This window comes from Deltaproteobacteria bacterium (assembly GCA_016933965.1).
Lineage (GTDB): Bacteria > Desulfobacterota > Syntrophia > Syntrophales > UBA2210 > JAFGTS01.
In genome coordinates this window covers 1-57,671 of the sequence record JAFGTS010000034.1, presented here as the reverse complement: position 1 = coordinate 57,671, position 57,671 = coordinate 1, and the positions used below count along the sequence as shown (strand labels likewise).

The window sequence follows — 57,671 nt, the reverse complement described above, 5'->3', positions numbered from 1 at the left end:
AAGCTTTCGCGGTCTCAATGATTTATCCAACATGCGATCAATCCTTACAATATCACTATATGCATCACAAATGCGGGAGTGACCCCTTTGTCTGTAGACTTTTCGCAGAAGCCCGGGATGATCTGATTTCTCGAAACCTTTTCTCCGGGACATCACTTTTTTCTTGACAAATGAGCCTGTTTATTTAATGAATATATTCATTAAATAAAGCATATTCACAAAGGAATCGCGACCTGACATCAAGACATTAAAGATCGAAAGGACCGATATATGGGAATTGCAGAGAGAAAGGAGCGAGAGAAAAAGGAACGTCGTCAGAAAATTCTGGAAGCAGCGGAAAAACATTTCAGTAAAAAGGGGTTCAGCAGGACCACGATGGGAGATATTGCAAATGATATCGAGTTGAGCCCTTCAACCCTGTACCTTTACTTTTCAAACAAGGAAGAACTTCATGCAGCCCTCAGCCTCAAGTTTCTTGAAAATCTGATCGAAGAATTTGATGAAAGGGAAAAAAACGCAGAAAAGGACCCGGAAAAAAGAATCCTGGCAATCAAGGAGTCCCTGTACACGTTGTATGAGTATGACCCCCTGATTTTTATGAATATATTCCACTTTCAGACAAGCGAGGTTTACAAAAATATTTCGGAAGAATTGATAACGCAGATCAAAGACCTTGCAAGTCGGGCAATCCGCTTCATGTCCCAAAATTATGAAGACGGGGTTCATATGGGGGTGTTCAAAGAAATGGAACCGATCGTCTTTGCGGATATTATCTGGAGCCTCTTCTCCGGGCTGGTCATCTGGGAAGAAAGCAAAAGCGCGCTCGATCCCCGCAAACGCCATATGAAGAAAACGCTTGATAGGGCATTTGAAATAATAATGCAGGGAATAAAAAAAGCATGAAAGGGTTTCTATCGAATCCATGATGCAGCGGAAAACACTCAGCCTACGGGCATGATCCTGTCGCGAAAATTCAAACACTCACGTTCTGCCGGCGTGCATAAAAAATCCTTCATGACATTCCGCATGGTACAAAGGAGGATATATGGATACACGAAATTGGCGGAAAACAATGAGTTCCTGGACTTTTGACGATATGCGGGAACTGCAGAATCGAAAGCTGAGGAGTTTTATTAAAAAACAAGTCTACCCATTCTCACCATTTTATCGTGCCATGTTTGAAAGAGAAGGCATCGATGCCGATTCAATTCGGACTATCGATGATCTTCAAAAATTACCCTTTTCCATGAAAAGTGATATCGCCCCTTCCGATGACAATCCAGCCCGACCACGGGAATTCATTCTCCAGCCGAATGAAGAGTTGATAAAAAAGTATCTTCCCAGAACAGCTCTTGCTCACATAGCCCTTACAAAACTCATCAAGGGGGAAAAGGGGCTTAAGGAATCACTAGAATGGGAATATGCCCCGGTCTTCAATATCTTCACGACGGGCCGCACAGCTGATCCCACGCCCTTTGTGTTCACCCGGTATGATTTCGAAATATGGAATCTTCACAGCAGCAGGACCATGGATGTACTGAAACAACAGATCGATTATCAACCGGGGCAGCTCTTTATCAATGCCTTTCCGTACGCTCCCCATGGCGGATTCTGGCAGGTATACAGAATGACCTCCCTGCAGGGAATTCTCACGTTACAGAGCGGTGGTGGAAAGGTTATGGGAACGGAACGTATCCTCAATGCAATTTCAAAGGGAAGGGCTGTTGCGCTCATTGCAATTCCCGGATATCTCTACCATCTTCTCCGTATCGCAAGGGATGAGGGAAGAGATTTAGGTTCTCTCAAGCTGCTCATCACCGGCGGTGAACGAGCGCATCCTGAATATCGTGAGAAAGTATTGCAAATGGCGAGGGATTGTGGCGCAGTTGATCCCGGATTTCTTGCCGCAGGGGGATTTACCGAACAGAAGCATTACCCCATAGAATGTATCGGTGGCGTTAAAACGGGGTACCATACGTGGCCCGACCTCGATTTTTTTGAAATCATAGACACTGAAAGCGGAGAACGGCTGCCGGATGATGCCTCCGGCGAGCTGGTGTATACGGCGCTTGACGGCAGAGGGAGTATCGTTATGCGTTACCGCACCGGCGATATCGTTGACGCACCTGCCATAAGCTATGACTCCTGCCCTTATTGCGGGTTGAGGGTCCCTCGGATAAACAGTGTTATTTCCAGAAAATCGGAAATTAAAGACATGTATCTTACAAAGATGAAGGGGACTCTCGTCAATCTCAATCTCTTGTATTCCGTGATTCCGCCCCTCGCCGAGGTTAAGGAGTGGCACGCGGAACTCCGTAAAAAGAATGATGATCCCTTCGAGAACGATGAGTTGATTATTTATATCACGTCGGCGGAAGGTACCCGTGAGGAGGAAGTCTCGAAGCTGATAGAACTCAGAATGAAAGAGCAGATGGAGATCACACCGACAAAAATAATATTCGAGCCGCTGGAAAGCCTGCTTGAACGGTTGAGTATTGAAAAAGAAATGAAGGAATTACGTATTGTGGATCGGAGACCAAAATGAGGAGATGACCATGTATGCAGGGGAAGAAATTGAGAAAATAAGCAAGGAAAAAGAGAAGTGGGAAAAGGGTCCTCTGAAGCTCGTACTTGATAAGTGGGGCGAAGAGAAACGATCTTTTGAAACACTCTCGGGAAAAGAAGTAAAACGTCTGTACACGCCACTCGATATTTCGAACAAGGAGTATCTTGAAGAAATCAATTTTCCAGGCAGTTATCCCTTTACGCGTGGAGTTCTTCCGACGGGATACCGGGGAAAATTGTGGACTCGAAGACAGGTGACAGGATTTGCAACGCCCGAGGAAACCAACAAACGACTTAAGTATCTTCAAAAAGAGGGTCAGACGGGTCTTAACATCGTCTTCGACCTCCCTACACACAATCAACTTGACTCTGATAATCCCCTCTGTGAGGGAGAAGTGGGGAAGGACGGAGTACCTGTCGATACACTGAGAGACGTTGAGGTGATCTTTGACGGAATTGATATCGGATCGATCTCCACATCAATTATAACGGGCGGACCCGCCGTCATGTCCATGTTCCTTGCGCTTGCCCAAAAAAGGAACATTCCCTTCAATGTGCTTAGGGGTACCCTTCAAAACGATGCGGTATCCCTGTATTACACGGTTAATTTCAGGCGCCTCCCCCTCCAAACCCTTTATAAACTGACCGTCGATGTTGTTGAATATTGCGTCAAAGAAATGCCTCACTGGAATCCCATCAGTTTTATCGGATACCAGATACGTGAAAAAGGCTCAACGGCCGCGCAGGAAATAGCTTTTACTTTTGGAAGTGCGGTGGAATATGCAAATGCACTTATCGCACGGGGATTGAATGTGGATGATTTTGCCCCGCGATTCTCGTTTTTCTTCAATGCCCACAACGATTTTTTCGAGGAGGTCTGTAAGTATCGAGCGGCAAGACGACTCTGGGCGCGGATCATGAAAGATCGCTTTGGTGCCGAGAATCCATTAAGCTGGCTTTTGAGATACCATGTACAAACCGCGGGTTGTTCGCTTACCGCCCAACAGCCGATGAACAACATCATACGAACGACCATTCAGGCTCTCGCCGCTGTCCTGGGAGGAACGCATTCTCTCCATACCAATTCGATGGATGAAGCGTACGCTCTCCCTTCTGAAACAGCGGTTCGTGTCGCACTTCGAACGCAGCAGATAATTGCCCATGAAAGCGGGGTCACTCATACTGTTGATCCTTTGGGCGGTTCGTACTTTATCGAAAAGCTGACGGATGATCTGGAAGAGGAAGCCCGATCCATCATCGAAAAGATCGATGATCAAGGTGGAATGCTTCAGGCCGTATCGGAAGGGTGGGTCCAAAAACAGATCCAGGATGCCTCTTATGCATACAAAAAAGATATTGAGGAGAAAAAGAGGTTGATTGTAGGGGTTAACTGTTTTGAGGTTGAAAAGGATGAGCTTCCCATCGAAATACTCAAGATCGATCCTTCCTATGAGGAACTCCAGAAAAAGAATCTCGTCAAAGTGCGCGAACAGAGAGACGAGAAAATGGTGAAAGATTCATTGGACAGGTTGCACGAGGCGGCGGCAACGGGAGAAAATGTGTTCCCTTATTTCATTGACGCATCGCATACCTATGCCAGCATTGAGGAAATGATGAAGGCATGCACGGGAATAAAAGGATAAGTTGCAGAATTCCTATGTGAGAGGTCAGAACATGAGTAAGAACGATCCACGCGTGAGAGTACTTCTTGCAAAACCGGGACTTGATGGTCATGATCGCGGTGTCTATGTGGTCGCACAGGCATTGCGGGATTCAGGGATCGAGGTTGTTTTTCTTGGGCTTCAGGTAACTCCTGATCAGGTTGCGCAGGCAGCAGAACAGGAAAGCGTCGATGTGATCGGCCTCTCGATCTTCTCAGGCGGCCATATGACCTTGGTCCCCCGGATCATAGAGAGCCTGAAGGAAAAAGGGCTACAGAACATTCCCATTATTGTCGGCGGGATCATCCCGCCGGAAGACGCGGAAAAGCTTAAAAGAAACGGCGTATGTGAGATTTTTCCGCCGGGGTGTTCCATGGCAGAGGTCGTTGCGTGCGTCCGTATGCTGACAAATACAAATATGTAGATCACACTAAAAACTCTCATGTGAAATGACCCGGTTTTTCACTCGGATCATTGAACCCCAGATCTCTTGAATCCCGAAAAAGACAGTAACTTCTTCGGAGATGAGCCCCAAAATAATATTTTTTGAAACATGAGACAAATGTCCGCACACCTGCCGGGTCACCGGGGCTGTGAAAAACACTCTTTTCTGAAGGAATCATTTGTATCCGCAGCGTGAATGTGTTACCTATAGTGGCCATAAGAGGGAACATCTGAAGAACTCCCCGATCCGGTGTCCTGCCGGAACATAGACATGACAACCTGGTCTCGTATTCCCCCGAGGGGAATGCTGTGCTCTTTCAAAGAGGATGAATGAGCGGGTGAGTACTGCAGGAGAAGAAAAGGAGGGATTCATGTCCGAAGAAAGAATACTGGTGAGCGTGGATGAGACAATTGCGACGATCGTCATGAACCGGCCGGAAATGATGAATGCCCTTGATCTTGACATGATCGACGATTTCCAGAAGGCCCTCGACGCCCTCGCGCCGAACGAGGAGGTCCATGTAGTCGTCATTGAGGGCGCAGGCGGGAACTTCTGTACCGGGGCTTCCATGGCGCGGTTCACGGAAGGCCTTTCCGCTCCTTTCTGGCAGATGGCCATGAAGAAGCTGCACCGTGTTATTCTGACCATGAGAGAGATACCTCAACCGGTCATAACAAAGGTGCGGGGAATGGCGGTGGGTGGCGGTATCAATATCGCCCTTGCCGGCGATTTCGTTCTGGCAGGGGAAAGTGCCCGATTCCGGGAAGTTTTTGTCAACCATGGGCTCGTTCTGGACAGCGGAGGGACCTACTTTCTCCCACGCCTGGTCGGTATGGTGAAGGCACGGGAATTGGCCCTCCTGGGGGAGATGTTAGACGGGCGGACTGCCGCCGAGTGCGGCCTCATATACCGTGCCTGCCCTGATAATGAGCTTGATGAGGCGGTACATGCCCTCGCCCGGCGTCTCGCGAAGAAACCTCCCGGCGCCGTGGCCCTCATCAAGAGCAGCCTGGAAAAGAGTTTTGACATGACCCTGCCGGAGGTGCTTGAATGGGAAGCGGCCCAGCAGGCGATCATGGTCCAGACCGATGCCGTCAAGGAGGCGGGAGAACGGTTTTTCAAATCTAAAATGAAATCATAGGGTGGTTTGATCATCAATAGCTAGAGCGTCCTGCGCGATGATGGTGTTATTGCGAAGATCCTCCCGATGTTCGCGTTCTGAATATGTTCTGTCGTGTGATCCGCCGGTGCCGTGCGGGAATGCACCGCACCGGCCGGTAAATAGAGATGGTAAAGCCGGTGCTGATGTAAGCTCGGGAATTTCCCCGAAGAAAACATCACGACGGCATGAGCGTGAAAGAATGGCATGAACTATAACGGCAGCGCCACGGCGCGCCGGGTTGAAAAGGAGGGTTTCCATGAGCTTTGAACGGTTCTGGCACAAGTCCTATGTTCCGGGGGTGAAGCCGTCTCTGGACTATCAAAAGATCAGTATTTCCCAAGCGCTGGAGAATTCGGCGAAGCGATTTCCCGCGGTGACCGCCCTGAATTACATGGGCAGGAGGATAACCTACCGGGAGCTCAACGGCCTGGTCAACAGGTTTGCCCGGGTCCTTCTGGACCTGGGGGTCAAGAAGGGAGACAAGGTGGCGGTGATCATGCCCAACCTTCCCCAGACGATCATCGCGAACCTGGCGATCTTCCGCATCGGCGCCGTCGCGGTTCAGAACAATCCCCTCTATACGGAACGGGAACTCCAGTATCAGCTTGACGACTCGGATTCTGTTCTTGCCATAACGCTGACACTCCTGGTCCCCCGCATTCTCAAGATCATGCCGGGGACGAAGGTGCGAAAGGTCATCGGCTGCCATATCAACAGTTACCTCCCCTTCCCGAAGAAACAGCTGTTTCCCTTCGTCAAGAAGGAGATGTACAAAAAGATCGAGACAACCGATCAGGTCATGGTGTTCAAGGACCTGATCGACCGGTACCCGGACGATCCCGTCGCGGACGCGACGGAATGGGAGGAACTTGCCGCCATCGTGTATACGGGGGGAACGACGGGCGTCAGCAAGGGTGTGATGCTCAGCCACAAGAATCTCAGTTGTAATGTCCAGCAGTTCATTGCCTGGTTCCCGGACCTCAATCCCGGTGAAGAACGCCTGGTGGGAACGTTTCCCGTGTTCCATACAGCGGGATTTACGGCGGTCCAGAACTTCTTTGTCTGGCAGGCCTACGAGCATCTCATGATCCCGCGTCCGGACCCGAAAGGGATCATAGACCTCATTAAAAAATACAAGCCGACCTTTATCCCGGGGGCGCCTACTATTTTCGTGGGATTGCTCGCCGAGCCCGAGTTCAGGAAGATGGACCTCGGTTTCATCAAGGGGTTCTTTTCCGGGGCGGCACCCCTGGCGGCCGACACGATCAAGGACCTGAAGGACCTCACCGGTGCGACCATGTGCGAGGTTTACGGGCAGACGGAGACAAGCCCCATCGCGACGGTAACCCCCTGGAAGGGGGTGATAAAACCGGGGACCGTGGGAATTCCCGTTCCCGACACCGACATCAGGATCCTCGATCTCGAGACCGGAGAAAAGGAACTTCCCCTCGGTGAAACGGGGGAGGTCTGTATCAAGGGTCCCCAGATCATGATGGGCTATTACAAGAAACCGGAGGAAACGAACAAGGTTTTAAAGGATGGATGGCTTCACACGGGCGACGTGGGATTTTTTGACGAGGACGGCTACCTCAGCATCGTGGATCGCATAAAGGACATGATCATTGCGGGAGGATACAATATCTATCCTGTCGAAATAGACAACATCCTCTTCGACCACCCGAAGATACTGGAAGCCTGTTCTTTCGGCGTGGCGGACTCTTACCGGGGGGAAACGGTAAAGGCCTTCATTGTCGTGAAAGAGGGGGAATCACTGACCGCGGAAGAGGTCATGCAGTACTGCAAGGAAAAGCTCGCCCCTTACAAGGTGCCCCGGGAGGTCATTTTCGTGAAGGAGCTTCCCAAGAGTAACGTGGGCAAGATCCTGCGTCGCGAGGTGAAGGAGCAATACAAGGCGATGGCCGGCTCGGACACGGGACACGCCTGATCGCCGGCAACTCCGCCATGTACCCCTCTGGTGCCGTTTTTCCCGAGGATGGAACGGAGTTCTCAGTAGCGCAGCAATTTTTTTCTTCTGGCGGGATGGGACACGCCGGACCTGACCGATCGAGGATCCGCGACGATTATCGACAGATCGTCAAGATCGACCTCGACGGTCCCAGAGCGGGCGATAATGCTGTCCGAAAGATACCGCGGCCCGCCGCCGTTGAGCCCGTGCAGCAGGAAACGATCAACGGGAAGTTTGTGACAGCGTGCCAGGTCCGTCAGGCCGTCCGTTGCCAGCAATACCAGGTCACTCCCGGTAACGGTCAGGACCTCGGTCTGGAACAGCCGGGGGGCCCGTCCCACCATGAAATGGTTCGATCTGCTGATCTGTGTCACGCGCCGGTCCGTTCCGGAGATGAGGTATACGAGGCTATCGCCCGTATGGAGCAGCACGGCGCGGTTGTCCCCGCCGATTATGAGGGCCGAGAACGTGGTGTTCTCGTGGTAGCTGGTAGCCAGGAGAAGATCGTTCGTTTCGGCGACGATGGACTCGAAATGCGTATCCAGGGACCGCCCGTCCGGGTCGAACGATGTCGACGCTCCCGCCAGGGCATGAAACCGTTCGAGAAAACAGGCAGATGCCGACGGGTTGCGTTCCGGTCCGTCGGCGACGGCAAGGATGCCGAGATCGAGATCGATCAGGACGGCATCGCCCGGCGCGCTGTGCGTGGACACCTTGTTGCCCGGGAGTATCGCCGCAAAGAGCAGGTCCTGGTACTCGAATGATTTCATCGGTAAGCCCTTTCCTTCAAGTCCTTACAGAGAGAGTGCGGCCTCAAATCCCTCGCGGATAGCGTCGGTTATTTTCCGGGGTTGCCGGGCGTCACCGATGGAGATCGTCGCGAGTCCCTTTTCCTTGCACAGATCGGTGAGCCTGTCAAGAGACCGGGAACCCACGGCGATCACAACCGTGTCGGCGGGGATCTTCAGAAGTTCCCCCCTGGATTCGGCGATCACCTCGTCGTCCCCTATTTCGATCAGCCGCGTTTCCGTTTTCATGGTGATTCCCATGAGCTTAAGGCTCTTCAAGAGGGACCAGCGAGCGGTACGACCCACGTTATCGGCCATCCGATCGACCATGTCGATGACGGTTATGGTTCTTCCCGTGTCACGGAGAAGGGCGCGGGCGAGATCACCTTCTTCCGCTTCATGGTACATCAGGTGAGTGAACACGGCGGCGTTCACCGTCCCCATGGCGGCTATGAAATACGCCGTTTCACAGCCGGTGGCGCTGCCGCCCACGACCACCACGTTCCGTCCGATGCGGTGGACCTTTTCACTTAACACATCCCAGGCGCCGACCACATGCGGTTTGTCGATCCCGGGAACGGATATCTCAATGGGTTCGGCTCCCGTGGCAACAGCGACGAGATCGTAGGGTCTCCCGCCGTTTTGAAGCATTTCGGGGGTCACCTCCGTGTGTGTGCGCACCGTTACGCCGGCCCGTTCCATTCGTCGCTTCATGCCGCCGATCATGTTCCCGAATTCCGCCTTCCCCGGAGGCGTCATGGCCAGATTGATCTGCCCTCCCAGTTCGGGTTCCTTTTCGCAGAGGGTGACCGAATGTCCTCGCCGGGCCGCGGTCAGGGCGAACTCCATACCGGCAGGGCCGCCGCCGGCGACAAGAATGTTCCTGCTGTGCCGGGCGGGGGTCTCGATCAGTTCATTTTCCCGGCCTGCCCGCGGATTCAGGACGCAGGACACGGAAAAGCCCGAGAACAGGGCGTCGAAGCAGCCCTGATTACAGGCGATGCACGACACGATCTCATCACGGCGGCCGTCCCGGGCCTTTACGGGGAGCTCCGGATCGGCTATGAGCGGCCGACCCATGCAGATCATGTCACAGGAATCGCTTCTCAGGGCGCGCTCGGCCACCGCCGGGTCTCCCAGCCGGTTTGACGCGAAAACGGGAATCGTCACCTTTTCCTTTACTCCCCGGGCAAGATAGACGTATGCGCCGGGGGGGACGTTCGTCGTCAACTGGGGAATATTCGTCTCGTGCCACCCGCCGGTAACATTGATCGCGTCTATGCCGGCCTTCTCGGCCTCGGCGGCGAAAAGCGCCTGCTCGGCATTTGTATGTCCTCCCTTGATAAAATCGTTGCCGGCGATCCTGATTCCCAGCGGAAAGTTCTTTCCCACGGCTGCCCTGACACTCGATACGACCTCGAGCCCGAAACGCATCCTGTTTTCGAAGGGGCCGCCGTACTCGTCGGAACGCCTGTTGGTCACGGGAGAGAGGAACTGGCTGATCAGATACCCCGTGCAGGCGATTATCTCGATAAAATCAAAGCCCGCCTCTTTGGCACGCAGGGCCGCTTTCACGAATGACGTCTGTGTTTCTTCGATATCGTCCCGTGACATCTCGCGGGGCATTTCACCGGTCAGTTGGCTGGGCACGGCGGACGGCGCCACCGGTGTCCTGCCGGTGAACAGGGAAGAGGCGTTGCGTCCCATGTGGAACAGCTGTGTCGCGACCTTCGTCTCTGTATCCTGGTGAATTTCCTCGATGAACCGCTTCAGGGACTCCATGTTTCTCCCGTCGAACAGTCCCGGCATGAAGGGGGCGGCGCCGACCTCATCAATGGCGATGGGTCCCACGATCATCAATCCCACGCCTCCCCGCGCACGCTCGCGGTAGAAGGCCGCGAACCGGTCGTTAAACGTATAATCGTCGGTATAGGCAAGACCCATGGCGGGCATGACGATCCTGTTCGGTATTATGAGTCCCTGTATCGTAATGGGCTCAAAAAGCCGCTTGTACTCCATCATCCGCTCCTCTCTGCTTCCATACGTTCCATGCGGTTGGTAATGGTAACGTCAAAGTTGTAATTTTAGACTTGCTTATCTTAAAGCATTACTTTATACTTTACTATATGGAAAGCGACGCCCCTGTCAAGGGATATTTCGGTTGATGAAGGTCTTTGACAGGGCGAAGAGAATAGTTTATAGGTGTTCAGGTGGAACACGAGAGGAGCTTGAGGGTTATATGGCGTTGAAAATCGGTGAGATAGCAAAGCGCAGCGGGGTACAACCGTCGACGATCCGGTACTATGTGCGGCAGGGGTTATTGCCGGAGCCGGAAAAGGTGAACAAGAGCATGGCATACTATGATGAGAGTTGCGTGGAAAAGATCCAGGCGATTCGACATCTGCAGGAACGGCGGTTTTTCCCGTTGTCGATCATCAAGAATATCGTGCGGCGTCTTGACGAGGGGATGAGCCTGGAGGAGGCGGAAGCGATCGAGGACGTGGTGTTCGGGACGGCGAACAACCTTATTGACCGCAATGAATTTCTGGAGCGGACGGGATTGACGCTGGCACAATATCGGGATGCGGAGCGTGTCGGTCTGCTGATGCCCTGTGTGAAGGAGAAGGGCCGTGTTCTGTTCAATGAGGAGGACGTCCGCTTCGGTCGGGACCTGCTGAAGAAGATCCTGGAGTTGGGATTGGAGTTCAAGGACCTTGATTTTTACGTTCGGCTGGGCAAGGAGATCATGGAACACGAGGCGGCCTTGCGCCGGCGGATCGTGAAGGGAAAATCCCGGGATGAGAACATGCGATTTACTCTGGAAGTAGCGAAACGGGTCGATACGATGCACAGTTACATCATGCGGCGGTTGTTCCAGCGTAATATCCAGTCAATCATCCAGCGAAGCGTGAACGGAAAAAAAGAGGAAGAGGAGGAGGAGTAGGAGTAGTAGTAGAACATATCACCGTTCCTCTGATGAAACGCAAAGGGCTGCCTCACGGCAGCCCTTTGCTTCTTTGTTGCGTTTATTTTTCCCGCGTAAAGGGCCAGGCCATGATCCCCCCTTCCATGACCTTCACGTTCTTCCACCCGTTCGCTTCAAGCACCAGGGCGGCCTCATATCCCCTGAGGGATATCTTGCAGTAGCAGATGATCTCCCGTTTCTTGTCCGGGGGCATTTCTTTCAGCCGCTTTCGAAGCGCGCCCAGGGGGATGAGCGTTTCGCCGATACCGAGCCGCATTTCTTCGAACTCGTCGGGACCCCGCACATCAAGCAGATAGGGTTTCTCGCCCCCTTCGACTTTCTTTTTGACCTCCACGGTTGATATCCCTTTGAACCGCCCCTTCATCTTGTTCTGCATGATATGGGCCGTTGCTATGAAGTGGTCGATGGCGAGCGAGAAGGGGGGCGCGTAAGGGAGATCCGCGTTGATGAGGTCTTCCACGGTCAGATTGCCCTGGATGGCCATTGCCCACTGAGCGATCTGTTTGCTCACGTTACCGGGACCCACGCACTGGGCGCCCAGGATGCGGCCGGTCTTCCTGTCGGCCACCATTTTCGTGACGATCAGGAGGCCTTCCATGAACCCCGGCTTGTCAGGGCTGGCGTTAATGACAGTGATGATATCCTCGTATCCGAGCCGTGTGGCCACGGTTTCCGAAAGTCCCGTCGAACCCGCCGCATAATCGAAGACCTTGCAGATACCCGTCTGGATGGTGCCCGGAAAGGTGACGCAATTCCCCGCCGCGGCGTTTTCCCCGGCGACACGGCCCTGGAGATTGGCCAGGTCTCCGTAAGGTGCCAGCACCTTGGCCCCGGTGATGCGGTTGACGGTTTCGATACAGTCGCCGACGGCATAAATGTCGGGGTCGGAGGTCTGCATGTATTCGTTGACCTCGACCCCTCCCCGTTCGCCTATTTTCAAACCCGATGCCTGGGCTAGGGCGGTGTTCGGATTGACCCCGATGGCAACGACGGCCAACTCGCAGGGAAGCTCCGTGCCGTTCTGAAGTTTGACTCCCGTCAGTGTGCCGTTCTCACCGAGAAATTCCGCGATGCCGTTGCCGGTGATGACGTTGGCGGCCTTCTCCCTCACGTGGTTCTCGACCAGTTTTGCCAGTTCCCAATCGAGGAAGGTCAGCAGTTGCGGCAGCAGTTCGATCACGGTGATCTCGATGCCGGCGAGCTGAAGCGCCTCGCAGGTTTCGATACCGATCAGGCCGCCGCCGATGACCACGGCCTTCTTGATCGTTTTATTATCCCGTATCTTTCTCAGCAGATCAGCGTCCCTCATCGAGTGAAGGGTGGTAATACCCCTCAGTCCCACACCGGGTACCGGGGGCATCCGGGGTGTGGATCCGACGGCAAAGATAAGCTTGTCGTACTCCATGGTATCCGTAGCACCGGTCAGGATGTTCCGGTAGGTTATCCGGTGATTCTCCCGGTCGACCTCTGTCACTTCAGAGTTGACCCGCGCGTCGATGTTCTTCGCGTTGAGGTAGAATTGCGGGTCCCGTGTGACGCCTGTGGGTGTGCAGAGCAGCATGTTGCGGTCGTCGAAATAGCCACCCACGTAATAGGGGTATCCGCAGGATGCCATGGAAAGGTCCGGGTCCTTCTGCAGAATGATGACATCTGCGTCGTTGTCCAACCGCCGTGCCTTGGCGGCGGCCTTCGGCCCCGCCGCCGATCCCCCGATGACAATGATCTTTTTCTTTTTCGCCATGATCCCGTCTCCTTCTGTCTTCATCATTCTTGTGTATTGGTGGGGAAATGAACAGGAGAATCCTGTAACGTGCCGGTTGAGATTTAACAGAGTGATTATACGGTGAATTGGGGATGTAATGCAAGATGGCGAATTGTTTTCTTAAGAAGCGATTTTGAAGGGCAGCGCGCCGCGCGGAGGCGTTCAGGCACGCTGCCATAGAGTCAAGAAGTTGATTATCCGAGATTTTTCATCAGTTCCCTGACGATGATGAGTTTCTGGATCTGCGTGGTGCCGGCACCGAACTCGATCCCCTTGATGTCACGATACATGCGTTCAATGGGAAATTCGCTGATGAAGCCGTAACCGCCGAGGATCTGGATCGCCCGGTCAACGACCCGCAGGCCGGCCTGCGAACAGAAGAGCTTTGCGTAGGACGCCTCGAGCCGTACGCGCTTCCCGCGGTCCGCTTCCGCCGCCGCCCAGTACCCCACGAGACGTCCCGCATTGATGTCCGTTGCCATGTCGGCGACCATCTCCTGGATCATCTGAAAGCTGATAATGGGTGCGCCGAACTGGACGCGCTCACAGGCATATTTGAATGCCACATCGAAGGCACCCTGAGCCACCCCGATGGGACAGATGGCATAGGTGATCCGTTCCCGGTCAAGACCGCTCATCAGCACCCGGATACCTTCGTTCTCTTTTCCCAGGAGGTTTTCAGCAGGAACCCGGCAGTCCTCAAAGATCAGTTCGCCCGTCGGGGACCCCTTTACCCCCATTTTCTTGAGTGATTTGCCCCGGGAGAAGCCGGGGAAATCTTTTTCAACGATGAACGTGCTGATGCCGTGAGGGCCGGCTTCGGGGTTCGTCTTTGCGTAGACGACCATGACATCAGCCACCGGTCCGTTCGTGATGAACATCTTCGTTCCGTTCAGGTAATAGGCGTCACCCCGCTTCTCGGCCCGGGTCGTCAAGGATGTCGCGTCGGAGCCGGCTCCCGGTTCCGTAATGGCGATGGCGCCGATCTTTTTCCCCGCTATCAGGTCCGGGAGATACCGCTTTCTCTGTTCATCGGTGCCGTTCCGGTAAATGTTTTCGGTACATAGAATTGCATGAGCACCGAAGGTGTTGGCCGTTGCGGCGCATCCCCTTCCAAGTTCCTCCATCACCACCACGCAGGAAAGCAGGTCCGCCCCGCTCCCCCCGTATTCCTGGGGTATCGTTATGCCGAAAAGCCCCATCTCCGCCATGGTCCTGAAACTTTCTTCGGGGAAGGCCCCGTCGTTGTCGATGGTCGGTGCCAGGGGAATGACCCGGTCATCAACGAAGCGGGCGACCGCCTCTTTGAGCATCTGTTGTTCTTTCGTCAGTTCAAAGTCCATAGAGAGCCCCTTTTCAATCGTTGTCCCGCCTGCCGACAAGAATGCGCGGTGAGAAAACGACACAGTTCTCGTCGCGCTGATTTTTTATGGCTGCCTCGTAGCCGATAACGCCCGTCTTTTCATCCCGTTCCTTGAGGATGGCGACCTTCGCTTCACACCGGATCGTATCGCCGATCTTTATGGGACCGGTGAAACGGATCTTGTCCATTCCGTAGAAGGCGATGAATTTCTTCGGTGTAAATACATAGGGACCGAGGCGGAATATGAGAGCCGACCCGATGGTCAGACCCAGCATGCCGTGGGCGATCCGCTCACCGAAAATTGTTTTTTTGGCGTACTCCACGTTCGTGTGAATGGGGTGCCAGTCACCGGTGAGGGCGGCGAACATGACAATGTCGGCTTCCGTGATGGTCCGGCCCGGGCTGACCAGCACTTCGTCGAGTTGATAATCCTCAAAACATATTTTTTCCATGGTTCCCTCCTTTTCGGAATTACCCCCCTGAACGGCAGGGATTGCAGATTGCGGTCCCCGCCGCTCATTCGTACACTGCGGCCATTGTTTTCCCTGTGACGCGGGAAGGAAACCCCGCCGCCGTCGGTCTACCTGAATGGGTTTCCCATCTCCTTGGGTATCTGCCTGATCTGCCAGGTCCCGTCGACGAGGGCCACGACCGTACCGCCGGCATCCTTGATCTCCAGGTTCAGGACAAAGTCGCTTTTGCCCTGCTCATCGCAGACCTTCTGAATACGTTCGGCTTCCTCCCGGTTGAGTGACACCTCGATGGTCGCATCCGTAAGGACCGGGCGGCGGAACCTGATGGTCACCTCTTTTACGATGGGGTAGTACTTGTTCACATCGAAGGCGGCTCCGTATATGATGCCTCCGCAGAACTCACCCAGGGTGAAGAGCGTCCCCGCATACATCATGCCCACATGGTTGATGTTTCCCTCCAGCGGCATGAGCATCTTGGCATACCCTTCCTGCATGTCGGTGACCCGGATCCCTGTCCGTTTGATCGCTTCGATACTGGTTACGGCGATCTCGGCGATTTCCTTGAACCGTTCTTCAATCATGTAAACCTCCCCAATGATACAGCGGAACAGACTAATCGATGATATCGAAGTGTTTGATATCGGCGATACTGCCCTTTCGTTTTTCTTCAAAGACGGCCTTTACCCGGGCGCCGACCTTGAACTTCTCCGGGTCGGTGCTGTTGACGAAATGGGTGAGGCATGTGTCCGCGCCGTCAAGCTTGATGAAGGCGTATCCATATGGAACAGGACGCTGCTTGCCCGTTTCGGGATCGACGAAGCCGAAATGGACGATCGTGCAGACATACACTTCACCTTCATCGGATAACGGTACGAATTCATCCATCGCCACGTAGCAACTGCCGCAGATCTTGCGGGGCGGGACGTACACTTTTCCGCACTTCGGACATTTTATGCCGTATATCTTCTTATTATCCCTGAGCTCGGCCAGAAATCTGGATCCGAACAATCCGACGCTCCAGTCGTAGGGCTGGAACATGTCACCGGACGTTACGGTGAGAAGCTCCTGTTCGTTTTTCTTCTGTTCATTTTTTTCCATGATGTTCCTCCGTCGCGTTCAAAAAGGATCAGGCCGGTTTCCGCCTGCCCAGGATCATTACGTCAGCCCAGTAACAACCGCCGAAGCCCGTTGCGAAGGCGATGTTCACATCCTTCGGCACCTGCCGGGTTCCCGCCTTGCCCATCACCTGGGTCGCCGCCTCACCGACGCGGATGAGCGCCGTCGCGCCAATGGCATTAGAGCTCATGACACCGCCGGAAGGATTGACCGGCAGCTCGCCGTCCATGTCGGTGACACCGTCCCAGAGCAGCTTCGGGCCTTCACCGTATTCACAGAAGCCGTAATCCTCCATCCACTTGAGGCCGGCGTATGAATAGGGAAGATAAAGCTCGCAGACATCTATCTCTTTGAGAGGCTCCTTTATTCCCGCTTTCTCGAAGGCCTTTTTTGAGGCTTTTGCCATGGTTGTGTTCCGGTCCATGTCCACATCGCCGGCGAGAGCGAAATTATGCCTGTTCACCGTGGAGAGGACCCAGGCCGGGATCGGGGCGATCTTTTCGGCCACATCTTCGGACGCGAAGACGGCCGCCGCGGCGCCGTCCGTCCGCGGGCACATGTCGCTCATCCGAAGTGGATACGCCAGCATGACATTCTGCTCGGACCCGACTATCAGATCGACCAGCTGATCCACCGGGATACCCTTCATCCACTCCTGATGCAGGTGGGCGTAAGGGTTGTTCAGCGCGTGGAGACGTTCCCGCACCGCCACACGGGCCCCGTCCCGTTCGGTGACCCCGTAGTTGCTCATGTACTTGCTTGCCTCGATCGCCAGTCCCGCGACGGCTCCGCCCAGGTTGGGCCGTTCCCATACGGGGTCGAAGGCGGTGATAATGGCGCCCGTGGTGTCCGATTCGGAGTTCTTTTCCCAGCCGATGGCGAGCACCCGGTCGAACATGCCTGAGGCGACATGATAATAGGCGCTCATGGCGACGGTCGTTCCCGTCGTCCCACCCGTGGTCACCTTGAATATGGGCTTCATGACGCCGCCCGCGCCCTCGACACTCCAGGTGTCGACATAGTTAATGCCCTCAAAATGATCCATATTTCCGATGACGATGGCGTCAATGTCCCGGATTGTCAGTTCCGCATCCTGCAGCGCCGTTACAACCGCTTCATTGATGAGTTCCTGTCCATTCACGTCTTTGCGGGAACTTCGTCCTTTCGTCTGTCCAAAACCTACAACGGCTACTCTCTTACCCATATCAGCCTCCCTTATGCTCCCAACACAAAGACCCCGTGTGATTGTCCGCAGGGGCCGTTGATTCCGTGTGCAAGGGCTTTTTTCGCCCCCTTAACCTGCCTGTCACCCGCCTCGCCCCGGAGTTGAAGCGTCGCCTCGACGATGCGCGCCAGACCGGCCACCAGAACGGGATGGGCGGACAGAAGCCCGCCGGAGGGGTTTACGGGCAGTGCCCCGTCCATTGCGGTCGCGCCCGAGCGGATCAGGTCCGCTCCCGCGCCTTCGGCGGCGAAACCGAAACCCTCGTACCAGATGAGTTCCATATAGGAATAGGCATCGGCGATTTCCGCCACGTCGAGTTCCTTCAAGGGGTTTTTGATCCCTGCCGACGCAAATGCTTTGCCCGCCGCGGCCTGCAATGCCCGGGGAAACGTCAGGTCGCGATATCCCAGGGAATAGGAATCGGAACAATGCCCCACGCCAAGTATCCATACCGGGTCCTTCTTGAATCTCGCCAGCCCCTTCTCATTGGAAAGAACAATGGCCGCGGCGCCGTCGGATATGGGGGAACAGTCATAAAGTTTCAATGGTTCTGATATCTTGCGAGAATTCAAAACGTCCTCAAGACTGATCTTTTTCCGGATCTGGGCGAAGGGGTTGTTCACGCCGTTTCCGTGATTTTTCACCGACACCCTGGCGAAGTCCTCTTCCGTCGCCCCCGTTTTTTCCATGTACGCCCGGGCCTGCAGGGCCGCCGATGTCGTGGCGTCCACCCCCAGGTGCCGCTGATAGATGGGATCGAACATGGCGTTCGTGATGAGGTTCATGTTTCCCTCCGATCCCTTCACGTGTGACACGATGAGCGTCGTGTCGAAGGAACCGGAGAGGGTTCGCATCATTCCGTAGAGAGCGCCGAAAATGCCGTCCCCCTCGACGGTCGATACGTCCTTTTCCCATGCGCCCGCGGCATCCTGAATGGCCATGGATGAAATCGTCCGTCCGTCCCAGAAATCATTTGAGACGGTTACCACGTTATCGATATCCTGTATTCCGATCCCCGCATCGGCGAGGGCGCTGGTGCAGGCTTCGAATACAAGCTCCGCGAAGGTGTCTGTTTTCCGTCGTTCGTATATGGTCTGACCAACACCGACAATACCTACCTTTTCCATAGTCCCTCTCCTTATTCGTTTACCGGAGCGAAGTGCTTGATATCCATGATGTTCCCCGTTCGTTCATCGGCGAAGACCGCCTTGACCCGCATACCCACTTTCACGTCGGCGGGATCGGCATCTCCGATATAGTGAAGAAATGAACCGTCGGCGCCGTCCATCTTGATGAGACCCAGGACATAAGGGATGTCCGACGGAGAAACACCGTTCGAGTAATGGGCGACCGTGAAGGATTCAACGGTGCCCGTATCCGCGAGCCGTACCCACTCTTCGTTCGGCACGAAGCATTCCGGGCATGTCTTCAGTGGCGGCACATATACCTTTCCACATTTCGGGCACGTGATACCCCAGAATTCCTTTCCATCTCTCAGCCCGACGAGGAACCGGCTTCCTGTGGCACCGACATACCACTTGTAGGGTACGTTGATACGACCGTGATAGTACATGTTTTCAACATCCATAACATTCCTCCTGCATTCGTTGTTCCACGGCTTTATCTTACCGGAGCAACCGTTGCCGTGTTACTTACGGTTTCTGGGGAAGCCCCAGCATTTCCCGGGCCTGGGCCACAGTTGCCACCGTCCTGTTCATCTCTTCCGCTATCCCTTTGATGCGGGCCACCAACTGGGCGTTGGATTGCAATTTTTCCCCCTTGCGGAAATACAGGTTATCCTCCATGCCGACCCGCACATGACCTCCCATCATAATGGAGAAGACGTTCATGGGGATCTGGAATGGTCCCACGCCGATGAGGGAGAACATCGACTGGGGAGGCAATTCGTTTATCAGGGAGAGGACATTCGCCGGCGTCGGGAAGGAAGATGTCTGGAACCCCATGACGAACTGGATCATGTAGGGCGGATCGATCGTGCCCTCACGCATCAGATCGAGAAGGACCCAGTACTGCCCGGGGTGATACAGTTCCACTTCCGGCTTGATGCCTTTTTCCTGCATTGTTTTCGCATACAGATTAACGTCGCTGTAGCTCGTCGGTATGCACTGATCGAAAAGAAATCCGGGCCGTGGATTCGGCAGGGGTTCTTTCCGGTCTTTCAGAGGGACCTTGAGCATGAATGGTCCCAGGTTCAAACTGGCCATGTCCGGAGCCGGGTCGGCGAAGAGGCAGCACATGCGCTCTTCCGTGGAAAGCCAGGGACCGCCGCCGGTTGTGTTATTGATGATGATGTCCGGACAACGTTCGCGAATGAGAGTGTTCAGCCGTGAATAGTGTTCCGGATTGTTCGTGGTCATGGAGAGATTTTGCGGATCTCTTGCGTGCAGGTGAACAGACACCGCCCCGGCCTGGTAGGCCTCGTAAACGGCATCCGCCTGTTCCTCGACGCTTTCGGGAAGGTTTTCGTTCATTTCCTTGCCCTGAACACCGCCGGTGACCGCGCAGGTGATCATCATGGGCGGGAAATTGTGCCCTCTGACCCGCTCCATCCACGCATAGGGATCGCGATAATCCCACACATAATCTTCCTGTTTCATGTTTACACCCCCTTGGTATGCGTTGAGAAAGGCCCTGTTCGTTATACTAAAGCTTAAAGTTCAGCTTTAGACTTTATTACAAGGTTGCCGGATCCCTGTCAAGCTGTTTTTGTCGCTTTTCCTTCTCTTCGGGAGGGAGTGACGAAACAGGTTCCGGATGCCTCCATGCAACCCGGGAGCCGGGGTCGTTTCCGCCGTCCTGCCGGGTTTTTGCCGGTTTGCAGGACACATCCCCGGGCCTCGTTTCTTGTCTTGACAGGATGGCCGGTGTGGTATAATTATCGTAAAGCTTAGAGTGATACTTTAAGTTGCCGGTTCGCGTGAATTTCTTGTAACGAAAGAAAGAGGATGTTCCGTCGGCCGGATGTTGTATTGCCGGTGTATCGACCATTTCATGAGAACAGGAGGGACACGGATGATGGCACAATCAAATGCAGCAGCACGGCTCTATTTCAATGAGGATCACCAGATGCTTCGGAACACCGTATATGACTTCGTGAAAAATGAGATAAACCCCTGTATGGACCTGTGGGAAGAGCGCACGGTCCCGCTCCATGAGCTGTTCAAAAAAATGGGAGATCTCGGACTGCTGGGCATCCGCTATGATGAACAGTATGGAGGTCAGGGTCTTGATTACTGGTTCGAAACGGCCTTTCTGGAGGAACTGGGACATATTCACGGATTCGGCGTGCCCACGGCCATAGCGGTTCAGACGAACATGGCGACACCCGCCATCGCCCAGTTCGGCAGTGACTATCTGAAGGACAGGTTCCTTCGAGGGGCCGTCGCCGGCGACCTCGTGGCGGCCATCGCGGTGACGGAGCCCGATGCCGGGTCCGATGTTGCCGCGCTCAAGACGCGGGCGGTCAAAGATGGAGATTCCTATGTGATAAATGGTTCAAAGACATTCATAACGAACGGCACGCAGGCGGATTTTCTGACTCTTCTGGCACGGACAAGCGATGAACGGGGCCATCATTGTTTCAGTCTCTTTGTAATTCCCACCGATCTTCCCGGGTTTCATGTCAGCAAGAAGCTCGATAAGATGGGTCTCAGGAGCAGCGATACGGCCGAACTGTTCTTCGACAACCTCCGCGTTCCCGGAGAGCATCTCGTAGGAGAAGAGGGAGAGGGATTCATCTATCAGATGCAGCAGTTTCAGCATGAGCGGTTTTCAGCCCTTCCCTTCCTTTATGTGGCCGCCGGGGACATCATCGCCATGACCGTCGATTACCTGAGACAGCGGATCGTGTTCGGGAAACCCCTGATCGTCCGGCAGGTCCTGAGACACCGGCTGGTCGACTGGCTGACGGAGATCGAGGCGCTTCGGCAGCTCACCTATCATGTCGTCAGGATGAAGATGGAGGGTATCGATGTGACCCGTGAGGTGTCCATGGGGAAGCTGATCGCCGGCCAGCTTATTTCGCGTGTCGCCGACGGATGCCTGCAGATGTACGGCGGCATGGGATTCATGAACGAAACCCTCGTGTCACGCTATTACAAGGACGCCCGTCTCATGTCGATAGGCGGCGGTGCCGATGAGATCATGAGAGAAATTCTCGCCCGGATGGAAGGACTGTAAAACAAACCGGTCGAAAAGGAGACCCCATGGGAGACCAGGAAATATTCATCATTCGGCGGGAAGGACCGGTTGCGTGGTTCATCTTCAACCGGCCCGAGAAGCGCAACATCATAAGGAAGCGATCGTGCACGGCCGGGATCGCGGGATATCGGCCGGCCTGCGCTTCGGCGCCGCGAACCAGGCGGCACTGGTTCCGGAAGAGGATGAGGAATGAAGGCCTCCGCATATTTTTCTTGACAGGTGCCGGAAGACGCGATAGTGTAGCTTAAAGTTATACTTCATGCTTCACCTTTTGTTTCCATATCCATCTGTATCGGGATCATGCAAAGGAACCGTGAAAGGATCAGTTATGAAATGCCGGTATGATGTAGATGAAAAAGGTATTGCGATCCTCAAGATCGATAACCCTCCCTTAAATGCCATTGATGAAGATGTTCTCAATGATCTGGAAAGATCACTGCGTGACATCGCGGACGACCCGGCGGTCAAGGTGGTGATCATCACCGGTGAAGGCATGGCGTTCATCGCCGGTGCCGATATCAAGAAAATGCAGGAGATCAATACGGCATCAGAAGCCGAATCTATGGCGGAGCGGGGCCAGTCAATTCTCAATTTGATCGAACATTCGCAGAAACCTGTCATTGCCGCAATCAACGGTCTGGCCCTTGGTGGTGGAACTGAACTGGCCCTCGCCTGCCATATCAGGATCGGTGCTCAATCGGCGCAAATGGGGCTGCCCGAGGTACGGCTCGGGATCCTGCCCGGATTCGGCGGCACCCAGAGAAGCGCGCGGCTTCTCGGTTCCGCGAAAGCGATGGAGCTGATGCTGACCGGCGCATTCATAGGCATGGCCGAAGCAGAAAAGATCGGCCTGGTAAACGCTGTTGTTCCCGATGCATCACTTCTTGAAGAAGCGGGAAAGCTCGCCGGCAAGATCGCCTCAAAGGGCCAACTGGCCGTGCGTGCGATCGTCACGGCCGTCGTCGAGGGTCTGAAGATGCCCCTTGCCGAGGGCTTGAAGATGGAGCGGACGCTTCTTGGAAGGCTGGCCGAGAGTGCCGACAAGAAGGAGGGGGTCGCCGCCTTCATTGAAAAGCGTAAGCCGGTCTTCATGGACCGATAGAAAACGCCACTGAACCGTCCCTTGCTGTTCGATGAATGATGACGGAGTGATCCCCGGTATACGTGGAGCGGACGTGAGCGGAACTCATCCGGGGAACCGCGGTTCAATGGCTGATTGCCATATTACGCGATGCAATGAACCTAACCGCCAGGAGGTCGAATCATGGCATTCAACAGGATATGGCATGGGGCCTATGTCACCGGAATCCCGCCGGAACTGGAATTTGAGCAACTCACCATATCGGAGTTCCTGAGCCGAAACGCCGGGAAGTATCCCTCAAAGACAGCCCTGATATTTATGGGAAAGCGGATATCGTTCCGCGAACTTGATACCCTGTCGAACCGTTTCGCCCACGCCCTTCGCGCCATCGGTGTCGGTGCGGGGGACCGGGTGGCCCTGCTCCTGCCGAACGTGCCCCAGATCACCATTGCTTATTTCGGCATATGGCGGGCGGGCGCGACGGCGGTTCCCGTCAATCCTCTCTACTCGGATCGTGAAATAGAACACCAGTTGAACATGTCCGGCGCGTCGGTCCTGATCACTCTGGACCTGCTGGCGGAACGGATGCTGGCGCTCAAGACGAAAACACGGCTGAAGACGATCATAACGGCACACATCAACGACTATCTTCCTTTTCCCGTCAAGCAGCTGTTTCCCTTCGTCAAGAAGGGAATGTACGCGCCCTACAGGAAACGTCCGGGATACTACCAGTTCATGGATCTGATGCGGGGAAGTTCACGCACCGACGCACCGGCACACCCGAAGCTTGACGATCTCGCGATCATTCCTTACACGGGCGGTACCACCGGGGTATCAAAGGGAGCGATCATTTCACATCGCAATATCTCATCGATCGTGCAGATCGTCGGGGCCTGGCTCTTTGACATGGAGGAGGGCAAGGAAAGCGAGATAGCCCTGTTCCCCTTCTTTCACATGGCCGGGTTCCTGCTCGTCATGTGCATCTGCCTGTACCGGGCCTGGGAGATCATACTGGTTCCCCGGCCCGAGCCGGAGATCGCGCTGGACATGGCGCTCAAGTACAAACCCTCCATATTCCTGGCCGTTCCCACCATCTATACGGGCATACTGAATCTCCCGGCCTTCAAGACGGCGGACCTGTCCTTTATCAGGGCCTTCTTTTCCGGTGCGGCGCCCCTGCCCGTTGAAACCATCGGGGCCCTCAAGGGAGTTTCCGATGCGAAGATCGGCGTTATCGAGGGGTACGGAATGACGGAATCGACGGGCATCACCCACATGACGCCCTGGCGGGGACTTCACAAGCCGGGAAGCGTCGGCGTCGCCCTGCCCAACACGGACATGCGGATCGTCGATCTGGAAACGGGAGAACGGGAACTGGCCCCCGGTGAAGAGGGTGAGATCGTTTTCAGGGGTCCTCAGATGTGCGCCGGCTATTACAATATGCCCGAGGAAACCGACACCGCTCTCAGGAACGGATGGTTTCACACGGGTGATATCGGAAAGCTCGATGAAGACGGTTTTCTCTATATCGTGGATCGGACAAAGGACATGATCATCGCCGGCGGATACAATATCTATCCCCGGGAGATCGATGAAATACTCTATGAGCATCCTCGCGTTCTCGAGGCCTGCACCGTCGGCGTTCCCCATGAATACCGGGGTGAGACGGTAAAGGCCTTTGTGGTGGTGAAACCGGGGGAGACCCTGACCGCCGAAGAACTGGATGCCTTCTGCAGGGAACGGCTTGCCGCCTTCAAGGCCCCGAAACTCTATGAATTTGTTGATGAACTTCCGAAATCCGCCGTCGGGAAGATACTCAGAAAGGAATTGCGGGAACAGGAGCTCAAAAAACGCCCCTGACCGGACGGCGGAGGGGTTTCGTCACGCGCGAACATGGAAATAATCTGAAAAGGAGGGACGTGTATGGCATTCGAACGGTTCTGGCACAAGTCCTATGTGCCCGGTGTGCCCTATGAGGCGGACATTGAGAAGATCACCATGGCCGAGGTGCTCGAAAGGAACGCGAAGCGGTTCCCGTCGGTCAATACCCTGAACTTTATGGGTAAAAAGATCACGTACCGTGAATTCAATTCCCTGGTCAACCGGTTTGCCAATGCGCTCATCGGTCTGGGAGTGAAAAAAGGGGACATGGTGGCCATGCTCCTTCCCAATATTCCTCAGATGGTGATCGCGAATTATGCAACATACAAGATCGGCGGCGTCACCGTCATGAACAACCCCCTGTACACGGAACGGGAGCTTGAATACCAACTGAACGATTCCGATTCCACGACGCTGATCACCCTCGATCTTCTGCTGCCGCGGGCGCTTTCTTTGAAGGGTAAGACGAAAATAGAACGGATCATCACCTGCCACATTAACGATTTTCTCCCCTTTCCGGCGAAGCAGCTCTTCCCCTTCGTCAAAAAGGACATGTTCAGGAAGGTCGAACCCCAGGCCGGGGTATATGAATTCACGGAACTCATCAAACAATACCCTGACAGTACGGTGAAGATACAGGCTGAATGGGACGGTCTTGCCGCCCTCGTCTATACGGGGGGCACGACCGGCGTCAGCAAGGGGGTGATGCTGACCCATGCTAACTGCTCGAGCAACGTCCAGCAGTTGCGATACTGGATCCACGATCTCGAAGACGGGAAGGACAGCCTTCTGTACATCTTCCCCGTCTTTCACACGGCGGGATACCTCTGTCAGAACTTCTGCGTCTGGACGGGACTGACGAACGTGCTGATTCCCCGGCCGGAACCCAAGGCGCTGGCCGACATGATCAGCAAGTACAAGCCCACGTACATCGGCGGTGTTCCCACCATCTACGTGGGTATGCTGAAAGAGCCGAAGTTCAAGAATCAGGACGTGACCTTCATCAAGGGGTTTTTCTCCGGTGCGGCGCCCCTGCCCGTTGAGATCATCAGGCAGTTGAAGGATGCGACGGGTTCGACCATTCTCGAGATATACGGCCAGACGGAAACGAGCCCCGTGGCGACGGTGACCCCCTGGGGCGGCAAGATCAAGGTGGGGACCGTGGGCCTGCCCGTGTGCAACACCGATATCCGGATCGTCGGAGAGGACGGAAAGGATATGTCCATCGGGGAAAGCGGCGAGATCTGTTTCCGGGGCCCCCAGGTCATGAAAGGCTATTACAAGAAGCCGAAGGAAACGGCGGAGACGATCGTGGACGGGTGGCTTCATACGGGTGATGTGGGTGTCATGGATGAAGAGGGGTACCTGTCAATCGTCGATCGCATGAAGGACATGATCATCGCCGGCGGCTACAATATCTACCCCGCGGAGATCGACGATGTTCTCTACAAACATCCCAAGGTGTTCGAGGCCTGTACTATCGGTGTTCCCCATGAGTACCGGGGTGAGACGGTCAAATGCTATATCGTCCTCAAGCCCGGGGAGACGGCCGATGCCGAGGAAATCATCCGGCATTGCAAGGATAACCTCGGGGCCTACAAGGTTCCCAAGGACATAGAGTTCATCGATGAACTGCCCAAGAGCGCCGTGGGAAAGATCCTGCGACGTGAAGTGAGGGATCTGGATAAAAAGAGGAAAGGGGCCTCCGCCGCCTGACGGATTGGTCTATCGCGGATGAACAGAAAGGGGATGGCCTGTGGCGGCCATCCCCTCTTTTGTTCGCACTTCCGAAAGAGCGGCCCTGTTGCCGCCGCCGGTCAGCCTTTTCCCATGATGAGCTTCTGCGCCTTATCGATGTTCTGATTGAGGATCGAGACGAGTTGTTCGACGGGGAGATCGATGAACGGCCGGTCAAGGATCTCCTGGGTTTCCGGGGCGATCCTTCCCTGTTCGGCGACCTCGCGGCCTGCCTGCCTGCATGCCTGGAAAAACCACTCGAATTGAGGCAGCAGTTTTTTGACGGTCAGAATTTCTCCCATTCCCTTCAGTATCCGCGCGGCGACGGACGCGTGCGTTCCCCCACCGAAGGCCCAGGCGAACTTTTCAAAGGTCAGCTCCAGAGCGGTGAAATGTTCCCGTTCGGGAAAACCGGCATTGGAAATAAGCACCCACTCCCATTTCTTGTCGGGATCGCGGGGCGGATGGCCCGTCAGGCCGTCCGTATAGGAGAGCTTGAGGTCTCCGAAAATGATGAACCGGTCCATGAGCAGCTTCATCAGGGCGCTGACGGTAAAGACATAGAGCGGTGTCGCGAAGACAAGGACGTCGGCTGCCTTGATCCGCTCTCCGATCCAGTCCATGTCATCACTCATGATGCATCGGCCCGGCGTTTTCATGTGGCAGTTGTAACACCCGCGGCACTCCTTGATGTCAAGGTCCTTCAGGTACAACGTCTCCACCGACGCACCCGCGTCGCGCATTCCTTCAAGGAAGGGCTGAAGGATCTTTTCCGTGTTGCCCTTTGCTCCCCGCGGACTTCCGTTAAATGCCAGTACCGTCTTCACAACCGTTCCTCCTGCGTTTCATAGATTGATCTCGAGCTCCTCCACCACCGGGTGCAGCTCCCGCTTGAGTATCTTCCCCACGCCGCTCACCGGCAATTGTTCGATGATCTTGACGAGCCTGATCTTCTTGTATTTCGCCAGTTTCGAGTTGGCATACTCCATGAGTTCATCTTCCGTCGCCGCTGCGCCCGGGACCAGCTGCACGAAGGCGACGGGAAGGTCACCGAACCGGTCGTCGCGTTTCCCGACCACGGCGGACTGGGCCACGGAGGGATGCGCGTTCAGCACCTCCTCCAGGTCGCGTGGGTAGATATTATATCCCTTGTAAATGAGCATGTCCTTTTTCCGGTCGGCGATATAGAGGAACCCGTCCTCATCGAACCTGCCCATGTCGCCGGTGAGAAGCCAGCCGTCCTTTGTCAGGACCTGTTCGGTCTCTTCCGGTTTATTCCAGTATCCCTTCATCACCTGGGGGCCGTGGACGCAGATCTCGCCCACTTCGCCCGTGGGCATTTCCTTTGAAAAATCCTCGGTGTCCACGATCTTGATCTCTGTGTCCTGTATGGGCAGCCCCACGGAACCCATGCGGTGTTTTTCCCGTTCTGCGATGCCGAACGAACAGGCAACGGTGGCCTCCGAAAGGCCGTATGCCTCCGTGACGGCGCCGGGGATCTTCGCCTTCATGGCTTCCAGAAGCCCCGGTGAGATCGGGGCGGCCCCGGACGCGACAAGGCTGATGTCGGACATGTCGATCTCCTTGAACACCGGGTGCTCGACCATGGGGACAAAGAGCTGCGGCGCGCCGCCGAATATGGTCGCCCGGTACTTGGGGATCGCTTCGAGAAATTCCTGCGGATCGAAGCGGGGCATGACCACCAGGGTGGCTCCCGCGAGGAGCTGCATGTTCAGAAAGGCGAAGGTTCCCATGGCATGAAACCAGGGCGGTACGACCAGGGACATTTCACGGCCCGGCTTGACGGGGTGGTCCTCCGGGGAATCACCCGCTTCCCGCCTGATCCCGAAGATCCCGTCCTCATAGGTCACATCACCGCCCGTGAACCAGTACTGGAGCTGGCAGGATGCCACGACACCGTTGAAATGGGTGACCATGACCCCTTTGGGTGTTCCCGTGGTTCCGCCCGTGTAGGAGATATGCGCCAGGTCTTCCGTGACCTGAAATGATATGTCAGGTGCTTCGGCGGGATAGTCGCGCAGTAGGGACGTGAAATCGATGATCCCCTCCTCGAAGGGTGATTTCGAGAGCAGCTTGACCGGCGCGTTCACCGGCGGGTAGCAGTCCGCCAGGCTCGTGAGGATAATGTTTTTCACGGGCGACTTTGACAGGGCTTCCTTGGCGACGGGATAGAAAAGATCGATCCCGATAAAGGTCTCGGCACCTGAATCGTTCAGCTGGAAGGTGATCTCCCGGTCCGCCAGCAACAGGCTGACCGGTACGAAGACAGCGCCGGCCTTGAGCAGGCCGTAGTAGGCGATGGCGAACTGCGGACTGTTCGGCAGGTACAGCGCCACCCGGTCTCCCTTGCGTACGCCCAGTGCGTGGAGGGCGGCCGCGAACCGGTCGGACAGCTGATCCAGTTCGCGGTAGGTCATTTCCATGCCCGCGAAGATCAGGGCATTGCGATTGGGCCATTTCTTCGCTGAAGAGCGGATGATCTCAAAGATCGGCACTTCCGGGTAACTGAGCGCGCGAAAAATCCCTTTCGGCCAGCAGGTGAAGTTCTTCCCCATAAGGTTCCCTCCTTTGTGGTTGAAAAACCGATGACAGGCCCCGTCACCCTCCGCCGGGATTCCATTACAGGTCCATCATCCTGGAGATAATGAGCTTCATGATTTCCGATGTTCCCGCAAAGATGGTCTGGACCCGGACGTCCCGGAACAGACGAGCAATGGGATATTCTTCCATGTATCCATAGCCGCCATGGAGTTGGACCCCCTGCTGGGCGATGCGGTTCGCCATCTCGGCGATCCAGTATTTGGCCATGGACACCTTCTTGACGATGTTCTTTCCATCAATATGATCCAGTGTCAAGGATTCCATGAAGGTCCTTCCGAGTTCCACTTCCGTGGCCATCTCGGCGAGCTTGAACGAGACGTGCTGGTGGCGGGAGACCGGCCGTCCGAAGGCGACCCTGGATTTCGTGAAATCAATGGTGTATTCAAGGGCCATCTCGGCCATGATCTGTGATCCCCAGGCGGAGACCAGCCGTTCCTGCTGCAGTTTTTCCATGAGGTACTTGAAACCGCTCCCCTCCTCCCCGAGAAGGTTGGCGGCGGGAACGCGGCAGTCCTCGAAAAAAAGCTCCGACGTATCCTGACTCTTCATGCCGATCTTGTGGAGCTTTCTGCCTTTCACAAAGCCGGGGGTCCCGTCCTCGACGACAAAGAGGCTCATCCCCGCATAGGGGGCCGCGGGATTGGTCAGTGCCGCCACGACGACGAGGTCACAGATGATACCGTTTGAAATGAATGTCTTCTGTCCGTTGATGATGTAATCGTCACCGTCGCGGACGGCGGTGGCCCGGATGGATGCCAGGTCCGAGCCCGCCACGGGTTCCGTCATGGCGACGGCGGTGACGATGTCGCCGCTGGCGCAGCCCGGGAGCCATTTCTGTTTCTGTTCTTCGTTGCCGAAGGAATAGATGTAGGGAACGACGACATCGCTGTGGAGCGGCGCCACGAAACCCAACTGGTTCGTCCGTTCCATTTCCTCGATGATCATGACGGAGTATTCAAATCCCACGCCGGAGCCCCCGTATTCCTCGGGCAGCCAGGTGCAGAGAAAACCCTGGGAACCGAAATCCTTCCATGCCTGCCGGGGGACGATCCCCTGTTCCTCCCATTCCTCAACGTAGGGGACCACGTTCTTTTCGAGGTATTTTTTGAGAGCGTCTCTGAAGATTCGATGTTCCTCGGTATGGATCCGTTCAAGAAGCGACATGTTTTCAACCTCCTCTGATTATCTTTATACTGTTTCGATTATCCCGGCACGGGACGTGTCTTCCCGCGAGCGGGGAAATAATGAAGCATGAAGTGTAACTTTATGGTTTAGTATATGTATTCATCCTGCCTGTCAAGGAATATTTGAAATGGCGACAAGGCCTTTGAAGGGCGGGAATGGGAGGGCTGTCCTGAACGCGGCGGGGACAGAAAGGGCCGCCCCGGGGCGGCCCCTTCAAAATCCGTTGTTAAACCGTGCTACACAAGGACTTCAAGGTCCTCAAGGGGAAAAGAGACGCAGGAATGCACGTATCCATGCTTCCGGTCCGATTTTCGAACCATCGTGCCGGCCGGCTGATAGACGCTCCCTGAAAGGATCTTCACCCGGCACATGCTGCACTCACCCGAGCGGCAGAGGGACGGCACGAGTATGCCGTTGTTTTCCAGCGCGGTGAGCAATGATTCCCCCGCCTTCGCCTGAAATGATCTCTTTCCTTTGACGGAAACCGTGAACCGGTCTTCCGCCTTGATCTTAGCGGGCCATCCGGGGTAATCGGTGATGCCAAGGGGGGGGCCGTACATTTCCCGGCGCGTCTTCCGCTGGGGGACCCCCAGCTTTTCAAGTTCCGGGAGGCAGAAATCATACAGGCCCCGGGGACCGCAGAGAAAATAGGTCTTGCCGGCGTGATCGCCCGAAATTTCGCTGACCACGGCGCCGGTGATAAATCCGCATGTGCCGTCATAGTCTTCCAGGGGTTCCTCGATGACCGGTGTGTACGTGATGTTCGCGTGCGTAAGGGAAAGACGGACCAGTTCATCGTGGAAGATGACGTCCTCCTGGTTCTTGTTCCCGTAAAAAAGGAACACCGTGCGGTCAAGGCCGCTTTCGGCGATCTCCCGTATCATGCTCATGAAGGGCGTGATGCCGCTGCCGCCGGCGATACAGACCATGGTTTTTTCGTGGACCAGGGGATTGTGATAGAAATTCCCCGACGGGCCCGATGTTTCGATGACATCGCCCGTAGTCACCTCGTCCAGGAGATGGTTCGAGACCAGGCCGTTTTCCACGCGACGTACGGTGATGTCATAGTATCCGGTCTGATTGGGTGACGATGAAATGCTGTAGGGGCGGCCCGTCCTGATATTTCCGATGGTCAGATAGAGGGTGATATACTGCCCCGCAAGAAACGGCGGCAGGTAATGGTCATCCGATACCAGGCGGAAGGTTTTCGTTGTGGAAGATTCCTCGATGACCTCAGTGATCCGAAGGTCCATCTTCGGCGGGTGGAGCCGTTCGATGAACGGTTTCGTCAGGTACTTGTCGGGGATGATGTTCTCACGGTACTTCCGGGTCGCTTCGATCTCACGAACGATATCATTATATCCATCGAATTCTTGCCATATTCCCTGTTTCATGATTCCACTCCTCTTATTTTCCGAGTTGTCTGCTGATCGATCGGGCGACGGCTACACCGGAATTGAACGTCGGTTCGAAACCGCAGTCCCCCGCCCAACTGCCCGCAAAGTACAATCCCTTGATCGGTGAATTGCGGTCCGGCTGGAAGAACAACGAATCCTTCATAAGCTGTTCGTACCCGTAGATCGACCCGCCGGGGTGAGCGAGATACCGCATGAAGGTCAGGGGTGTCGCCACTTCTATCTCCTCGATATGCTTCCGTATGTCCGGAAAGACCTGCTCCATGCGGTTCAGCATTTCATCAGCGCACCGGAACTTGACATCGTGGTATTTATGGGGCGGTATAGTCAGCCAGGGGTCCCCGTATTTCACGGCCACCGCGCTCGTCTGGCATGCCCCGGGCGGGGAGAAACTGTCATCGATCAGGTCATAGCAACTGAAGGCCATAAAATCGTCCTTGAGCCCCAGGTTCCACATGTTGTTCACGATCTTTTGGGCCGAGATATCCGTGTTGGCGAGCATAAAGTTCATTGATTCCGTGATGCCCAGCGTTTCCGGTTCGCAATCGTAGCCGGCAAAGACGACAAAGGCCGAGATGGCCACGTTCCGGGACTTGACCTCATCGAACACCCCGTCCGGCACCTGGGCCGGATCGATCATATGGATATAGGTGTATGCCTGGGAGGCGTTGGAAACCACATATTTCGTGGTGATCTCGTCTCCTTCTTCGGTGATCACCGCCTGGACGGCGCCGTTCTTTACGACGATCTTCGCGGCCCCGCAGTTGAATCGTGCCTTGCCGCCATAGCTGAGAAATTTGTTGAATATGGCGTTCGACATGGCCTGTGAACCGCCTTTGACATGAAAGGGCTTGAATTCCGTGTACTGGAAGAAGAGAAGTGCCAGGTACGCGAAGGAGAGGCGGCTGGGAGGAACGCCCAGGTAGCCCCAGTAGGCAGCAAGGATCGCCTTGAGCAGGGGGTCCTTGAAATAATCGTTCAGGACCGATTCAGCGTCACGCAGGGCGTATGCATACAGCGTCGGGTACTTTTCACGGGACGGCTCGGGATCACGGAAGATGAAAGCGCTCAACATATCCTTTGCGTAACGCTCCATGAGGCCGAAGAACTTCCCTATGGCTTCTTTTTCGTGGGGGAATTTTTTCTGAATGGCCTCGATAACCTGAGTGATCTCCGTCTTCAGGGGAAGGCTGAACCCGTCGGGCATCACGAAATTATACAGGTCCTTTGCTTCAACGAATTCCAGGTCCTCCGTTACGCCGAGCTTATCGAAGGTCATGCGCAGGGGCCCCGGTTTTTCAGGTCTGCCCAGACCGCTCAGTTGATGGAGGGCCACTTCGAACTCGAAGCGTCCCCGGCAGAAGGTCGTGCCGCAACCGCCTGGAATATTATGGCGTTCCAGGAGCAGGACCTTGAGCCCCTTCTGGGCAAGGGCGCAGGAGGCGGTCAACCCGCCGTTGCCGGCGCCGATTACAATCGCGTCATAGTCTGCCATAGATCACCTCAATCATGGTCTTTCAAATCTCGGCATATGCCGATGTATCAAGGTTTTCCGGCCGTTCATAGAGATGTGGGTCCCTTCATTCCCGGCCGGTGTCCTCTTCCCGGAAAGCGAATGGTAGTGTCCTCTGCGTCCCGAAAAGCGCCTGAGATCATTTTTCATAAAGACTGTATTTTGATTGCCTGTAAGCCCGTAAAGGCTTGAATATCGATAATTTAGGTGTGTGTCAACACAAATCTGAGAAGTCATCATAAATCAAGAAGTTATACTTTAAGCTTTAACCTTTATGGAGGGGAGAAAATACCTGCTTTGCCCCGCCCGCGGCAGGCAATCGGGCCATCTTTCGGGACACGTGGATCGACAAGAAGACCCGGGCTGTTGAAAAATTAATCCGGCCCTATTGACATGGCCGCAGCCGTGATTAATTTATGGCTTGATGAATACACCTTCAGAATGAAGTAATGGAGCTTCGGTCGTGTTTCATTTATTTCCCTATCATGGCTTTCTGTAAATTCCATCCGCCCCATACTGTTCCCCGCGCCGAAAACGGGTCATTTCCATCGCAACCATGACGGGATACCGGGACAGCCGGTACCGTATTATAACCAGGAAGATGAGCGAGAGAGAAAAACCGGCATCAGGAACAGAACATGACCGGATCGAGGGTTGTTCTTTCGGGAAAGGTGCCGGCGGTGAGGCAGGGATCGATATTCAGGGATAACGGGGGATACACAAAGTCAATATTGTAATAATTAATGATATAAGGAGGTTACGGGATGGCTGCAAAGATTATCAAGTATGATATGGATGCCCGGGAAAAGATCATCCGGGGAGTGGATGCCCTGGCGGACGCGGTAAAGGTCACCCTGGGTCCACGGGGGAGAAACGTGGTCATCGAAAAGTCCTGGGGGGCGCCGAATATCACCAAGGACGGTGTGACCGTCGCCAAGGAGATCGAACTGGAAGACCGGTTCGAGAACATGGGGGCCCAGATGGTCCGGGAGGTGGCGTCGAAGACCTCCGATATGGCCGGTGATGGAACAACGACGGCAACGGTCCTGGCCCAGGCCATCTTTCATGAGGGGGTAAAACTTGTCGCCGCCGGTATGAATCCCATGGATTTGAAGCGGGGTATCGACAAGGCTGTTGAGGTCGTTGTGGGTGAACTGAAAAAACTCTCAAAGACCATCAAGGATAAGAAGGAAGTTTCCCAGGTCGGTATGATCTCGGCCAACAATGACATCACTATCGGCGGCATCATTTCCGAAGCCATGGAGAAGGTCGGCAAGGAGGGTGTCATAACCGTCGAGGAGGCCAAGAGCATGGAAACCGTCCTGGATATCGTGGAAGGCATGCAGTTCGACCGTGGATACATATCACCCTACTTCGTCACCAACGCAGAGAAAATGGAGGTCGCCCTCGAAGAACCGTTCATCCTGATCCATGAAAAGAAGATCAGTACCATGAAGGACCTGATCCCCATTCTGGAAAAGGTCGCCCGCATGGGAAGGCCGCTTCTCATCATTGCCGAGGATATTGAGGGTGAGTCCCTGGCGACGCTCGTGGTCAACAAGATCCGCGGGACGCTGCGGTGTGCCGCCGTGAAGGCCCCCGGGTTCGGCGATCGGCGCAAGGCGATGCTTGAGGATATCGCCGTCCTGACGGGAGGCAGGGTGATCTCGGAAGAAATGGGCAGCAAGCTGGAAGGCGCTTCTCTTGATGATCTCGGAACCTGCCGGCGGGTGACCATCGACAAGGATAATACGACCATCATCGACGGGGCGGGCAAGCCTGACCAGATCGCGGGCCGGGTAAAACAGATCCGGGCCCAGATAGAGGAGACCACGTCCGACTACGACCGTGAAAAACTTCAGGAACGCCTGGCAAAGCTGGTCGGCGGCGTTGCCGTCATCAAGGTGGGGGCGGCGACCGAGATAGAGATGAAGGAGAAGAAGGCCCGTGTCGAGGACGCCCTGAACGCCACGAGGGCCGCCGTGGAAGAGGGGATCGTCGCGGGCGGGGGCGTATCGCTCATCAGGGCCCTCAAGGGTCTGGAGAAGTTGAAGCTGTCCGGTGACGAAATGCACGGGCTCGACATCGTCCGGCGGGCCCTCGAGGAACCGATGCGGCAGATCGCGAACAATGCCGGCTTTGAAGGTTCCGTGGTGGTCGAGAAGGTCAAGAAAGGGAAGAATGACTATGGGTTCGATGCCGATTCCGGTAATTACACCGACATGGTAAAGGCGGGTATCATCGATCCCACGAAGGTCGTCCGTTTCGCTCTTCAGAACGCCGCCTCCGTATCATCATTGCTCCTGACGACGGAAGCCATGGTTGCCGAGAAACCGAAAAAGAAATCATCCATGCCGGGAATGCCCGGTGGTATGCCGCCTGACATGGGCGACTACGATTATTGAAAAGGTCCTGAACGATCCGTGTTCCGGGCGATGGTTCCATCGCCCGGAACGCTCTCAAGACACAATCCCTTACGATCCTAATTCGAAAAGATTTCCGGGTTCACGCAGTCCGGCGGTCGCTCGCCCCTGAGCATGGCGAGGAGATTCCCGGCCGCCTTCAGTGCCATGCCCGTCCGGGACTGTCGCGTCGCCGAGGCGATGTGCGGCGTTATGACCACGTTCGGCAGTTCGGCAAGTCCCTCCACCATCCGCGGCTCGAATTCGTAGACATCGAGCCCGGCGCCCGCGATCGTCCCTTTTTGCAGGGCTTCGACGAGGTGCGCTTCATGTATCACGGGACCGCGGGAGGTATTGATGAGGTAGGCGGTGGTTTTCATTTTCCTGAAGATATCCTGGTTGAAAAGGTGCCGTGTCTCTTCCATCAGGGGGACATGGATACTGATGAAATCCGATTCTTCGAGAAGACGGCGTAACGGCACCCGCTCCGCGCCGAGCTCGTCTTCCAGGGTCTTGTTCACGGACACATCCGTGTAGAGCACCCTCATGGAAAATCCCTTTGATCTCAATGCCATGGCCGTTCCGATGCGACCCGCACCGACGATACCGAGGGTCTTGCCTCCCACGTCGCCGCCGATGAACTGCAGCGGCCCCCAGCCCTTCCAGCCACAGGAGCGCATGACACCGTCCGATTCAACGACACGGCGCGCCGCGGCGAAGAGCAGGGCCCAGGCCATCTCGGCCGTTGCATCGGTCAGCACCCCGGGGGTGTTCGATATGGGGATCTTGCGTCTTGTTGCCTCGGCCACGTCGATGTTGTCGTAGCCGACGGCATAATTGGCGAACCCCCTGATACCGGTGGCCGCGTCATAGACCTCGGCATCGATCCTGTCGGTGAGAAGGCTGATAACCCCGTCCCGTCCACCGACCCTGTCGAGAAGCTCCTCCCGGGTCAGAGGCCGATCATCCGGGTTTACCTCCACGTCGCAGTGTTCCTTCAGAAGGTCGATCCCTTCCCGGGGAATGAGCCTGGTAACATATACGCTGTAAGGTTTCATGATGTTTTCTCCTTGGATGATACCAGATCCTATGTTTTTCCGGGGTCTCAGTCAAGGGGCCCGCTGAACTCTTCCGGGGATGCGTTCACATGCCCTGTGCCGGCCCGGGTGTCCCGATTCCCGTAAAATCAATTGACATATCGAACCAAACGTGGTTCCCTTTCCATGCTTTTGAGGGGGTGCTCGCAGGGTATGGCCGGGACCACGGACACCCTGCGGAAAAGAAGCGTGCCGCCCGATCTCTTGATTTTTCGATCACGTTCTCAAGGAGGGAAGCATGCTCACGTCACATCGGGACAGCCCGCTGTATACGATCGCGAATCCTGAAAGTATTGCCTTTTTCGGGGCCTCCGGTCATCCGTTACGGATGGGCTCTATCATGCTGTCATCCCTCATAGCCCTCGGCTATGAAGGAGCCGTGTATCCGATCCACCCGGAAGAAAAGCAGATACAGGGATTCACGGCATACCGGAGCGTGGATGAGATACCCGCCGTTCCCGACCTGGCCATTATCGTTCTCCCCACGAACATCGTCTCCCGGACGCTGGAAGAGTGCGGCAGGAAGGGTATCAGGCACGCAGCCATCATTTCCGGCGGGTTCGCCGAATCCGGCGACAGCGGCGTCGACCTGCAGAGAGAACTGGCCCGGATCGCCGATACCTGTGGGATCCGCTTTCTGGGGCCGAATTGCCTCGGTGTCGTCAATACCCATCTCAAGTTCAATCCCACGCCGATCCAGGCGGAAGGTCCTCCGGGGTTCGTGGGGTTGGCGTCACAGAGCGGAAGCTTCCTTACGCAGATGCATAATTACCTCTACCGGATCGGTCTGGGGTTCAGCACCGCCTTCAGCGTGGGGAACGAGGCCAACATAGATCTCGTCGACTGTATCGAGTACCTGGGGGCCTGTCCGGATACGAAGGTGATCGCCCTGTATATCGAAGGGATACGCCGGGGAAAGGACTTTATCCGGATGGCCCGTTCCGTTGTGCCCCGGAAACCCATCGTGGCCCTCTATGCGGGAGGCTCCGAGGCGGGCCGGCGGGCCGGTGTTTCACACACGGGAGCCCTGGCGGGACCCGATGAGATATATGACAGCATGTTCCGCCAGTGCGGCATCATTCGAGCATTCAACCTTACGGAATTATTTGATTATTGTCTCGCGCTGGGAAATCTGCCGAAACCGGCGGGCCGCCGGGTGGTCATTCAGACCCACTCGGGGGGACCGGGGGCGACGGCGGCGGATTCCTGCGGGCGTGCGGGCCTGGAAGTACCCGCGCTTTCGAGTGACACGATCGACGCCCTGAAACCCTATCTTCCCAATACGGCCAGCCTGCAAAATCCCGTGGACATCACCTTCAGCAAGGACATCATGAACGAATTCAGGGAAATACCCGACGTGCTTTTACGGGATACCAATACCGATATCCTGATGATCTATATCCTGTCACCCCATATCTTTGTCAAACCGATGCTGGAACGTACGGGAATGAAGCCCGATAAGGCCGCTGAAGAGACCGTTGCCATGATGGACCGGCTCGGTGACAGCTTCATCGAGGTAACGAAAAAATACGACAAGCCCGTGGTGGTCTACACATACCGGAGTCTCCAGGAGCAACTGATGCGGAGTCTCCTGGAAAAGGGCATTCCCGCTTACAATGATCCTGACCGGGCGGCACGGTCACTGGCGGCCCTGTTGCGGTATTATGAGATGAGGGAACGATCGACGGCTTCGTAAGAAGTCCCCCCGCGCGCAGCAGCGCACGCCGTGTTACCGGGCTTTTTACGAAGCCGCCTCAGTCATCGTCGTTTTGACGGCCGTTTACTCGTTCATCGCGTACTCGCCGTTCAACGGAAATACGTACTTCTCCCAGACACGCTGATACTGCTCGTTGTCACCGACGGCCTTGATCGTCATGATATCCCTGCAGAAGGTCCGCTGTTCATCCCGGGTGCTGTGATTTCCATAGATCTGGAGGGCGAAGAGGGCGAAGTCGCGTACCATGAAGTCGAATATCTGGTTGATGATGTCCTCGTCGACAGTGTCGATCCGTGCCTGTTCGAGGATCAGCTGGCCGTACACCACGATGGAGAACATCTCGCCCAGCGGCAGGGAAAATGAGGGGTCCATGTCCTGCATCTTGTCGGGGCCCGCCTTTTCCAGAAATTCCCTGAAAATATTGAACTGCTTCATGAAGGTCGCCACGTTCGGCAGGCCCTTGTTAGCCTCGAAGACGGGTCCGAAGTCGTGGAACTGGACCGCGCCGAGGCCCTTCGTCGGTCCCTGGTTGAACAGGAACAGGTCGTCCACGGCTGAGAAGTCGGGTTCAACGGCGGTGTATTCCGCGGGATTGAAGAAGTAGTTCTTCATGAACTTGCGGATCAGCTGGACGTTCACGTGAACCGTACCCTCAAGCTTGGAGGGCCCCCGCATGTCGGAGGCGGCCATGTGGAAGTAGGTGTCCTTTTCGAATCCCTTCGCCGCGATCACGTCCCACAGAAGGTTGACCACATCCTCTGACTGGAGGGTCACCTTCATCTTGCTCGTGGGATTATACAGAAGGTAGCGGCGGTCGTTCGCGTCGGCATTTCTGAAGTAGTCCGTCGAGCGCCGCTGGTAGAGCTTCATGGCCACGAGGCGCAGCCAGGCGTCCATGAAATTTTTTCTCACGTGGGGCATGTCGGTGACGCGCATCCCGTAGAGGATGCGGTTCGCCGCGTGGGTGATGGCCTCGTAGAAGCAGTGCTCGGCCAGTCCGATGGATGCCGGGCCGATGTTGAATTTGCCGATGTTCACCGTGTTCAGTGCGGAATCCCAGGCGTGCGGTCCCCGGGAGAGGATGTCATCCTCCGTGATCGGGTAATCATGGAGGGCGAAATTGGACACATACTCCTGGTGGGAAATGACGTTTTTCTTCAGCTCATAGGCCTTGTTCCGGTAATTGGTGACGAAGAAGACATAGTCGTCGGTTTCGTCCTTGACCTTTCCGAGGGTGGAGACCATCTCCGCCTCGTTACCATTGCCGATATAGTATTTTTCGCCGTTCGCCACCCAGGTGCCGTCGTCCTTGGGCGTCAGGGCCGTCTCGGTGGAATAGATGTCGGCGCCGTGCACCCGTTCGGAGAGACCGAAGGCGAAAATAGCGCCCTCTTTCAGGAGCCTGGCGGCTTTCTGCTTGGCTTTCTCGTTGGGGCTCATCCAGATGGGGCCCAGCCCCAGGATGGTCACCTGGAAACAGTACCAGTACCCCAGGCCGTAAAAGGCGAGGAGTTCGCTGAACTCATTGTTCCGAGCCGTGTCCCACCGGCAGTCGGGATCCCCTCCGGCATATTCGATCGGGGTCAAAAGCTTGGCGAATATCTGCTCTCTGCCGATAAAATCGACAAATTCCCGATACCAGACCTTCTTGTTGTAATCATCGAGAAGCCGTTCCTTGCCCATGGTCTCGAAAAAGGTGACGGTCTTATCCAGCATCGCTTGAAATCCCGCGTCGCCCGTGAGGGTCCTGTACTTTTTCGGTTGCATCAGATAATTCATGGTACACTCCTTTCCACTTGAAAATATTCTCTGCCGGTCCGCCGTTCCATCGGCGCAAAACTCCCCGTCATCGGGGGCCTCACGCGTTCACGCGGGAGCGGCCCGTCGGGCGAATCTGAGCATGAGGTTGATATTACGAGTGGATATCGCCCTTCAGAAGCACTGAACATATCACAAACCGCATGTATAATTCTTCATCTTTTTCGTCGTTTGGGTGACCTGCAGGAGCGGTACGACGGCTTGCTGTCATTCCGAAGCGAGGCGGTCCGGAGCGGTCGCATGCCGGAGCCGCCGTCGCCGTTTCATTGCAACTCCTTGTATATGCCGTCCAGCCAGTTCTTCACGTCGCTCACGTACCACTTTGAAAACCGCCTGTCCGAGGGACCACCCGCCAGGGTGGTGTGTATTCCCTTGCTTCCCAGATCCGCGATGAATCGATAGGAGGGGCAGAAGGTGGTCAGCCTCCCGGCGCTTCTGAATATCTGGCCCTGCGGAATGGTCGCGCTGGAGCCGGGCAGTTCGATCGGCCCGTAGTCATACCCGAGAAAACGGGGCAACTTGCCGCCGAACAGGAGATGTGAGAGCATGATCCTGCGCGTCTCACCGTACCGTAGCGCCTCGACGTTCAGCCCCTCATCGATGGCCTGCCGGTAGATCTCCTCACGGGTCATCCCCTCGAACCAGGGGGATGTCTCCTTCAGGAGAATGGTATCGAAATTTTCATAGTAATCGTTGAAGAGGCTTGTTTCTCTCAGAACATAATCGACCACCGCGCGCCCGAAGCCGTGATCGCCGAAGACGGTCGCGATCAGCGCCCGGTAGACCGACTCGAAAAGCATGGCACCCTTTGAATCGGTCTCATATCTCAGGTGCCAGTCCCTGAGGATGTTTCCGTTCTCCGTGTCGGGCAGAAGCGGCCTGATTCGCTCCATGAACTGCTCGGCCTGAAGGGAGTAAAGGTCAAAATGCATGCTTTTCATGTAATCCACGTTCAGCGTGCCTCCTTCACGGAGCCGATCCTTTATTCTTTCCGCCCGGTATTTGCCCATGGGCAGGTTGATAGGGGTCGACCGTCCCAGATAGTTCAGGTCCTGGTTCGCCGTGGCGATGATCCCTTCTTCGGGGTTGTACTCCGTTGGAAGCAGGTCCTTGTCCACGAACCCGTCATGATCGTAACGCTCCTCCCATCCCGGGAGCGGCAGCAGGCCGCTCACTCCCTCAGGCCGGTTGAACAATCTCCCGCTCATCTGATAGCCGATGTTCCCATCCCGGTCAGCCACGACCCAGTTCATGGGTGACGCGTCAACCTGCTTGAACAGTTCCATCGCCTCCCGTGCGGTGCGGGCGCCGGGCAGGTTCAGGACGGCGTCCATGTCCATCGCCCCGCAGCCCTCTTTTGCGGACCATCCAAGTACAAGATAATGACCTTCCCTGCCGGGGTCTCCCTCCAGGAGCCCGTGTTCGTTCTCATAGACATCGATGATGACCGGTCTTCCTTTCTTCACGACGATGGTTTCCCGGCGCCGCCTGAAATCCCGCCACCCGTCCCTTCGGTGGTATTTTCCGTCCTTGCACCGTTCTATCCGGTAATCGAGCACGTCCATGAACCCGTAAGTCGCGCTCCAGGCGATGAAATCCGTCCTTCCGAGAATAAGGCCCGGCGCGCCGGGGACGCTGACGCCGATAAGCCTGTTGCCGGGCACGGACATGACGATTTCCTGCCAGACCGAGGGCAGGCGGTTCACCTCCAGGTGCGGGTCCCCGCAAAGAATGGGTTTCCCTGATTCGGTCCGTGTCCCCGATACGGTCCAGTTGTTGCTGGCGGAAAAGAGGGGAGCCTTTCCGATCCATTGCAGCACTTCCGGGACGAGGGGCGGTGTCAGGGTGATCTTCTGTATCAGATCATGGTTGATGTCCTCGACCAGGTAAGGGAACAGCTCGCGCAATTTCTCTTCTTCACAGCCGTTCTGTATCATCTGTACCAGGAATTTCTCCATGTTTCCCTGGGCTTCCGCGAGGCCGATGAATCCGAAGACCTTGGCGATGAGCAACGTATCCTTGATCTCCCAGGGTTCCGGGTCATATCCCAGGAGCCTGAATTCAAGGATCGGTCTGTTCTCCGACAGATACAGATTGCATCCGTCGGCGTAGGATTGGAGCTGTCGCCGGATATCCGGTTTGAGCTTGTCCATCTCGCCGTCGGGGTCGGGAAGAAAGTTCATCCGACGCATATAGGTGTCGATCTCTATGAGTTCCGGATCGCCTTTCAGGTGTTCCGCCGCTCTGCCCTGCAGGAGGATACGGGTCAGCATCATCTGGAGCTGGCGGTCGCAGGCGTGGACCCATCCAAGCCCGTAGGCGCAATCCGCCAGGCTCTGGGCCTGGATCTCCGGAATGCCGTACTGGTTTCTCCTGACATGGATATCCCCGTCCTTCCCCTTCAGAACAACCTTCCTGTTTTTCAGTTTCATGATGTCCCCCTGTCTGTAAGCCCCCCGAAGGTGCCCTCATTATAATGGTCTGGGGAATCGTAAGCAACTAATTTCCTGGTTCTTTTAATGTTTCATCAGGCGCGGCGTTCCCCGGAATTGAAAATGTGACATAGAGAAGTGATGCGCTGCGGCGTTATGGGGATCGGATGAAACCGTTCTCATGCCTCGAGCTTTTCCGCGAGCGCCCGGTAGCGAAGGGCCTCGTTCTCGAATCCCTGGTCCTCGTAGATCCGGCTGATGCGGTGGAAATACCGTGCCCGTTCTTCCGGTATCTCCTCGGCAAGGGACAGGTAGACCTCAAGGATGGCGCCGGTTCGGGTTCCCAGCGCGAAGGCCGTCTCGGCATACCGGTCCTTGATGAAAGGGTCGACACGGGTACGGCTGCAATGGCATTCGGTCATGATCTCGCCGTACAGCCGGTGCGCAGCCTGGGTCCTGCCCAGGGATTCATGGTTCAGCGCCAACGCCCGCAGGATGGTCTCATGCCTGCCGAAGGAATCCAGGCACTGAGTGTAGAAGGACTCCGCTTCATTGTACCTGCCCGCACGATGCAGGGTCTCTCCCCGCAGCAGGTGCAGGGGAAGGGAGCGCCCCAGTTCGGCGGGGCTTGAACCGATCAGGGCGTGGGCCTCATCGAAAGCCGTCATTTCCCAGAGGACCTCGCAGAGAAGGTGGTAGCCCCGCAGCAGCAGGGGATTCTCCTTTACATATTGTTCCGCGGCGGAGCGGGCCTCTTCCAGAGAGCCATGGTTGAGGCAGGCCGTGCCGATCTCATAGAGCATATGACTCCCCGCCGGCCGTTCCTCCCGGGCGGCGGTCAGGAGCGTGAGCGCCCTTTCATAATCCCCGCGGTTGAGCGCCAGGTACCCTTCCCGAAAGGGTTCACCGTAGTCAAGATACTCATTGCGGATGTCTTCAGGGAGAGCGCTCACCAGGGTGGTGAAGTATTCATCGTCCCTTTCCTGGTAGCGTGGTGCTTCATGCTCACCCTGTTCCGGCATGTCCGGCGATCCGTCGGAGAATTCCTTTGTTCTGCGGGCCGTGATTTCCTGCATAAGCGTATCGATGTCACTTCTCAGCGCCTGATCCTGCGTCAGTTCCCGGGCGAGCAGCAACAGGTCCCGGGCATCATCGTATTCTTCGGAATCCATCAGTTCCGCTGCGCCGTCCCGGTGGGCGCGCGCCAGCGATTCCCTGGCGCGGATGATCTTTTCCTCAAGCCGCCGGATGCCGCTCTCGTCGCCGGGGCGCTTTTTCTCGAGCTTGATTAGGGCGTTCTCGTATTCCAGCTTGGCCGCGCCGATCTCGCCATGCTCGAAATAGGCATCACCTTTTCTTTCGTACTCTTCCGGATCCTTGCCGGATAGAAATGTGAACAGGCCCATCGTTCGGGTTCCTTCGTTTTACAGTGGCAAAGTGGCACAGTGACAGAGTGAAAATCACAAAACCATATAACAGAAAAGCATCGACGCAACAATAAAACGATACTGATTTTCCGGATCGCGATTCTCGAATCGCGATCACAAAAAACGTTTCAATGGCCGCTTCAAAAGGATTCTCTTTTCTCCATTGACCGGAGGATGGAAAGGGGGTGTGTGTCAAAATGTACCGGAGTGTTGGCTCAGGACCTTTTCGAGGGCCCTGATGAAGTCCTCCTCAAGACCCCTGTCGATGAGCGATCCCGCGGCAAAACGGTGGCATCCGTCGGCGATACCCTTGACGAGAGCGGTCGCTCCGGGGACAAGGCTCATGAAATCGGGCAGTTTTCCTTCTTCGATCGATCGTCTCAATTCCGGGTGCACGCGGGTCGATATCTTTGACAGCGCCGTGTCAAAACCGCCGATACCGGGTGCCTCGGCGGGAAGATGCTGAAACCCGACGAGGTAGTTCTCCTTTGCAGCGATCTCATGCGCTATCAGCTCTTCAAGAAAAAGACCGATAGCCTTCACCCCCATGGGGGCGAAGCGGTCCTGTACATTGATCCACTGAAAATGTTCCGATCTTTCGAGGCCCGCTTGCCTGATCCGCGCCATCTCTCCTGCAAAACAGGTTTTCTTGATCTCCCCGAGGTGCCCCGCCCGACGGAGGGCATCATCCGTGTTTTCTCCCATGAGAAGTGCCTTTGCTGAAGCAGCGTCGCCGGAGTAGAATCCCACGGAGCCCAGGAGGGTCAGTACCTCCACGATCTCCTCAACGGTCATTCCGCGCATACGGGGCAGTACCAAGCTGCTTCCGTCTTTTTGTATCATCCCCGCCTTCACGGCTTCCGAAAACAGCAGTTCGTTCAATCCGGTGAAGGCGCCGTTCAGTTCCTGCCCGTCACCAACGGCCCCGATGACGCCCAATGCCGCCAGCCACGCTGTTTCATCCGGCCCGTCAAGACCGCCGGCACTGAGGAGCTCCCGGGCGAACAGGGCGCAGACGGAAGCACCCGACGCGTCGTTGTCCCCGCTTATATTGAAACGTTCGGGATTAAGGTGGATCACATTATCAGGAACGGGACCTCCCGGCAGATGATGATCGAGGATGACGACGAGAAGATTCCCGGAGGCGTACCGGCCGATCAGGCTCGATGACTGCCCGCCCAGATCGGCATAGAGGAGAATGTCGCCGGTTCCGGTGTGGACTTTCTCCACGAGTGGTTCATAGATCTTTTCAACGGGTATCAACCGGTGAGTCAGGCCGAGTTGTTTGAACGCAGTGGAAAGGGCCGCGGCGGCGGCGATGCCGTCGGCGTCATTGTGATGGACCACTCGTAATGAGGGTTGCACCCTCCGTGTCAGTTCGAGGAAGCGGGCGGTCACCTTTCGGTTTTCCAGGATGAAATCCTGTATCATGTCTATCCCTTCCGTATGCGTCAAGACAGGAGCTTTCCTGTTCCCTTGTCGAAAATCAGGATGTTGTCCGGGGGCAGATAGAGGTGAACCGACTGACCCGGGGAAAGATTCACTTCCTGGGTGACCAGAAGACTGAAAACGAACGTATCATGGCGGACCCGCAGAACTGCTTCAGGTCCCGATGGAAGGATCGTCCGAACGTCTCCTTGTACGGTGTTGATACCTTCCTGAGCGACGATCGAGATGTTTTCCGGCCGTATGGCCGCCACGAGCGGTGTGCCGGGAGGAATATCACGATAGGTGGTCTTCAGCGTGAACAGTGCGTTGGTCATGGAAACCCTTCCGTCGTCACCGGTATCCGCCGTCCCCTCTATCAGATTGATGGACGGACTCCCGATGAAATCCGCGACGAACAGGTTGGCCGGCCTGTTATATATGGTCTTCGGAGGGGCTGTCTGCTCGATGATACCCTTGTTGATCACGGCGATATTGCTGGCCATGGTCTGTGCCTCGACCTGGTCGTGTGTTACATACACGGTCGTTGCTCCCGTCTGGGCATGTATGTTCTTGATCTCGGCCCTCATGTCGAGCCGGAGCTTTGCGTCAAGATTGGAAAGCGGTTCGTCCATGAGCAGTATGTCCGGCCGGCTCACCAGCATCCGTGCCAGGGCGACCCGTTGCTGCTGGCCGCCGCTCATTTCCTGGGGATACCGGTCCTTCAATCCTTCGAGCTGCATGTACGAAATAATGTCGGTCACCTTCTTTTTGATCCCGGCGGCTGTCTCGCGCTTCACCTTCAGGCCGAATGCGATGTTCTGGAAAACCGTCATATGGGGCCACAGGGCATAGCTCTGAAAGACAAGACCGACGTCCCGTTCGCGGGCGGGGACGAAGATACCCTTGCCGCTTGAAAAGACGACCCTGCCCTTCAGGCGGATCTCACCTTCCGTGGGAATTTCCAGGCCCGCTATCATCCTGAGGATGGTCGTCTTTCCACAGCCGGACGGACCCAGAAGGATCAGGAACTCCTTTTCTTCTATGGAAAAGGTCACATCGTCAACAGCCATGATGTTTCCGAACACTTTTGTCAGATTTTCGACCTCGATGATGGGACGTCCCATGGATTCCTTCCATTTCTTCTGTACTGTCAGCCTGGGGGTCGGATGCCGCATGACCCGCCGGCGGTCATATGCCGTTTTTTCTGCCGAACCTCCGGGAGAGCAGTTCGCCGAAGACGACGATTATTATGATCAATACGCTGATGGCGCTCGAAAACTGGGTATACCCCTGTTCCTGATACCGGAAGGTCATGGTGGTGAGCGTTCTCGTTTCAGGGGTCACGAGGAGTATGATCAGCGAAAGTTCCCGCATGACCGTTATGAATACCAGGATAAAACCCGAAATGGCCCCCTGTATCGACAGCGGCAGGATGATCTTCCTGAAACGCGTGATCCATCGGGCACCGAGTGTTTCCGATGCCTCCTCGAGCTCACTTCCGATCTGCAGCATGGAGGTGATGCCGGCCCTTCCCGTGAAAGGAAGGTTCTTGGCGATGCACACGAGTGCCACGAGCGTGAATGTGCCGTACAGCGCCGGGAGCGGGCCGATTCGGTGTGAAAAGAGGGCAAGGTAAAGGGCGCCGAAGGCGATCCCGGGAACAAGATAGGGAAGGAACGACATCTGTTCCACGGCAAAGGCCAGTTTTGTATTTCGGCCCTTGACCACGGCATAGCCGATGAAAATGCCCAGAAATCCGGCAATTACCGAGGATACCAGGGCCAGTTTGATGCTGTTCCAGGCGGCCCCGAGTATGGCGGGATTCCGAAGTATGCCCGCCTCTCCTTCGGCAAAGGCCGTGTTGGCCTGCCCGATCCAGAAGAGAATTGTCAGGTGTTCGATCGAATAATCGTTCGGATAGAGCGTGAGGGTCTGCCATACCAGCAGGACCAGGGGAAGAATGACGGAGGCGATAAAGAGCAGGATGATCATACATAAGAGAGGATAGCGCAGTTTTTCCAGGGGTGTTTCCGTAACCCTGAACCCCTTGCCTGCAATGGTCACGAAGCTTTTGCTCTTACCGATCATCCGCTGGTTCAGGTAAATGAAGGCCGATGAGATGATGATCAGCACAAAGGCCAGGATATACCCCACCGAAGGGACGCGGTTGATGATGTTCGAATAGATCTGGGTCGAGAGCGTGTAGTATCGAACAGGGGTCCCGAGAAAATAAGGTGTTCCGAAGGTTCCCAGGACCCGGGAAAAGGTCAGTATGAAGCTTGACAGGAGGGCCGGCAGAACCAGGGGAAATGTGATCCGCCGCAGGATATGGAAGCGCGTAGCCCCCAGTATTTCCCCCGATTCCTCAAGGCGGGAGTCGATGCTCGTGAGCGCCGCCGAGACCAGAAGAAAGGTAAAGGGGAAATAATGGATCGAGAGCGTGATGACGATGGGGAGGTAGCCGTACGAGAGCCAGTCCGGCGGGGTAACGCCCGTCAGGTATTGAAAGACCCCGACGGCCCCGCCGATGCGGCTGTTCTTAAAGAGGTTCAGCCAGGCGAGGGCATGGATATAGGAAGGAATGACATAGGGCAAAACCGCCGTGGTCGCGATTATTTTCTTAAAGGGCAGGTCCGTTCGCGACACCAGCCAGGCCAGAACGGAACCGATGAACATGGCGAGGACCGAAACGCTCAGGGAGGTTGATACCGAATTCATCAGGGGACGGAAAAGGATGTTTTGCGTGAGCGTGCTGGCAAAGACCCGCTTCCAGTGAAACAGCGTCAACGCTCCGGGCTCGGCGTCCCTCGAGAGGCGTATGTCGGCGAACTGCCAGACGAATGAATCCTCTATCATCTTGGCAAAGGGAAGGATGACGATGAACAGGAGGATGCCCAGAAGGACCAGAGAAATGACGATATGGGGTTGTCGAATGTAGTTCCTGACCCGGCTGAAACGTCTTGTTTTTCTCTTATTCTTCATAGAAACAGCGGGTTCCGGTGGAATGACTGCCGAGGACACACAATTACGTTCACGCCGCGGTCATGAGCCCCGGCGGTTCTGCATTCAGTACAGGAGCGACCGGGGGATGGAAGAAGCCCATCCCTCCGGTCGCATGATCCCGCTATTTCAGGTGTGCCACCCAAAAATCCAGTACCTTCTGTCCCTGGTTCCAGACATAGACGGCGTCGGCCTTCCAGAGTTTCAGCTCGGCGAGGCTTTTGGAACCTTGCGGTGCCGGCACGTCCGTGCGAACGGGGAAGTTACCCAGGACGAAGTAGGGTTCATACCCTTCTCCACCCTGTGAGTCCCCCATCATCCAGTGGATCAGCAGCTTGGCCGCGTTGGGATGTGCCCCGCCCTTCACCATGGCGATGACCACCTCTGTGGTGATGCCCATGACCGGTTCTAATGAAGTGATCACGTCGAATTTGAGATTCGGGTTCTTTTCCTTGTCCCTCAGCCGTGAATATGCCGTAAATCCCACGGGAGGATTCGCCTGGTCGGAGAGGCCGACCGCCTCGGATACGCTGTTCGTCGATCCCAGGATGATGACATCGTTGTTCAGGAGCCTGAGGATCCACTCGTATCCCGCGTTCTCGACACCGGGGCTCAGTGTGATCTCTTTCCCGAAGACCTTTTTGTAATCGGCTGCCATTTCGTCGGCATGCTGGACGATGGTTGCCAGGACCTCAACGAATTCCGACATTTTCTGAGGATCAGCGAAGATGACCCGGCCTCTCCATTCTTCCGTTGTGAGGTCCCAGAGCGATTTTATCGGAAATGCGCTCATCTTTTCGTTGTTGTATACCAGCGCGTCGACGCTCGCGTGGTGAACCAGAAGGGGTTCCCGGTACATGGCAGGGATAAGTTTTTCAAGGTCCGAGGGAACGTAATTATAGACAAGTTTTTTTTGGTAGAGTTCATTGACGACCGTTGCGGGGTCCTTCAGGAAGATGACGTCGGCGACGTAGTTCTTCGCAGCCTGCTCGGCCAGGACCTTTGTCACGATCTCCGGTGAATCCATGTCGAAGCCGTTCACCTTGATGCCCGGGTATTTTGCCTCGAAGGTCTTTCCGAATTTGAAGACCCGTGAGGAATAGGAATAGATGTTCACCTCTCCTTCCTTCTTCGCGGCGTCATAGAGCGCCTTCTCGTTGAAGGTTTCGGCCGCAACTGCCACGGTAAGGCCGAATACAAAGGCCAGGATACATAAAACGGATACTGTTTTTTTCATGATGCCCCTCCTTTCGTTGAGCAACAGGGTACGCAACGAATGTTTCACGGGCTGCCCTGCAGGCATGTCCCGGACCGTTGTGTCGAATAAGGACTGTTTTTGAAAATTATCGGAAATTCAACCGGGTGTCAATCATTATAGCCGGTGTCCCGATGGGAGAGACATCAGCTACTCAAAAGCAGTCACAATTATATGTATTGACAATTCAAGCTGTTACAGTGCATATCATGAGTGCCTGCACGGATTCCACTCGTGGAGAAGACCACTATGACCCTGGGGGTGTTTGCACTGGTTCTGACGGCGGCCCTGTGCCACGCGCTGTGGAATTTTGCCGCGCGGAACGTGGAGGGCAACTTTGTTATACTCTGGCTGGCACTTTGTGCCGGGTGCCTGCTGTTTTTCCCCGTCGTTGCCGCGGCGGTCGTCTTTCACGATATTCATGCGGCGACCAGGCCGGCCGCCCTGTGGTACGTTATCGCCACCGGAGTGATCCACTCGATCTATTTCACCTTTCTCTCGCGGGCATACGAATACGGGGAAATATCGGTCGTCTATCCCATTGCCCGCGGTTCGGGTATCGGGCTGACCGCCATCATCGCGGGCGTGGTGCTCCGGGAGGGAATATCCCCCTGCGGTGCCGGCGGTATCACCCTCATTTTCATCGGTGTCACGGCAATGGGAATGGCTGTCGGAAGGCGTTCCGGTGGAGGGAAAGGCTATGGGTTCGCCCTCTGCGTCGGCCTGACCATCACGGCCTATTCACTGGTGGACAAGGTCGGTGTCAGTACCATGAACCCCATACTGTACCTCTGGTTCATGATCGTGATAACGGTGCTTCTGCTTGTGCCGCGACTCCTTGCAAGATACCGGGGAACCATCGTACGGACCGCGCGGGACCACACGGGGGTTATCCTGATGATCGGCATCGTTTCCCTGGGGACGTACCTGATGATACTTTTTGCCTATACGCTGGCACCGGTCAGTTACGTCATCGCCCTGCGGGAGTTCGCCGTTGTCATCGGCGCGGTCCTCGGGTTTCTCCTGCTGAAGGAAACAGTAACCCCCTGGAAAATAACGGCGATCACTCTGATCGTGGGTGGAATGCTCCTGATCAGAGCGGCCTGAGGAACCGGTTCGAGCAGGCAGACGTAGCAGCCCTTGCAGGGTTCGATCTTCAGGCGGGGGAGGTTGATCAGGGACAGCTCCCAGTCCGTTCCGAGTTTTTCGGCCGTCGATTTGACAACGATCTCGGAATTTCCCAGCTTCCGGTATGATCCGACGATGCCGAGCAGTTTCTTTGTGCTTATTGCGCCTGTTTCCTGTAAGCTCCCGCCTGGTCTTCCCCCGATCAGTGAACGGTGCTGTTCGGTTCCCCGATCTCCGGCGGGAGGATGATGTCATAGTGGTTTCCCAACCGGCGGACCATCCGGATGAACCGTGCCGGCAATGGTATTTCACGCGGCACGAGCAGGATCTTCAACTCGTTGGCACGTACCAGGATCGATGAACTGTCGATCCCTTCCTGCCCGTCGCACAGGACCTGCACCCGCAGGGCGTCCGTCAGGGGTACCATCATGTCGACCAGCTCCAGGGGGATCCTCCTGAGCGATTCACCGACGATATCACGGTTCTCAATGATGAAGGAGGCGAAGGGTTCCTCCCTATTGGGAGTGCCGAAGATGTCGTTGATGATCGCGCCGGCGAGCATGTGAATGAAGGCCGCCTCCCGGCCGGGATAGTGATCGCCCAGGTGGTCTTTCAGGCGTTTGAAAAAGACCATCTGGACGACTGCCACTCCCTGACGCAGGATCGGCACCAGTTTGCTGTCACGTTCCGCCACGGAACACCTTCCTGAATTTAAAACGGGCACTTCTGACCATTGCCGGAACGATTTGTCAAGGGAAAAAGGGGTGACCGACAGGTGGAATACAGGGAAAAGGTGTCAACCCGACAGCGCCCCGAAGGAGAAGTTCATTCATTTTATGAGATAACCAGGTCAGCCCGTAATTGAGAGACAAGGTTTTTTGCCGCTGCTGCCGGTGAGACACCCTCTATTATCCGGCACCGCCTTTCCCGGGATTGTGGTTTTCCGAGTTTCTTCAATACCGTCAATGCTTGGACCGGAACGAATCCTATATCATCGGTATCCCATGCCGTCACCGATTTTTTCGCGGCGTTCCGGCGTTCAAGCATTGTGGGATATCGCAACATGCCGATTTCATTGCTTGTCATGACAAGCGCGGGAAGAGGTACCCTGACAAGTTCATGGCCGTCGGGCGACACCCGCTTGACAAAAGCGGTATTCGAGACAATTTCAACTGTCCGGGCGAGAGTTACGACGGGGATGCCGAGCAGGGAGGCTATGCCGATGCCTGTCTGGCCGCCATTCCAGTCAGCCGACTGTCTCCCCGTGAGGATCAAATCGTATTCACCCATGTTCCTGATAGATGAAACGATAACCGAAGCCGTTGCATGGCTGTCGTGACTGTCGGTAAGGAAGCGCTCGTCTTCCACTTTAAAGAACTCGTCGGCACCGGCGGCCAGTGCCTTGAGGATAAGAGCCTTTGAAATGTGTCTGCCGACGCTGAGAACCGAAATTTTCACGGGTTCCGCAGAAGATTCTTTCAGCCTGAGGGCTGCCTCAAGGGCGTTTTCGTCGAAGAGACTGAGAACCGGCGGAATACCCCGGGGCTCCACCCTGTTCAGGACCTCGTTGATGACAAATGAATCGGGAGGCCCCTCGGGGTCGGGAACCTGCTTAATACAGACAATGATATGCATGACCGTACCTTCTATGTGTCCCTTTCCCCGATGATCTCACGCAGCGATTCCGTGAATGCCGGGATGGCCTCATGATAATCGGCGATCAATCCATAATCGGCTATCCTGAATATGTTCGCTCCGGGGTCCGTGTTGATCGCGATGACGGTTTTTGCTCCCGCCATGCCCGTGATGTGCTGGGTCGATCCTGATATTCCCACGGCGATATACAGGTCGGGCTTGACGATTTCGCCGGTTTGCCCGATCTGGGTCGACGGCGGAATCCATCCCAGGTCACAGGGTGGCCTGCTCGAACCGACTGTCCCGCCGAGAACACCGGCGAGGTCTGCAAGCGCATCAAATCCTTCTGGGCCGCCCATTCCCCGTCCTCCCGCCACGATGACATCCGCATTCTGAAGACGCATGCCATGATTGTCTTCGTGGACCCTTTCCACGACCTCGATCGTGGTGAGAGACCGGTCGATTGCAACAGGAACGGAGACAAGCTTTCCGCGCCGTTCGGAAGAAAAAAGGGCGGGCCCCTCCGACTTTGGACGGATGGTTGTCACGAACGGTTCTGTATCAACCGAGAAGTGGGCGATCACATTGCCGCTGTAAACCGGCTTGATGAAGAGCATCTCGCCGGAGGTAAATTCAAATCCCGTCGCGTCCATCACCAGGCCGGCCCCGAGGGTACATGCAATGCGGGGAGCCAGGTCCTGGGAAAACAGCGAGTGCCCCATGAGGATGCCGGCGGGACGATATATCTCATAGCTATGGAGGAAGGCTGCCAGATACAGCTCAGGTTCATAACCTTCAAGCAGAGAATGCTCGATGGCATACACGATATCGGTATCATAGCAAGTCGCTTCCACTGCGGCGGCGTCAATAGAACTGCCCAAGACAATGGCGGCAAGCTCGCAGCCCAGAGTGTCCGCGATCTTTCTGCCCATGTGCAGACACTCCCGGGAAACGGCCGCAACGGTCCGCTGCGCCGACAATTCGATGATAATTGCGATCGAAGAGGATTTCATAACAGGTCACACCCTCAACCGGGAGTTTCTTTTCCGGCCATGAGTATCTGTTCCACCAGTTTGGCGACCTGCGGACGTCTCCTGGCGTATTCCTTCAGATACTGTTCCTTCTCTGATTCCGGTGCAATATAAAAACTTGGGTCGGAACTGTTGTTCGGGTCGAGGGTTTCTTTAATCTTGAGAAGCCACCGATGATAGTTGCATATCATGGGGCCCAGCACATGCGGGATGGCGCCTCCTCCGCCGAATCCTATGCCCGGGGTCATCGTATACCTGGCGGCCGCTTCCATGGTCTTGTCGACATATTTGCTGGAACCTTCATTCTGCTGAGGATCACGTGGATCGAATATTGCCAGTTCCTCCTGATGGGCCAAACAGGAGCTGCCTTCATAGAGCCCGCCCCAGGAATTATCGGCGAGATCATCCATGAGATCGCCCGAATCGATCAACTCCTGCTTTATCTCAGCTCCGACTTTGCTCTGGAACACCGCCTGATCGATCGCTTCAAATCCCCCCAGGGCCGTCGTAAATCTGCCGCCGGCTCTGAAAATAGCCGGTGGCAGGGAGTTCCTGATAAATCCCCACCAGATCATCGAGTGCATCATCGGGATATGACTGAAGTCGAGCATGAATCCCCGGCAGTCATCGATGATCTGTGTCAACACCTTGTTTTGGTACTCATATTCCCGCTTAGTTCTTCCGCAGAGAATGATGGTAAAGGTATTCTGAAGTGCCTTCAAGATGCTGCGCACGAATTCGCTTTTGACCAGATTCTTGTACGCGCGCGGCAGGGTTCCCGCCAGAATAGCCCCGGTAACGGCATGCTTGCCGAGAAAATACCCGATTTCCGCGTTGGATATCTTATAGAGCGCATCGGCAAATCCCTGAAGGTTGGGGAAAAAACACATAAAGGCGGCGTGCGAATCGGGTATCTCCGCCTTTGCATCCATCAGAACGCCGGACACCTTCGGTTGCGGCGGACCTGGCCAGGGGAAAAGTTTCAAGGCACATTTTGTGAAGACGCCCAGCCCTCCGCAGGCGCCGAGTGTTCCCCGCATGATGCCCCGCAAGCTCGGTCCGGGCCCGTCGCCGTAATACCATTCATCGGTGCCCTGACCGGCTGTTCCAATCCTGAGGATCTCCCCGTCGGGAAGCACCCACTCCACTCCCAGCACATTGCGGGGGCTGTATCCTGTTGTGATCCCGCTGCAACCCGGTCCCATCAGCGACGTGGCGCTTGCGAGAGGCGAAGCATGGCATCCGCAACCAACCATATGAAGATTAAGACCATGCTTCATACCCTCAGACTGGATCTGTGCCCCCGAAGCATAGGGCTCGACAAGGGCGATCATATTTTTTTCGTCGATCTCCATTTTGTTCATTCTTCGCAGATCTATCTGAACGACATGATCGCTCCCCGGCGCGTTCCAGACCCCCCATCCGGTACTGAACGCCTTGAACTGCAGGCCATGCCTGTTGCATATCCTCACCACCGCCTGGACCTCTTCCGTTGTTCCCGGTAAGACAACCGCGACCGGGCGAAAGGGGCACCATTTGGTTTCCAGGCCGAGAATCTCGGCGTGGGTCGGCTGATATGCGTAGCAGTCCATGACAGCTGGCTCGGTGGTGACATATTCCACCCCGAGGGCATCCTCTAATTCTCTGTAGGCATCTTTCGAAATCATATCGTTTCCTCCCCGCCCATTGAGCTTTTCAGGAGATCGATCACATCAAGGACTTTGAGATTGCTTTGGGCATTGACGACCGTATCCTTTAAAACTCTCTCGCACCAGGGACATGCAGTGATGATGGCCTCCGCCCCGGTGGATTCGGCCTCGGCGATCCGTTCTTCCGCAGTCCATCTGGCAAAATCCGGGAATGCCTCCAGGACACCGCCACCCGCCCCGCAACAGTAGCTCCACTCCCTGATCCGTTCCATTTCTACGAAATCGATGGCCGGGATCGCCTGTATGATATTTCTCGGTGGATCGAATATGCCGCGAGTGCCCATCTGTTTGAATCGGATCGGACGCTCGAGCTTGTTGCCACCTGCCCAACCTTCCAGATAGGGTTCGCCGCGCCTTCCCAGGTGGCAGGGGTCATGATAGGTCACCCTGAGAGGAATCTCTTTTTGTGGTTTGAGGATGCTTGCCTTAATCAATTGGTCAACAAGTTCGGTTATGTGCAGGACCGTTACACCCATCTGAATTCCGCATTTCGGGTACAGGTATTTAAACGTGTAATAGCAATCTGCACATGGCGTCACAAGGGTATGTGCTCCCGATGACCTTACTCTGCCGGCCATATCTTCGGCGAAATGTTTCATTTCGCCCTGGTACCCGGTTTCATAGGCCCTTCCCCCGCAGCAGGATTCTTCTTTCCCGGCAATTCCCACATTCAGGCCGGATTCCCTCAGGAGAGTAACTACGGTACGGGCCCCCTCCATCAGGTCCTCATCATAGGAGTACCGGCATCCTGCATGAAACAGATATGCAACCTGCTCCGTGTTGACATTTGGAATGTCAAGTCCGTCCGCCCAGTTTCCCCGGTCCGCCTTACGCTTGCCCAGAGTGTTATCCTCCTTTTTCATGCTTTCTATGAGATCCATGTGCTCCGGGATGAGAAAACCTTCACTGACACAAAGCGCCCGTTCTTCATACATGACGTCGACCACATCGATATCATCCCTGATGGCGCTGCATGAGACCTGGCACAAGCCGCACATTTGACACCGGTATATGATCTCTGCGACCTCATCGGTAAGTTCGCTTCTTCCATCGAGAATGGACATACCGATGATCATACGGCCGCTGCCCGAGTAGGCGTGAAAATGGTAGCGGTCCATGGAAGGGCATCCCTGCGCGAAACGCCAGCTTTTGATCTGGTTTTGAGGGATCCATTTGCAAAGCGAACACCGGGAACATCCGAACATGTCATTTGCATAATCTTCCAGTGCCATTGCTATACCTCCCTCCCGAAACAGAGTTTTCCGGGATTCATGATTCTTCCGGGATCAAGCATGTGTTTCACCACCTGCAGCATCTCAACCGTTTTCGGAGCTCTCCGGTAGGCCAGGTCGGACCATATCCCGTAGGGGCGTGAGAAAAATGCACCCATTTCGGCAAAGATCTCACTGGCACTCGTGAAGAATGCCCTGATCTGCTCGGTCTCATCGGCACTTTTCCCATTGAACATCAGGTTGAACTCAAGATGGCAGTTTCTTCCCTGCTGGATCGGCTGGATGTAGACGCCGAGATTTCCACGCGGGAAATGATGGTGTTTTGCTTCGCCATCCATGGCATCGAGAAAAGAGGGAGCCCTGTCGAGAGTTGTGATGAAAAAAATGTCCCGGCAGTCTCCGCGCAGATGTTCTTTCCAGTAAGGTCCCCCGCAGGATTTCGTAATGCGGTCGACAATTTCTTCGGCAGCAACGCCGGCAATTTCCGTCAGCGGTGTCACGGCGGTCTCTCCTGCTATCTCATTGATTTCCTGTTCGATATAGTCGACACGGTCAGCGGGGAAGTACTCGTAACCGGAAATGGAATACACGAGCACCCAGGAGGGACATTCTCCACGGGGTTCTCCAATTCCACCCATCCTGATGGCATTGAGATTTATAGCGTTTAAGATGAAACAGACATCAACAAGCTTGAATTTCTGAACGCGGTACGTAAAATCGATCAGGTCCGTCAGTTTCTCAGCAGCGGCGAAAAAACACTTTTGAACCGTTGGCAGAAGTTCAAGTTTGACAGATCCCCAGGTCACGATCCCCATGGTTCCCTGGGCCCCTTGTATAAGCCTCAGAGCGTCCCACTGTCCGGGCCCGAGAGGATTTTTCTGGACCGCTCCGGTCTCCCACTGTTCTTCGATGGTGCCGGGTCCCGCCGCCGATCCCGTCCGGTATATGTCACTGGTCCCGAAGACAATTTCAGTACACATCAAGGGGTCTGTCGCGTCCCATTGATATTTTGGTATCGTAAAGGGTTCGCGTTCGAGACAGCTGGCAAGGACCGATTTCGTTTCCCGCGGAAGCAGGGGCATCAAGACCCGCAGCCCGGATTTGTGTGCTTCTGATGTGAGTTCATCGAAGGTGACGCCCGGTTCGATCATGGCGATTTTGTTCCGGTGGTCGAGCCGAACGATCCTCTTCAT

General features: G+C 55.6%; 44 protein-coding genes. 14 read left to right on the top strand and 30 right to left on the bottom strand.

What is annotated here, in order from left to right:
• Nucleotides 1-270: 270 nt before the first annotated feature.
• From JXO48_08360 to JXO48_08335, 6 genes are all read left to right on the top strand, one after another.
• A complete protein-coding gene (locus JXO48_08360; GenBank protein MBN2283890.1) occupies nucleotides 271-903 on the top strand; it encodes a TetR/AcrR family transcriptional regulator in 633 nt (210 codons plus the stop codon).
• Between the two features lie 142 nt (nucleotides 904-1,045).
• Nucleotides 1,046-2,545: a hypothetical protein gene (locus JXO48_08355; protein MBN2283889.1), complete on the top strand. Its 1,500-nt coding sequence runs from the start codon at nucleotides 1,046-1,048 to the stop codon at nucleotides 2,543-2,545.
• Between the two features lie 4 nt (nucleotides 2,546-2,549).
• Nucleotides 2,550-4,208, top strand: a complete 1,659-nt coding sequence (locus JXO48_08350) for a methylmalonyl-CoA mutase (GenBank protein ID MBN2283888.1) — start codon at nucleotides 2,550-2,552, stop codon at nucleotides 4,206-4,208.
• Between the two features lie 31 nt (nucleotides 4,209-4,239).
• Nucleotides 4,240-4,650 (top strand): cobalamin-dependent protein, encoded by a 411-nt coding sequence (locus JXO48_08345; GenBank protein ID MBN2283887.1) that lies wholly within the window; start codon nucleotides 4,240-4,242, stop codon nucleotides 4,648-4,650.
• A 391-nt stretch (nucleotides 4,651-5,041) separates the two neighbouring features.
• Entirely contained in the window at nucleotides 5,042-5,812 is a 771-nt protein-coding gene (locus JXO48_08340) for an enoyl-CoA hydratase/isomerase family protein (GenBank protein ID MBN2283886.1), read from the top strand.
• Nucleotides 5,813-6,089: 277 nt separating this feature from the next.
• Entirely contained in the window at nucleotides 6,090-7,778 is a 1,689-nt protein-coding gene (locus JXO48_08335; GenBank protein ID MBN2283885.1) for a long-chain fatty acid--CoA ligase, read from the top strand.
• Nucleotides 7,779-7,840: 62 nt separating this feature from the next.
• On the opposite strand, the gene JXO48_08330 is transcribed toward JXO48_08335, so the two are convergent.
• On the bottom strand, nucleotides 7,841-8,569 hold the full coding sequence (locus tag JXO48_08330; protein MBN2283884.1) for a SpoIIE family protein phosphatase: 729 nt from the start codon (nucleotides 8,567-8,569) through the stop codon (nucleotides 7,841-7,843).
• Nucleotides 8,570-8,593: 24 nt separating this feature from the next.
• Complete coding sequence (locus JXO48_08325; GenBank protein ID MBN2283883.1) at nucleotides 8,594-10,609, bottom strand: FAD-dependent oxidoreductase; 2,016 nt, start codon at nucleotides 10,607-10,609, stop codon at nucleotides 8,594-8,596.
• A 217-nt stretch (nucleotides 10,610-10,826) separates the two neighbouring features.
• Here JXO48_08325 and JXO48_08320 point away from each other — a divergent pair, with 217 nt between their 5' ends.
• The gene (locus JXO48_08320; protein MBN2283882.1) at nucleotides 10,827-11,531 is read left to right on the top strand and encodes a MerR family transcriptional regulator; all 705 of its coding nucleotides are present in this window, start codon (nucleotides 10,827-10,829) and stop codon (nucleotides 11,529-11,531) included.
• An 82-nt stretch (nucleotides 11,532-11,613) separates the two neighbouring features.
• On the opposite strand, the gene JXO48_08315 is transcribed toward JXO48_08320, so the two are convergent.
• The 9 genes from JXO48_08315 to JXO48_08275 form a co-directional block, all read right to left on the bottom strand.
• Nucleotides 11,614-13,314, bottom strand: coding sequence for an FAD-dependent oxidoreductase (locus tag JXO48_08315; protein ID MBN2283881.1), 1,701 nt, complete (start codon nucleotides 13,312-13,314; stop codon nucleotides 11,614-11,616).
• Between the two features lie 215 nt (nucleotides 13,315-13,529).
• Entirely contained in the window at nucleotides 13,530-14,678 is a 1,149-nt protein-coding gene (locus JXO48_08310) for an acyl-CoA dehydrogenase family protein (protein MBN2283880.1), read from the bottom strand.
• 13 nt (nucleotides 14,679-14,691) lie between these two features.
• Complete coding sequence (locus tag JXO48_08305; GenBank protein ID MBN2283879.1) at nucleotides 14,692-15,150, bottom strand: MaoC family dehydratase N-terminal domain-containing protein; 459 nt, start codon at nucleotides 15,148-15,150, stop codon at nucleotides 14,692-14,694.
• 128 nt (nucleotides 15,151-15,278) lie between these two features.
• On the bottom strand, nucleotides 15,279-15,752 hold the full coding sequence (locus JXO48_08300) for a YiiD C-terminal domain-containing protein (GenBank protein MBN2283878.1): 474 nt from the start codon (nucleotides 15,750-15,752) through the stop codon (nucleotides 15,279-15,281).
• A 31-nt stretch (nucleotides 15,753-15,783) separates the two neighbouring features.
• Nucleotides 15,784-16,269, bottom strand: a complete 486-nt coding sequence (locus JXO48_08295; GenBank protein MBN2283877.1) for a Zn-ribbon domain-containing OB-fold protein — start codon at nucleotides 16,267-16,269, stop codon at nucleotides 15,784-15,786.
• A gap of 28 nt (nucleotides 16,270-16,297) precedes the next feature.
• Nucleotides 16,298-17,491 carry a thiolase family protein gene (locus JXO48_08290; protein ID MBN2283876.1) on the bottom strand — a complete coding sequence of 398 codons (1,194 nt, stop codon included), beginning with the start codon at nucleotides 17,489-17,491 and terminating at the stop codon, nucleotides 16,298-16,300.
• Nucleotides 17,492-17,502: 11 nt separating this feature from the next.
• On the bottom strand, nucleotides 17,503-18,639 hold the full coding sequence (locus JXO48_08285) for a thiolase family protein (GenBank protein MBN2283875.1): 1,137 nt from the start codon (nucleotides 18,637-18,639) through the stop codon (nucleotides 17,503-17,505).
• Between the two features lie 11 nt (nucleotides 18,640-18,650).
• Nucleotides 18,651-19,100: a Zn-ribbon domain-containing OB-fold protein gene (locus JXO48_08280; protein MBN2283874.1), complete on the bottom strand. Its 450-nt coding sequence runs from the start codon at nucleotides 19,098-19,100 to the stop codon at nucleotides 18,651-18,653.
• Nucleotides 19,101-19,164: 64 nt separating this feature from the next.
• Complete coding sequence (locus JXO48_08275) at nucleotides 19,165-20,130, bottom strand: 3-keto-5-aminohexanoate cleavage protein (GenBank protein ID MBN2283873.1); 966 nt, start codon at nucleotides 20,128-20,130, stop codon at nucleotides 19,165-19,167.
• A 418-nt stretch (nucleotides 20,131-20,548) separates the two neighbouring features.
• Between JXO48_08275 and JXO48_08270 the strand changes: the two genes are divergently transcribed.
• The 4 genes from JXO48_08270 (at nucleotide 20,549) to JXO48_08255 (ending at nucleotide 26,411) form a co-directional block, all read left to right on the top strand.
• Complete coding sequence (locus JXO48_08270; GenBank protein ID MBN2283872.1) at nucleotides 20,549-21,712, top strand: acyl-CoA dehydrogenase family protein; 1,164 nt, start codon at nucleotides 20,549-20,551, stop codon at nucleotides 21,710-21,712.
• A gap of 349 nt (nucleotides 21,713-22,061) precedes the next feature.
• A complete protein-coding gene (locus tag JXO48_08265; GenBank protein ID MBN2283871.1) occupies nucleotides 22,062-22,835 on the top strand; it encodes an enoyl-CoA hydratase/isomerase family protein in 774 nt (257 codons plus the stop codon).
• Nucleotides 22,836-22,997: 162 nt separating this feature from the next.
• Nucleotides 22,998-24,674, top strand: a complete 1,677-nt coding sequence (locus JXO48_08260) for a long-chain fatty acid--CoA ligase (protein ID MBN2283870.1) — start codon at nucleotides 22,998-23,000, stop codon at nucleotides 24,672-24,674.
• Between the two features lie 63 nt (nucleotides 24,675-24,737).
• The gene (locus tag JXO48_08255) at nucleotides 24,738-26,411 is read left to right on the top strand and encodes a long-chain fatty acid--CoA ligase (protein MBN2283869.1); all 1,674 of its coding nucleotides are present in this window, start codon (nucleotides 24,738-24,740) and stop codon (nucleotides 26,409-26,411) included.
• Nucleotides 26,412-26,512: 101 nt separating this feature from the next.
• On the opposite strand, the gene JXO48_08250 is transcribed toward JXO48_08255, so the two are convergent.
• The 5 genes from JXO48_08250 to JXO48_08230 all read right to left on the bottom strand — a co-directional run bounded on the left by JXO48_08250 (nucleotide 26,513) and on the right by JXO48_08230 (nucleotide 33,149).
• The gene (locus JXO48_08250) at nucleotides 26,513-27,259 is read right to left on the bottom strand and encodes a flavodoxin family protein (protein MBN2283868.1); all 747 of its coding nucleotides are present in this window, start codon (nucleotides 27,257-27,259) and stop codon (nucleotides 26,513-26,515) included.
• An 18-nt stretch (nucleotides 27,260-27,277) separates the two neighbouring features.
• The gene (locus JXO48_08245; GenBank protein ID MBN2283867.1) at nucleotides 27,278-29,008 is read right to left on the bottom strand and encodes an AMP-binding protein; all 1,731 of its coding nucleotides are present in this window, start codon (nucleotides 29,006-29,008) and stop codon (nucleotides 27,278-27,280) included.
• Between the two features lie 64 nt (nucleotides 29,009-29,072).
• Nucleotides 29,073-30,218, bottom strand: coding sequence for an acyl-CoA dehydrogenase family protein (locus JXO48_08240; GenBank protein ID MBN2283866.1), 1,146 nt, complete (start codon nucleotides 30,216-30,218; stop codon nucleotides 29,073-29,075).
• Between the two features lie 257 nt (nucleotides 30,219-30,475).
• Nucleotides 30,476-31,633, bottom strand: a complete 1,158-nt coding sequence (locus JXO48_08235; GenBank protein MBN2283865.1) for a 2Fe-2S iron-sulfur cluster binding domain-containing protein — start codon at nucleotides 31,631-31,633, stop codon at nucleotides 30,476-30,478.
• A 13-nt stretch (nucleotides 31,634-31,646) separates the two neighbouring features.
• On the bottom strand, nucleotides 31,647-33,149 hold the full coding sequence (locus JXO48_08230) for an NAD(P)/FAD-dependent oxidoreductase (protein ID MBN2283864.1): 1,503 nt from the start codon (nucleotides 33,147-33,149) through the stop codon (nucleotides 31,647-31,649).
• A gap of 782 nt (nucleotides 33,150-33,931) precedes the next feature.
• Here JXO48_08230 and groL point away from each other — a divergent pair.
• The gene (gene groL, locus JXO48_08225) at nucleotides 33,932-35,572 is read left to right on the top strand and encodes a chaperonin GroEL (GenBank protein ID MBN2283863.1); all 1,641 of its coding nucleotides are present in this window, start codon (nucleotides 33,932-33,934) and stop codon (nucleotides 35,570-35,572) included.
• A 77-nt stretch (nucleotides 35,573-35,649) separates the two neighbouring features.
• On the opposite strand, the gene JXO48_08220 is transcribed toward groL, so the two are convergent.
• Entirely contained in the window at nucleotides 35,650-36,627 is a 978-nt protein-coding gene (locus tag JXO48_08220) for a D-glycerate dehydrogenase (GenBank protein MBN2283862.1), read from the bottom strand.
• 277 nt (nucleotides 36,628-36,904) lie between these two features.
• Between JXO48_08220 and JXO48_08215 the strand changes: the two genes are divergently transcribed.
• Nucleotides 36,905-38,362 (top strand): CoA-binding protein, encoded by a 1,458-nt coding sequence (locus tag JXO48_08215; GenBank protein ID MBN2283861.1) that lies wholly within the window; start codon nucleotides 36,905-36,907, stop codon nucleotides 38,360-38,362.
• 84 nt (nucleotides 38,363-38,446) lie between these two features.
• On the opposite strand, the gene JXO48_08210 is transcribed toward JXO48_08215, so the two are convergent.
• From JXO48_08210 to JXO48_08180, 7 genes are all read right to left on the bottom strand, one after another.
• On the bottom strand, nucleotides 38,447-40,150 hold the full coding sequence (locus JXO48_08210) for an acyl-CoA dehydrogenase (protein ID MBN2283860.1): 1,704 nt from the start codon (nucleotides 40,148-40,150) through the stop codon (nucleotides 38,447-38,449).
• A gap of 314 nt (nucleotides 40,151-40,464) precedes the next feature.
• A complete protein-coding gene (locus JXO48_08205; GenBank protein ID MBN2283859.1) occupies nucleotides 40,465-42,633 on the bottom strand; it encodes a penicillin acylase family protein in 2,169 nt (722 codons plus the stop codon).
• A gap of 179 nt (nucleotides 42,634-42,812) precedes the next feature.
• On the bottom strand, nucleotides 42,813-44,039 hold the full coding sequence (locus JXO48_08200) for a tetratricopeptide repeat protein (protein MBN2283858.1): 1,227 nt from the start codon (nucleotides 44,037-44,039) through the stop codon (nucleotides 42,813-42,815).
• A gap of 213 nt (nucleotides 44,040-44,252) precedes the next feature.
• Nucleotides 44,253-45,491, bottom strand: a complete 1,239-nt coding sequence (locus tag JXO48_08195) for a DHH family phosphoesterase (protein MBN2283857.1) — start codon at nucleotides 45,489-45,491, stop codon at nucleotides 44,253-44,255.
• A 20-nt stretch (nucleotides 45,492-45,511) separates the two neighbouring features.
• Complete coding sequence (locus JXO48_08190) at nucleotides 45,512-46,612, bottom strand: ABC transporter ATP-binding protein (GenBank protein MBN2283856.1); 1,101 nt, start codon at nucleotides 46,610-46,612, stop codon at nucleotides 45,512-45,514.
• Between the two features lie 64 nt (nucleotides 46,613-46,676).
• Nucleotides 46,677-48,470, bottom strand: a complete 1,794-nt coding sequence (locus tag JXO48_08185; protein ID MBN2283855.1) for an iron ABC transporter permease — start codon at nucleotides 48,468-48,470, stop codon at nucleotides 46,677-46,679.
• Nucleotides 48,471-48,612: 142 nt separating this feature from the next.
• Complete coding sequence (locus tag JXO48_08180; protein ID MBN2283854.1) at nucleotides 48,613-49,725, bottom strand: ABC transporter substrate-binding protein; 1,113 nt, start codon at nucleotides 49,723-49,725, stop codon at nucleotides 48,613-48,615.
• Nucleotides 49,726-49,977: 252 nt separating this feature from the next.
• Between JXO48_08180 and JXO48_08175 the strand changes: the two genes are divergently transcribed.
• Nucleotides 49,978-50,850 (top strand): EamA family transporter, encoded by an 873-nt coding sequence (locus JXO48_08175; protein MBN2283853.1) that lies wholly within the window; start codon nucleotides 49,978-49,980, stop codon nucleotides 50,848-50,850.
• A gap of 223 nt (nucleotides 50,851-51,073) precedes the next feature.
• On the opposite strand, the gene JXO48_08170 is transcribed toward JXO48_08175, so the two are convergent.
• The 6 genes from JXO48_08170 to JXO48_08145 all read right to left on the bottom strand — a co-directional run.
• Entirely contained in the window at nucleotides 51,074-51,565 is a 492-nt protein-coding gene (locus JXO48_08170) for a hypothetical protein (protein MBN2283852.1), read from the bottom strand.
• Nucleotides 51,566-51,705: 140 nt separating this feature from the next.
• Nucleotides 51,706-52,506, bottom strand: a complete 801-nt coding sequence (locus JXO48_08165) for an electron transfer flavoprotein subunit beta/FixA family protein (protein MBN2283851.1) — start codon at nucleotides 52,504-52,506, stop codon at nucleotides 51,706-51,708.
• A gap of 11 nt (nucleotides 52,507-52,517) precedes the next feature.
• The gene (locus JXO48_08160; GenBank protein ID MBN2283850.1) at nucleotides 52,518-53,519 is read right to left on the bottom strand and encodes an electron transfer flavoprotein subunit alpha/FixB family protein; all 1,002 of its coding nucleotides are present in this window, start codon (nucleotides 53,517-53,519) and stop codon (nucleotides 52,518-52,520) included.
• A gap of 14 nt (nucleotides 53,520-53,533) precedes the next feature.
• The gene (locus JXO48_08155; GenBank protein ID MBN2283849.1) at nucleotides 53,534-55,204 is read right to left on the bottom strand and encodes an FAD-binding oxidoreductase; all 1,671 of its coding nucleotides are present in this window, start codon (nucleotides 55,202-55,204) and stop codon (nucleotides 53,534-53,536) included.
• Nucleotides 55,201-56,478 carry a (Fe-S)-binding protein gene (locus tag JXO48_08150; GenBank protein MBN2283848.1) on the bottom strand — a complete coding sequence of 426 codons (1,278 nt, stop codon included), beginning with the start codon at nucleotides 56,476-56,478 and terminating at the stop codon, nucleotides 55,201-55,203. Before JXO48_08150 ends, JXO48_08155 begins: the two co-directional genes overlap by 4 nt.
• Nucleotides 56,479-56,480: 2 nt before the next feature.
• Nucleotides 56,481-57,671: FAD-binding oxidoreductase (locus tag JXO48_08145; GenBank protein ID MBN2283847.1), on the bottom strand; the 1,191-nt coding region annotated here is incomplete at its 5' end.

What these genes read in the sequence shown, in the direction of transcription:
- JXO48_08360 (MBN2283890.1), top strand. Translation starts at nt 271, where the DNA reads ATGGGAATTGCAGAGAGAAAGGAGCGAGAGAAAAAGGAACGTCGTCAG.
- JXO48_08355 (MBN2283889.1), top strand. Translation starts at nt 1,046, where the DNA reads ATGGATACACGAAATTGGCGGAAAACAATGAGTTCCTGGACTTTTGAC.
- JXO48_08350 (MBN2283888.1), top strand. Translation starts at nt 2,550, where the DNA reads ATGACCATGTATGCAGGGGAAGAAATTGAGAAAATAAGCAAGGAAAAA.
- JXO48_08345 (MBN2283887.1), top strand. Translation starts at nt 4,240, where the DNA reads ATGAGTAAGAACGATCCACGCGTGAGAGTACTTCTTGCAAAACCGGGA.
- JXO48_08340 (MBN2283886.1), top strand. Translation starts at nt 5,042, where the DNA reads ATGTCCGAAGAAAGAATACTGGTGAGCGTGGATGAGACAATTGCGACG.
- JXO48_08335 (MBN2283885.1), top strand. Translation starts at nt 6,090, where the DNA reads ATGAGCTTTGAACGGTTCTGGCACAAGTCCTATGTTCCGGGGGTGAAG.
- JXO48_08330 (MBN2283884.1), bottom strand. Translation starts at nt 8,569, where the DNA reads ATGAAATCATTCGAGTACCAGGACCTGCTCTTTGCGGCGATACTCCCG.
- JXO48_08325 (MBN2283883.1), bottom strand. Translation starts at nt 10,609, where the DNA reads ATGATGGAGTACAAGCGGCTTTTTGAGCCCATTACGATACAGGGACTC.
- JXO48_08320 (MBN2283882.1), top strand. Translation starts at nt 10,827, where the DNA reads ATGGCGTTGAAAATCGGTGAGATAGCAAAGCGCAGCGGGGTACAACCG.
- JXO48_08315 (MBN2283881.1), bottom strand. Translation starts at nt 13,314, where the DNA reads ATGGCGAAAAAGAAAAAGATCATTGTCATCGGGGGATCGGCGGCGGGG.
- JXO48_08310 (MBN2283880.1), bottom strand. Translation starts at nt 14,678, where the DNA reads ATGGACTTTGAACTGACGAAAGAACAACAGATGCTCAAAGAGGCGGTC.
- JXO48_08305 (MBN2283879.1), bottom strand. Translation starts at nt 15,150, where the DNA reads ATGGAAAAAATATGTTTTGAGGATTATCAACTCGACGAAGTGCTGGTC.
- JXO48_08300 (MBN2283878.1), bottom strand. Translation starts at nt 15,752, where the DNA reads ATGATTGAAGAACGGTTCAAGGAAATCGCCGAGATCGCCGTAACCAGT.
- JXO48_08295 (MBN2283877.1), bottom strand. Translation starts at nt 16,269, where the DNA reads ATGGAAAAAAATGAACAGAAGAAAAACGAACAGGAGCTTCTCACCGTA.
- JXO48_08290 (MBN2283876.1), bottom strand. Translation starts at nt 17,491, where the DNA reads ATGGGTAAGAGAGTAGCCGTTGTAGGTTTTGGACAGACGAAAGGACGA.
- JXO48_08285 (MBN2283875.1), bottom strand. Translation starts at nt 18,639, where the DNA reads ATGGAAAAGGTAGGTATTGTCGGTGTTGGTCAGACCATATACGAACGA.
- JXO48_08280 (MBN2283874.1), bottom strand. Translation starts at nt 19,100, where the DNA reads ATGGATGTTGAAAACATGTACTATCACGGTCGTATCAACGTACCCTAC.
- JXO48_08275 (MBN2283873.1), bottom strand. Translation starts at nt 20,130, where the DNA reads ATGAAACAGGAAGATTATGTGTGGGATTATCGCGATCCCTATGCGTGG.
- JXO48_08270 (MBN2283872.1), top strand. Translation starts at nt 20,549, where the DNA reads ATGGCACAATCAAATGCAGCAGCACGGCTCTATTTCAATGAGGATCAC.
- JXO48_08265 (MBN2283871.1), top strand. Translation starts at nt 22,062, where the DNA reads ATGAAATGCCGGTATGATGTAGATGAAAAAGGTATTGCGATCCTCAAG.
- JXO48_08260 (MBN2283870.1), top strand. Translation starts at nt 22,998, where the DNA reads ATGGCATTCAACAGGATATGGCATGGGGCCTATGTCACCGGAATCCCG.
- JXO48_08255 (MBN2283869.1), top strand. Translation starts at nt 24,738, where the DNA reads ATGGCATTCGAACGGTTCTGGCACAAGTCCTATGTGCCCGGTGTGCCC.
- JXO48_08245 (MBN2283867.1), bottom strand. Translation starts at nt 29,008, where the DNA reads ATGGGGAAGAACTTCACCTGCTGGCCGAAAGGGATTTTTCGCGCGCTC.
- JXO48_08240 (MBN2283866.1), bottom strand. Translation starts at nt 30,218, where the DNA reads ATGTCGCTTCTTGAACGGATCCATACCGAGGAACATCGAATCTTCAGA.
- JXO48_08235 (MBN2283865.1), bottom strand. Translation starts at nt 31,633, where the DNA reads ATGAAACAGGGAATATGGCAAGAATTCGATGGATATAATGATATCGTT.
- JXO48_08230 (MBN2283864.1), bottom strand. Translation starts at nt 33,149, where the DNA reads ATGGCAGACTATGACGCGATTGTAATCGGCGCCGGCAACGGCGGGTTG.
- groL (MBN2283863.1), top strand. Translation starts at nt 33,932, where the DNA reads ATGGCTGCAAAGATTATCAAGTATGATATGGATGCCCGGGAAAAGATC.
- JXO48_08220 (MBN2283862.1), bottom strand. Translation starts at nt 36,627, where the DNA reads ATGAAACCTTACAGCGTATATGTTACCAGGCTCATTCCCCGGGAAGGG.
- JXO48_08215 (MBN2283861.1), top strand. Translation starts at nt 36,905, where the DNA reads ATGCTCACGTCACATCGGGACAGCCCGCTGTATACGATCGCGAATCCT.
- JXO48_08210 (MBN2283860.1), bottom strand. Translation starts at nt 40,150, where the DNA reads ATGCAACCGAAAAAGTACAGGACCCTCACGGGCGACGCGGGATTTCAA.
- JXO48_08205 (MBN2283859.1), bottom strand. Translation starts at nt 42,633, where the DNA reads ATGAAACTGAAAAACAGGAAGGTTGTTCTGAAGGGGAAGGACGGGGAT.
- JXO48_08200 (MBN2283858.1), bottom strand. Translation starts at nt 44,039, where the DNA reads ATGGGCCTGTTCACATTTCTATCCGGCAAGGATCCGGAAGAGTACGAA.
- JXO48_08195 (MBN2283857.1), bottom strand. Translation starts at nt 45,491, where the DNA reads ATGATACAGGATTTCATCCTGGAAAACCGAAAGGTGACCGCCCGCTTC.
- JXO48_08190 (MBN2283856.1), bottom strand. Translation starts at nt 46,612, where the DNA reads ATGGGACGTCCCATCATCGAGGTCGAAAATCTGACAAAAGTGTTCGGA.
- JXO48_08185 (MBN2283855.1), bottom strand. Translation starts at nt 48,470, where the DNA reads ATGAAGAATAAGAGAAAAACAAGACGTTTCAGCCGGGTCAGGAACTAC.
- JXO48_08180 (MBN2283854.1), bottom strand. Translation starts at nt 49,725, where the DNA reads ATGAAAAAAACAGTATCCGTTTTATGTATCCTGGCCTTTGTATTCGGC.
- JXO48_08165 (MBN2283851.1), bottom strand. Translation starts at nt 52,506, where the DNA reads ATGCATATCATTGTCTGTATTAAGCAGGTTCCCGACCCCGAGGGGCCT.
- JXO48_08160 (MBN2283850.1), bottom strand. Translation starts at nt 53,519, where the DNA reads ATGAAATCCTCTTCGATCGCAATTATCATCGAATTGTCGGCGCAGCGG.
- JXO48_08155 (MBN2283849.1), bottom strand. Translation starts at nt 55,204, where the DNA reads ATGATTTCGAAAGATGCCTACAGAGAATTAGAGGATGCCCTCGGGGTG.
- JXO48_08150 (MBN2283848.1), bottom strand. Translation starts at nt 56,478, where the DNA reads ATGGCACTGGAAGATTATGCAAATGACATGTTCGGATGTTCCCGGTGT.